Genomic DNA, 57,671 nt, shown 5'->3' with positions numbered 1-57,671 from the left:
ACCTGTTCGAGCTTGCGGCTGATCTGCCCGGCCTGCGCGGGGCTGTGGGCCGCCTGCGCCAACAACGCACGGATGTCAGGGTCCAGCGCCAGCACTGCGGGCAGCACGCGGTAGCGCTCCACCACGGCCTGCAGTGCGTTGCCGTGCAGGCGCAGCTGCGCGCGGGCCTGCTCGGCCTCGCGTTGCAGGTTGCGTTGCTGCAGCTGCTGCAGCGCCAACCAGGTCAGCGCGGCGATCAGCAGCAGCGTGGCCACGGGCAGCAGCAGGCGACGGAGCTGGCGGCGGGTGCGGAGCAGGGGCATGGGGGCGATGGTCACGCAGAAGCCGAATTGCTGCCAGCAGGGGCCGACCGCAGCGGGGCGTTCTGGATGTGGGCGGGAGCTGCGTCAAGGCGGAAGAGACGGCACTGTATCCGACAGAGGGCTGTCCAGTTGCAGGCGCCAGGCGCGCCTAGTACGAAAGAACTAGCTAGTACCAATGCGTTATCGGCAGCGCCGGGAGCGCCGCGTAAAACAGCGGCCGTAGCGAATCCTGCCGAGGTGACCATGCAACTTCCCGCCGCTTCCTCCGCCGTCCAGGCTGATGTGCGCCTGCCGTTCTATCGCCAGCTGTACGTGCAGGTGCTGGTCGCCATCGCCCTGGGCGTTCTGCTGGGGCACTTCGAGCCGGCGTTTGCCGAACAGCTCAAGCCGTTGGGCGATGCCTTCATCAAGCTGGTGAAAATGATCATCGCGCCGGTGATCTTCCTGACCATTGTCACCGGCATTGCCGGCATGACCCACCTGCGCAGCGTCGGCCGTGTGTTCGCCAAGGCCATGATCTACTTCATGTTCTTTTCCACCCTGGCACTGGTGGTGGGCATGGTGGTGGCGCATGTAGTGCAGCCGGGGGCCGGCATGAACATCAATCCTGCCGACCTGGACCAGAGCGCGGTGCAGGGCTATGTGCAGAAGTCACACGAGCTGACCCTGGTCGGGTTTGCGTTGGACATCATCCCCAAGACCCTGCTCAGTCCGTTCGTCGGCGACAACATCCTGCAGGTGCTGTTCGTGGCGGTGCTGTTCGGTATCGCGCTGGCGATGGTGGGCGACAGGGGCAAGCCGGTGCTGGGCTTGCTGGAGTCGCTGACCGCGCCAGTGTTCAAGCTGGTGCACCTGCTGATGAAGGCCGCGCCGATCGGAGCGTTCGGCGCCATCGCTTTCACCATCGGCAAGTATGGGGTGGGCTCGCTGGTCAACCTGGCCTGGCTGGTGGGGGCGTTCTACCTGACGTCGCTGCTGTTCGTGGTGATGATCCTGGGCGCGGTGGCCCGCCTGTGTGGCTTCTCGGTGCTCAAACTGGCCCGCTATCTCAAGGCTGAGCTGCTGCTGGTGCTGGGCACGTCCTCTTCCGAATCGGCGCTGCCGTCGCTGATGGAGAAGATGGAAAAGGCCGGCTGCAGCAAGTCGGTGGTGGGCCTGGTGGTGCCTACCGGTTACTCCTTCAATCTGGACGGCACCAACATCTACATGACGTTGGCGGCCTTGTTCATTGCCCAGGCGACCAATACCGAGCTGACCCTGGGCCACCAGATCGCCCTGCTGCTGGTGGCCATGCTCAGCTCCAAGGGCGCGGCCGGGGTGACCGGGGCCGGCTTCATCACTCTGGCCGCCACCCTGGCGGTGGTGCCGGAAGTGCCGGTGGCCGGCATGGCCCTGATCCTGGGCGTGGACCGTTTCATGAGCGAGTGCCGCTCGCTGACCAATTTCATCGGCAATGCCGTCGCCACGGTAGTGGTGTCGCGCTGGGAAGGGGCGCTGGACCGCGAGCAACTGGCCCGCGCCCTCGATGGGGGGGCTGCGGCAATGCCGGCCGCACCGCTTGCCGAAGCGCTGCCGGTGCCGGCTGAGGCCTGATTCGCATGTGTGTGTTGCGCGGGTCCGTACCGAACAGGCGGCCCCGCGCCTTTTTTTGTCCTGCCGCTGTCATCGCAGGCGCACATACTTTGCCGGTTTGGTCGCAATAGCTGCGGATTGTGCACCTGCAGCATGACAGCGACAGCATCGCGACAGGTCCAGCACCGTCAACGGCGGTATCATCCGCTGTCCTTCTTGCCCGCTACCGTTCCCATCTCGATGTCCAAAGAAGATTTCAAACAGGCCGCCCTCGACTACCACCGCATGTCGCCGCCCGGCAAGATCAAGGTGGTGGCTACCAAGCCCATGTTGACCCAGCGCGATCTGTCGCTGGCGTATTCGCCGGGTGTCGCGCACGCCTGCGAAGCGATCATGGAAGACCCGGCCATGGCCAGCGAGATGACCGCGCGCGGCAATCTCGTTGGCGTCGTGACCAATGGCACCGCCGTGCTGGGCCTGGGCAACATCGGCCCGCTTGCCGGCAAGCCGGTGATGGAAGGCAAGGGCGTGCTGTTCCAGAAGTTCGCCGGCATCGATGTGTTCGACATCGAAGTCAACGAGAACGACCCGGACAAGCTGGTCGATATCATCGCCTCGCTGGAGCCCACCTTCGGCGGCATCAACCTGGAAGACATCAAGGCACCGGAGTGCTTCATCGTCGAGCGCAAGCTGCGCGAGCGGATGAACATCCCCGTATTCCATGACGACCAGCACGGCACCGCGATCATCGTCGGCGCCGCCGTGCTCAACGCCATGGTCATCACCGGCAAGAAGATCGAAGAGGTCAAGCTGGCCACCACCGGCATGGGCGCGGCGGGCATTTCCTGCGTCAACATGCTGGTCTCGCTGGGCCTGAAGCCGGAAAACATCCTGGCCTACGACCGTGACGGCGTGATCCACACCGGCCGTACCGACCTGGACCCGGAGAAGGCCCGCTACGCCCGCGATACCGACAAGCGCACGCTGGCCGAGATCGTCGATGGCGCGGACATCTTCCTGGGCCTGTCGGCCGGTGGCATCCTCAGCAAGGACATGGTCGCCAGCATGGCGCGTGATCCGGTGATCTTCGCCCTGGCCAATCCCTACCCGGAAATCCTGCCGGAAGACGCCAACGCGGTGCGCCCGGACATCATCATGGGCACCGGCCGGTCGGACTATCCCAACCAGGTCAACAACGCGCTGTGCTTCCCCTACCTGTTCCGCGGTGCGCTGGACGTCGGCGCGACCACCATCAACGAAGAGATGAAGGTAGCCTGCGTGCGTGCGATTGCCGCACTGGCCCGCAAGGAGGCGTCCGACCTGGGCGCCGCCTACGGTGGCGAGGTGCCCAGCTTCGGCCGTGACTATGTGATCCCGCGTCCGTTCGACCGCCGCCTGCTGGTAGAGCTGTCCTCGGCCGTGGCCCAGGCGGCGATGGACTCGGGGGTGGCCACGCGGCCGATTGCCGACATGGCCGCGTACCGCGACAAGCTGGCCCAGTTCGTCTACCGCACCAGTCTGTTCATGAAGCCGGTCTATGACCGTGCCCGCTCGGACAAGCAGCGCGTGGTCTACGCCGAGGGTGAAGAGGAAGTGGTGCTGCAGGCGGTGCAGAACGTCATCGATGAAGGCGTGGCCTTCCCGATCCTGATCGGCCGCCCCGATGTCATCGAAGCGCGCATCGAGCGGTTGGCCCTGCGCATGCGGGCCGGCGTCGATTTCGAAATCACCAACATCAACGACGATCCGCGCTTCAACGACTACTGGCAGTATTACCACGACATGACCGGCCGCAAGGGCGTCACCGTGGCTGCTGCCAAGAACCTGATGCGCTCGCGCCCGACCCTGATCGCGGCGGTGATGGTGGCCCGTGGCGAGGCCGATGCCATGCTGTCGGGCCTGGTTGGCCGCTTCCACAAGAAGCTGGGCTATGTGCGCAGCGTTATCCCGCTGGAGCCCAAGGTCAGCTCCACCTCGGCGATGACCGGCGTGATCAACAACCAGGGCGTGTTCTTCTTTGTTGATACGCACGTGCAGGAAGACCCGACCGTCGAGCAGATCGTCGAATCCACGCTGCAGGCGGCCTACCGCATGAAGCTGTTCGGCATCGAGCCGAAGATCGCGCTGCTGTCGCACTCCAACTTCGGCAGCCACGATTCCAAGGACGCGCTGAAGATGCGCCAGGTGCGCGAAGCGCTGCTCAAGCGCAACCCACGCTTGAACGTGGACGGCGAAATGCAGGGTGACACCGCATGGGATGAGGCATTGCGCGAGAAGCTGCTGCCCAACAGCACGCTCAAGGGCCGTGCCAACCTGTTTGTGCTGCCGAATCTGGAAGCAGCCAACATCGCCTACAACCTGGTGCGCGTGTTCACCAATGGCGTGGCGATCGGTCCGATCCTGATGGGCATGACCAAGCCGGTGCACATCCTCACCAGCAGCGCCAGCTCACGTCGCGTGTTGAACATGACGGCCATCGCCGCCGTGGATGCACAGATCCGCAAGCAGATGGAAGCCGAACGCAACGTTTGATCCTGCGCCAGGCGGTAAGCAAGCGGAAGCCGGCCTCGTGCCGGCTTTCGCGTTTGCGGGCATTGCGCCCGGACGGGTGTTGCTAGAACTGCGCCACCTTCTGCGTCTCGACGATCTGCAGCACCAGCTTGCGTGTGGCTGCACGGCATGAACGGTAGGCCTTGAGCAGGCGGCGTTCACTCGGGTCGTCGATCATTTCCATGCCCTCACCAATGGGGGTTTCACGCGGCACGGCATCCAGCTCGCCGCGCCCTGTTGCCAGCCACTCAAACGAAACATCGGTCACCAGGGCAATGGTGATCAGTCGTGTGGTGCTGGGTGATATGCCCGTTGGGCTTTCCCAGTTTCCTACTGCGCTGCGGCTTACCTTGAGTTGGGTCGCCAACTCCGCCTGCGTCATTTTCATCTTTCTCCGCGCCTTGCGGATACGGATCCCTAGATGGTCATGCATGAAAAAAAGTCCTCCTTGAACGCGGACCATGAGAGCCGACTAAAGCCTAAGTGATTACGCAATCGCGCGGTCGGCGAAGACTTATTGTCAATGTTCATTACGGACATGGAATGCCAAGGATGAGGTAGTCATCGATATTGTCGAATTTTGCCAATGGCGCTTGCGCAACGGTGAATTATTGGGTGATTCAAATTGTCGACAAGTCGGTGCAAGTGATCTTTGCGTGTGGGGTGAATTGCGTGCTGCTGACCGATCGCACAAAGTCGTGTTTCTGGTTTTCCTTCGTCGGTACTGAGTAATGTCATCGCACCTGTTTCGTCAGGATGTCGTGCAGCAGATGCGCCCACAGTGGCAGGGTGATGTGCTCGTGGCACCGCCGCGTCTTCTGTTTGCATCAACTGCAGTTACAGTTCTCTTCGCTGCAGCATTTATTGCACTCGTGTTTGCCTGCTCCTACACCCAGCGCCATTCGGTTGAGGGTCGGCTGGTGCCGGTGCAGGGCGCGGCGGCGTTGGCAGCGCCGCTGGCAGGGCGGGTGAAGTGGGTGGGTGCCGCTGACGGGGAGCATGTCACTGCGGGCGACGCACTGCTGCAGATCGAGCCATTGCGGGTGTCAGTGGCGGCGGTTGATGGTGCCGATGCCGTTGCGCAGAAAGCGCTGGCCATTGTTGAAGGCATATCGCCGCTTGTCGCGCCCGATCCAGCAGTGGTGGATGCGCTTGCGAGGCAACTGCTGGATGCACGTACAGAGCTGGCCCAGATCGAGGCGGAGCAGGGGACGCGGGGACGGCAGCTGCGCCTGGCCAGGGACATGCATGCACGGTACAGGCAGTTTGCCCAACTGGGGTATGTGAGCAGGGTACAGCTTGATCTGCAGCAATCGCAGGTGCTGGATCGTGCTGCACAGGTGCAGGCGCTGCACCGCCAGGCTGCGCAGGTGCGGCAGCGGATCGCGCGGATGGAAAGTTCAGGACGCAGCGCCGCCGGCAACCATGGCTCCGAAGCGCACGAGCGTGCGCCCGATGCGGCGATGTGGCCGGCCCAGGTCGCGGGGCGAGACAGCGTGGTGATCAAAGCGCCGGTGGATGGCGTGCTCAGCAGTCAGGTGGTGAAGGCCGGCCAGTCGATCCGGGCCGGGCAACTGCTGATGAGTGTATTGCCTGGGGATGGACGTCTTGAAGCGGAGTTGCTGGTCCCGGGGGCCGCGATCGGTGCCATGGCGCCGGGCGACACCGTGCAGCTGCGGTATGCAGCATTCCCCTATCAGCAATATGGCCATCAGGCCGGGGTGGTGGTCAGTATCGGCAAGGCCGCGTTGGCTGAAGCGGAATTGTTGCAGTTGACCGGCACGGTGAAGGCCGGTGGGCCGTTCTACCGGGTGACGGTCGAGTTGGCACAGCAGTCGTGGCCGATGACCGGCGCTGCGACGACATTGAAGCCTGGCATGCGGCTGGATGCCGACCTGCTTGGCGAGCGCAGGCGCGTGATCGAGTGGGTGTTGGAACCGTTGCAGCGCGGCTGGCGCAGGCTGCATGGTGCTTGATGTGTACGACTCCATTGTGTGGGTCAGGTCGGCCCATGGGTCGGGTCAGGGCGTTTGACGGCGGGGTTTCGCATGTATGAGCAGAAGCCCCTGACGATGCAACTGGTGGCGTCGTCGGATGTCGGTGAAAGTGGTTTGGCTGCGGTGGCAACGGTGGCGTCGGCCTATGGCGTGCGGGTGCGGTTGGTCGAGTTGCGGCTTTCCTTTCCCGCCGCGAACAAAGGCGACCCCGCGCAACTGGTGGACGTGGCCGGGCACCTGGGCCTGGCGGCACGGGTGGTGAACCTGCCGCTCGAGGCGCTGGGGCAACTGGCATTGCCCTGTGTCCTGCATTGGCAACTGCAACACTTCGTCGTACTGGCAAAGCTGGAAGGCGGCGTGGCCACCGTGCTTGATCCGGCAACGGGTGAACGCCGGCTGGGTTTGAACGAGATCGCCCAACACTTTTCCGGTGTCGCCGTGGAGCTGCATGCCCTCCACGAATTCCCGCCGCGTCCGGCATTGCCCAGGCTGGGCCTGCGGCAATTGATCGGCGCGGTGCCAGGCCTGCGGGCATTGCTTGCCCAGATCGGCGTGTTGTCCTTGTTGCTGCAGGTGACCCTGCTGTTGTCGCCGCTGCTGTTGCAGTGGGTGGTCGACAAGGTGCTGCTGTCGTCGGATCGTGAGCTGTTGACCCTGCTGGGCCTGGGTTTTGGCCTGGTCCTGCTGCTGCAGATCGGCATTGGCATCCTGCGGGACGCCATCGTCCAGTATCTGGGCGCGCGCGTCGGGTTGCAGTGGATGAACAACGTGTTCGGACAGTTGCTCGGGCTACCCATGCGCTTCTTCGAAGGGCGGCGGCTGGCGCAGCTGCAGTCGATGCTGGTGGCAGCGCGGGATATCCAGCGCCTGCTGGGTGGGCGCTGCATCGGTGTGCTGGTCGACGCGATGATGGCGCTGGCCGCGTTGGTGTTGATGCTGCTCTACAGCTGGGCATTGGCACTGGTAAGTGTGGTGGCGATGCTGCTGTATGGGCTGGTGCGCGGCCTGACGGGGCGGCGGCAGCAGGAAGGGCGCCGTCGGCAGCTGGCGGCAGAAGCCTGTGCGCATGCACATGAACTGGAGTTGTTGCGCGGGATGCGCAGCCTGAAACTTGCAGGCAAGGAGGCGCAGCGACGCAGCATGCACGGCAACCTGCTTGCCGAGGCCAGCAACGCGCAGACGCTGCTGGCACGGTTGGAACTGGGATGCAGTGGCGCGGGCCAGTTGTTGCGGGGGCTCGAATGCATCGTGGCGATCTGGATCGGTGCCTCGCTGGTAATGGAGCAGATACTTTCATTGGGCATGCTGATTGCCTATCTGGCGTACAAGGATCAATTCACCACACGCATGGCGGCACTGATCGATACCGGATTGCAGCTGCGGCTTGCGCGACTGCAGGTTGCGCATGTTGCCGAGCTCATGCTGGCAACGCCGGAGGCCAGCAACCTGCCGCTGCCGTTGGCCGCTGGCGCGCTGCGGCTGGAAGTGGAAAACCTGTCATTCCGCCATGGCAGTACTGCGGCCTGGGTGCTGAGGGATTGCAGTTTCAGCATCCAGGCCGGTGAGTCACTGGCCATTGTCGGTGTTTCCGCATGTGGCAAGACTACCCTGCTGAAGTTGTTGCTTGGTCTGCTGCAGCCCACCAGCGGCAGCATCCGTATCGATGGCAGGGAACTGACGCCCCGCGAACTGCGCAGGCTGAGTGCGGTGGTGATGCAGGATGACGCATTGTTCGCAGGCAGTATTGCCGACAACATCGGCTTCTTCGAGCCGATCGCCGACCTGCCCAGGATTGAAGCGGCGGCACGCCTGGCGGGCCTGCATGAGGATATCGTCGCCGGGGCCATGGGCTACCACGCGTTGGTCGATGAAATGGGCGATGGTCTGTCCGCCGGGCAGCGTCAGCGGCTGCTGTTGGCACGGGCGCTGTACCGGCAGGCGGGCCTGTTGCTGCTGGACGAGGCGACCTGCCACCTGGATGCCGAGGGTGAACGCCAGGTTGTGGCCATGCTTGGGCAGTTGCGCATGACCCGGCTGATTCTTTCGCAACGGCTTGGGAGCGCGGCCAGCGCCGACAGGGTGCTGGCAATGCAGGCAGGTGGCCGCCTGCAGGAACTGCCCGTTGCCGCTGCGGGGCGCTGAGGGGCAGGGCGGTGCGGGCGCAGCCGCAGCGGCGCCGGTCGCTGCTAGAATTGGCAGGTCCTGCTTTTATTGTGAATGACGCCATGAGCCATACCGCCAACGCGCCCGCCAATGCCGAGAAGCGCTACAACGTGCATCGCGCCGACCTGCCGCTGAGCTGCCCGACGCCGGAAATGGCGTTGTGGAACTCGCATCCGCGCGTCTATCTGCCGATCGAGAATGAGCCCAATGGCGAGGCCGCGTGCCCGTATTGCGGCTCGGTGTTCGTGCTGGTCGACTGAGCACGACGATGCGCCGCCTGACTGTGGTGCAGTTGCTGCCCGCGCTGCACTCCGGCGGTGTGGAGCGCTCAACCCTGGAAATCGCCCGTGCGCTGGTCGCCGCAGGCCACCGCGCCATCGTGGTGTCGGCTGGCGGCCGCTTGGTGCAAGCCCTGCTGGACAGCGGGGCCGAGCACCTGACCCTGGATATCGGTCGCAAGTCGCTGTTGACCCTGCGCCATGTGGCGTCACTGCGGCAGCTGTTCACCGACACCGGCGCCGATATCGTGCATGCCCGTTCGCGCCTGCCTGCCTGGCTGGGCTGGTATGCGTTGCGCGGCATGCCGGCAGGCACGCGTCCGCATTGGCTCACCACCATGCATGGGCTGAACTCGCCGGGGCGTTACAGCGGCATCATGGCCAGTGGTGAGCGGGTGATCTGCGTTTCGCAGACGGTGCACGACTATCTGCTGCGGCACTACCCCACCACCGATCCGGGCAAGCTGCGGGTGATTCCGCGCGGGGTGGATGTGCAGCAGTTTCCCCGGGTTGCCCGCAGTGACCGGCGGGCACGGCTGGCGGTGGCGGCACGCTACCCCGGCTTGGCTGGCGATGCCCCGCTGTTGCTGCTGCCTGGGCGCGGCACCCGCCTGAAAGGGCATGCGCATGCCATCCAGCTGCTGGCGGACCTGCAACTGGTTGGTCAGCAGGCGCTGCTGTGGCTGCCGGGTGCGCGCGAGCCGGGGCGGGAGGCTTATGTCGGCGAGCTTGAAGCCCTGGCGCAAGGCCTGGGGGTGGCGGAGCGGTTGTTGGTCACCGAGCCCACCAGCCGTATTGCCGAAGCCTACGCGGCCAGCGATCTGGTGCTGCAACTGTCCGACAAGCCCGAGGCCTTCGGCCGCACCGTGCTGGAGGCACTGTCGGTAGGTCGCCCGGTACTGGGCTGGGACCACGGCGGGGTAGGGGAGTTGCTTGCTCAGTTGCAACCTTCCGGCGCCTTACCGCTGGGCCAGGCCAGCGTGCTGGCGCAGCGGGCTGCGCTGCTGTTGCACGATCCCCCGCCTTTGCCGCACCGTATCCCCTTCACTTTGCAGGCGATGCAGCGCGCCACCCTGGATGTCTATGCAGAACTCGTTGGTTGACCGCCCGATTGTGAAGGATGCCGGTCTGGCAGGCCGCTGGGCGCCAGTATGGGTAATCGCCTACGTCGCCCTGTGGCCCCTGCCTGGCATCGCCGAGGCGGTACTGGTGCTGGGCGCCTTGTTTACCATCGTGCGCTTGCTGATGCTGCGCCTGCGCGGCGGCATTGGCCCGCTGTTGAGCGTGCCGGCATGGGCGCTGACCACGGTGCTGTTCTTTGCCTACTGGTTGCCGCAGCTGCTTTCGGCGCTGGATGCCGCCGATCCGGGACGGGCCTGGAGCAAGGTGGCCGGCGGCCTGCGCTACCTGCCTTTCATGTGGCTGGTGGCGATCGCCGTGGCCACACCGCAGCGGCGTGGCACCACCTTTGTCGGCCTGGCATTGGTGGCTGCGCTGTGGACACTTGATGCCCTGGCCCAGGGGTTGGGCGGCACCAGTCCGTTGTTCTGGTCGTTGGACCAGCTGAAGTGGCTGATCAGCGGACATGGGCTGTGCAGCCCGCAGGAGATGGCGCAGGTTGATCGTCTGGCCGGCATTTTCGGCCCCTGCAATCTCAAGTTGGGTCAGGTGCTGGCGAGTATTTCGCCTTTCCTGCTGTTCTTTGTCGGTTATCGCTGGGGACGGCTGGGCTGGTTCCTGGCTGCGGCCGTCGTCGGTGTGGTGCTGGTGTTGGCCGGCTCACGCGCTTCGCTGATCACCTATGCGCTGGTGTTGCTGCTGTCCGGTTGGCGGCTGATCGGGGCCAAGGGCCTGGTCCTGACCCTGTTGGTCGGGGTGTTGGGTACGGCTGCGCTGGCCGGGGTGTCACCGCAGGTACGCGAGCGGGTGGCGCGTACCACGCTGGCATTGTCGGGGGACAGCGGCGGGGTAAATGCAGCATTGTCCGGGCGCAGCCAGATCTGGGGTGCGGCCTTGTGCATGGTGCGCGAGCACCCGGTCAATGGCGTGGGTGCGCGCGGCTTCCGTGAGGCCTATCCTGACTGTGACCCCGCGCCGCAACAGGCGCCTTCCTGGGGAGAGGGGCCGGCACTGCACGCACATCAGATCGTGCTGGAAATCCTGGCTGAAACCGGTGTGCTGGGGTTGCTGTTGTGGCTGGCAGGCGCGGCCATGGCGCTGCGCGCATGGGCATTTGCCGCGCCGGCGGCACGCGACCGGGCGCGGCCCGCCGCGGTGGCGCTGTTGGTGACGGTGTTTCCGTTCAACACCCACCTGGCCTTCTATTCGGCCTTCTGGGGTGGGCTGACGATCCTGCTGGCGGCCCTGTACGCCGGTGCACTGCTGGCCGAAGAGCCGGACAACCAAGGGAGCCGTGGCTGGGAATGACGAGCCACGGCATACGCCCGTTTGCAGCCGCGCGCAGCGGGCTGCACGGCGGCAGTGATTACCCGCCCTTCGCGTAGAAGTTGCTGCGTCCTTCCGGCTGGCGCTTGAAACGTCGGTGGATCCACAGGTATTGGCTGGGGGCCTCACGCACCATCTGTTCAATGGCGGCATTGACCTGGGCGGTGTCGGCCACGGCGTCGTCGGTGGGGAAGTCCGGCAGCGGTGGCGCGATCTTCAGCACATAACGGCTGCCTTCGCGACGGTGGAAGTAAGGCACCACGGCACAGCCGGTCATGCGTGCGAACTGGTGGGTCGCGGTGATGGTCGAGGCAGGCATGCCGAAGAACGGGACGAATACCGAGTCCTTGCCGCGCATGTCCTGGTCCGGTGCATACCAGAGGAAGCCGCCTTTCTTGAGGTGGCGCACGGTGGCACGGATGTCCTCGTTGGCGAACATCGCACTTGCGTACTTCAGGCGGCCGCTCTTGACCGCCCATTCCATCACCGGGTTGCGGTACCGGCGGTACATGCCGGCCAACGGCACGTGGTCGCAGAGCAGGCGACCGCACATCTCCAGTGTCATGAAGTGGCCTGACACCAGCAGCACCCCGCGGCCTTCGGCCTGCAGGACCTTCAGGTGCTCCAGCCCCTCCCATTGCACCTGCGGTCGGATCACATCGATGCTGCCCCACCAGGCACGGGCAAACTCGAACACGCCCACTCCCAGCGCATCAAAACTGTCACGCAGCAGGCGCTGGCGCCAGGCTTCGTCCTGTTCGGGGAAACAGAGCCTGAGGTTTACTTCCGCCGCATGGCGACGGCTGCGGGCCAGGTGCAGCGCCAGCCATCCCAGTCCGCGGCCCAGGGCGCGCTGCAATGTCCACGGCAGGCGCGCGGCCAGCATGGCCACGCCCAGCCAGGCAAAGGTGGGCCAATGACGCGGTTGCCACAGTGATGGCCGGGTTGCGGTGGTAGGTGAATCGGACATGCGGCAATTCTAAGCCAGCGCGAATTTCGCCGCGTGACCTGTGGGCTTTGCCTGCCGTAGATGCGGGCAGAAGGTTGCCGGTTCTGGGGGCTGCGGGTCCGCGGCCCGGGTGCCGCGTGGGCGGCCGTTGTCGCCTGTTCCAGGCGTTCTCCCGTATCCTTCGTCGATGCGCAAGGATCCAGTCGAACGTCTGCTGCGTGGCCTGTACTCGGCCGTGCTTTACCTGTTGTTGCCGATCACGGTCTACCACCTGGTGTGGCGTGGTTTTCGCGTGCGTGAATACTTCCGGCGCTGGGACGAGCGCTATGCCTCCTATCCACCTGCCGACGGCCGCACCTATGTGTGGCTGCATGCCGTATCGGTGGGCGAGGTCAACGCCGCCGCAGCGTTGGTGAACACCTTGCGTGCGCAACGGCCGGACCTGCGCTGGGTCATCACCACCATCACTCCGACCGGCTCACAACGGGTGCGTGCCTTGTGGGGCGAGGCGGTGGACCATGTCTATCTGCCTTATGACGTACCTGGCGCGGTCAACCGTTTCCTGGGTCATTTCAAGCCCAATCTGGCGCTGATCCTGGAAACCGAGTTGTGGCCCAACATGCTGTTTGGTTGCCGCGATCGCGGCATCCCGGTGTACATCCTCAATGCGCGGCTGTCGGCACGTTCGCTCAAGGGTTACCGGTTGCTGCGTGCGCTGGTCGGCCGTGCCCTGCGCACGGTGACCTGCGTGGCCGCGCAGTCGCAGGAGGATGCGCAGCGTTTCGTTGAGCTGGGCGCGCGGCCGGATCAGGTGCTGGCGCTGGGCAACCTGAAGTTCGACATGCATCCACCCGATCCGGCACCGATGCTGGCGGGTTTTGCGCAGCACGTGGCCGCCGGCCGGCCGGTGTGGATTGCCGCCAGCACGCACGAGGGCGAAGAACAGGCCGTGGTGGACATGCAGGCCGCGTTGCTGCAACGGCACCCGCAGGCCTTGTTGCTGTGGGCGCCGCGGCACCCGGAGCGCTTTGCCAAGGTAGAGGCACTGGTGCGTGAGCAGGGCTGGCGGGTGGCGACCCGCAAACTGCAGCAATGGCCGCAGGCCGACACGCAGGTATTCGTGATCGACACGCTGGGCGAGTTGATGGGCTTCTATGCCTGCGCCCAGGTGGCCTTTGTCGGCGGCAGCCTGCAGCCGATCGGCGGGCACAACCTGCTGGAACCGGCAGCGATGGGTACCGCGGCGGTCACCGGGCCGCACCTGCATAACTTTTCAGAGATTTCCCGGCGCATGAACGAAGCCGGCGCGCTGCGCATCTGTGCCGATGCCGCGGAGGTCGGGCAGGCAGTGGAACTGTTGCTGGACAACGATGTGCTGCGCGAGCAGATGATTGCCATCGGCCGCGCGCTGGTCGCCAATGGGCGGGGCGCGCTGGAGCGTACGGTGGCCTTGATCCTGCCGCGCTTGCCGCCTGCCGCGCACTGAGGCGCGGCGGAGTTGCCAGAGTTGACCGGTCTGGCTGCTTTCTTTGGTCAGCGCTGGGCTCGACCGCACGTACGGCCCTCGATTTAAATGAAAAAAGCGGGCTTGCGCCCGCTTTTTTCTCTCATCCATCGTGCTTTTCTGGTTACTGGACCGGGTTGGACTGCAGCTTGGCGGCGGCGTCAGCGGTGAGCAGGCGGTTGATGTCCTGTACTTCGTTGATCTCCAGGTCGCCGATGGCCTGACTCAACTCCAGGCGTGCCTGCAGGAACTTGTAACGCGACTGTGCATAGTCCAGCTGTGCTTGGAACAGGGTCTTCTGGTTCTGTACCACGTCCAGCACGGTGCGGGTGCCGACTTCCAGGCCGACCTGCGAGGCGTCGTAGGCGCTCTGAGCCGAAACCACGGTCAGGCGGCGGGCTTCCACTTCGCTGATGCCGGCTACCAGGGCCTGGTAGGCATTGCGGGTGTTGCGGTCAACGGCGCGCTTCTGCTGCTCGAAGGTGTCCTGGGCGATGTCGCGATTGGCCAGCGCCTGACGTACACCGGATTGGGTGGCGCCGCCGGCGAAGATCGGCACGTTCAGGGTCAGGCCGATCGAGTTGGTGGTGGCATCGGGGACCGCAGTGCCGCTGCCGGTGCTGTCACCCCAACGCGCGCTCTTGCCCCAGCTGCCGCCCAATGACAGGGTCGGGTAATGGCCGCCGCGTGCTGCCGAGACGTTCGATTCGGCGGCGCTGACCTGCATTTCCTGCGCCCTCAGCGTCGGGTTGCGCGACACCGCGTCGGCCACAAGCTGGTCGACATTGGCGCGATTGGCCGGCACTTCCGGGCGGAAGTCCACCGGCAGGCCGCGCAGGTCGCGCACCGGCTGGCCGGTGAGTTCGGTCAGCGCCTGGTAGGCGTCTTCCAGTACGTTGCGGGTCTGGATGGTGTTGGCACGGGCCTGGTCGTACTGGGCGCGGGCTTCATGCACGTCGGTGATCGGTGCAAGACCGACCTCCAGGCGCTTGTCGGCATAGTCGAACTGCTTCTTGGCCGCGGCTTCGTTGGTTTCCGCGGCGACCAGCGATTCAATGCCGATCAATACGTTGAAATAGATGGTCGCGGTGCGCACCACCAGTTCGTCGTTGGCCGAATCCAGGTTGAAATCGGCTGCCTTGCTGAGATCACGCTGGGCGCGCAGGTTGGCGAACTGGCTCCAATTGAACAGGGTCTGGCTGCCGTTGATGCCGTAGCTGCGGGTCTTGGAGGTGGAGCTGCCGCTGATGTCGTCGTACTTGGTGCGGGTACGGTTCAAGGACGCCTCGCCGCCGATCTGCGGCAGCAGGGCCGCGCGCGCCTGCACCTGGCCTTCCTTGTTGTACAGCCGCTGTGACTCGGCCACGGCCAGCTGGGTGTCACCGTTGCGGGCCATTTCGTAGACCTGCAGCAGGTCGGCGGCATGGGAGGTCAGCGGAGCAAGTGCGACTGCCAGCGCAAAGGTGAGGGATCGGCGGATCATTGCGGCTTCCTTGGACGTTTTCAGAGTTGGAACTGCGCTGCGGGGGCGGCGCCCTGCAGGTAGTCGAGGTCGGTTTCAAACAGCGATTCGACGCTGCCGTCAGCCTTGACCAGCACCGCTTCCATGACCGGCGAGGTGCCGGTGATGGCGAACAGGCGGCCGCCCGGGCGCAGCATCTTGAGGAACTGGACCGGTACGGTTTCCACCGCGCCGGTGATGCAGATGGCATCGAACTGGCGCTGGCTCTGCCAGTCCAGGGCGTCGGCCACTTCGATGCGGACGTTGCTGCCCAGCTTGGCGCCATCCAGGTTCTGGCGGGCGCGCTCGGCCAGCTCCGGCTGGATTTCCAGGCTCAGCACTTCGCGCGCCAGCTCGCCGATGCAGGCGCTCAGGAAGCCGCTGCCGGTGCCGATTTCCAGCACTTCGTCGGTGGGCTGCAGATCCAGCGCCTGCAGGGTGCGGCCTTCGATGACCGGCTTCATCATCTTCTGGCCATGGCCCAGCGGCAGCTCGATATCGGCATAGGCCAGGGCGCGGTTGGCTTCGGCGACAAACGCCTCGCGCGGCAGGCGGGCCAGCACGTCCAGCACGCGAACTTCCAGCACGTCCCAGGGACGGATCTGCTGTTCAACCATCATTTCGCGGGCGTGGGAAAAATTGATCGTCATGGAAAACTCATCGATTCGGGCGCAGTAGGCCGGTCATTTTACCGGTTGGGGCGCGCAAAGTACGGGCCAAGCATCGCCGTGGCCCCAAGGACAGCCGCAGTGCCGGAAGTCACTCGCACCTCCGGTTCATTCAGCTTTCCGGCGGGGCTCATAGGCGCGCACGAAAAAATCCACGCTGGCGGCGATATGGGCGTCGGCGTCCAGGGCGTCCGGTGCAGCGCACAGGCCACACATCATATGCGTATGCAGCTCACCCTTGATCAGGCAGAAGAACTGACGGGCGGCCAGGGCGGTATCGGACACCACCAGTTCGCCCCTGGCCACGCGGGCCGCGAGGAAGTCAGACAGGGCGGTCTCGGTACGCGCGGGGCCGGCCTGCCAGAACATCTGGCGGATCCGGTCATCGGTGTCCGGGGTCATCATCATGCGCTGGGTGGCGATGGCGGCGTCGCTGCTGATCAGCGTGAAGAACGCATGGCCAATACCCAGCAACTGGCTGCGCAGCGGCCCCTCACTGTCGGTGACAAACAGCTCGTCGGGCATCATTTCCACGCATTTGGCCTGGATCGCCTCGGTGAACAAGGTCTCCTTGTCACCAAAATGGCTGTATACGGTGAGTTTGGACACACCGGCACGGGCGGCAATGCCGTCCATGCTGACGCCATTGAACCCCAGCTCGATGAACATCTCCTTGGCCGCCTCCAGGATGGCCGCGCGCTTGCCCAGGTCCTTGGGACGACCGGGGCCAGCATTGCGCGGCGCAGGTTTGGCGGCAGCAGGGGAAAGTGTTTTCGAAGGCATCGGCTAATACTAGACCAGATGGTTTGATATTTATACTATACCGCGGCGTTTAGTAATGGCGACGAAATACGCCATTCCCCTCACCTTGCAATGCGACCGTACCCATGAACAACCTGCGATGGATTGGCGGCAGTGTCCTGCTTGCCGTGCTTGCTGCCTGTGGAAAAACCGAACCTGCCCCGGTGCCAGCAATGCCGGTATTGGTTGTACACCCTGGCGGTAACGACGATGTGACTGTCAGCGCCTATCCGGGCGAGGTGCGCGCCCGTGAAGAAACCGCGTTGTCCTTCCGGGTCGGGGGCAAGCTGCTGCGGCGTGAGGTGGATGCCGGCCAGCGGGTGGACAAGGGCCAGTTGCTGGCCCAGCTCGATGTGGCCGATTACAGCCTGCAGGCACGCGCGGCACAGGCGCAATACGCCGCCGCCGAGGCCGATCTGGTCCGTGCCCGCGACGAGCACAAGCGCTACCACGCCCTGGCCAGCCAGCAACTGGTCAGCCAGTCGGCGCTGGATGCGCAGACTGCGGCCTTGAAGGCCGCGCAGGGCCAGGCCGATGCGGCGCGGGCCAATCTGGACGTGGCGCGCAACCAGGCGGCCTATTCCCGGCTGCTTGCCCCGGAAGGCGGCCTGATCGCCAGCCGCGAGGCCGAAGCCGGGCAGGTGGTGGCCGCCGGCCAGACCATCTATACGCTGGCCGCCGACGGCGCGCGCGAAGTGGCCATTGCCTTGCCGGAAAGTGCGATCCGCGATTTCAGTGTTGGCCAGGCGGTCGAGGTCGAGTTGTGGAACCAGCAGGGCAAGCGCCTGGGCGGCAGCATCCGCGAGATCGCCGCGGCCGCCGATCCGCAGGCCCGCACCTATGCCGCCCGGGTCAGCCTGGCCGCCGATGCGCTGGACGCGGTGGAACTGGGGCAGAGCGCCCGGGTCTTTATCGCCCACGGCAAGAACGGAGCGATGAGCGTGCCGTTGGCGGCGGTGCAGGTTGGCAAGCAGCCGCAGCAGGCCAGCGTGTGGGTGGTGAACCCGGCCGATGGCAAGCTGCAGGCGCGGGCGGTGACGCTGGGCACCTACGGCCCGGAAAGCGTGCCGGTGCTGCAGGGTCTGAAGGCTGAAGATTGGGTGGTTGCCGCTGGCGGCCATCTGCTGCGCGAAGGTCAGCCGGTGACTGCCGTGGACAGGAGCAACAGGCCCATTGAACTTGGCGCACCGAAGAAGGCTGCGTCGGAGGGCTCGCGATGAGCCTGTCGAAATCTTGTATGTGGGACACCTCAGCCCTTCCCCCTGCAGGGGAAGGGGACGGGATGGGGGCTGATGCTCGCGGTAATGCCGAGCGGCGCTGGCTCCGCGCTGGAAAGGGGAGTGAGGCGTGAAGCGCTTCAATCTCTCCGAATGGGCGCTCGGTAACCGCCCGCTGGTGCTGTTCATGATGATCGCGATGGCGATCATTGGCGCCTGGTCGTACAAGCACCTGGGGCAGTCCGAAGACCCTCCGTTCACCTTCAAGGCGATGGTGGTGCAGACCATGTGGCCCGGTGCCACCGCCGAGCAGGTGTCCAAGCAGGTCACCGAGCCGATTGAGAAGGCACTGATGAACACCGGGCAGTTCGAGTTCATCCAGGCTTATTCGCGCCCGGGCGAGTCGCAGGTGATCTTCATGGCGCGCGATTCAATGCGCTCCAAGGACGTGCCCGAGCTGTTCTACCAGGTGCGCAAGAAGGTCGGCGACATCCATTCGCAGTTGCCGGCCGAAGTGATCGGGCCGTTCTTCAACGATGAATTCGGCGACACCTTCGGCAATATCTATGCGCTGACCGGCAAGGGCTTCGACTATGCGCTGATGCGCGACTATGCCGACCGCATCCAGCTGCAGCTGCAGCGCGTGGATGACGTGGGCAAGGTGGACCTGATTGGCCTGCAGGACGAGAAGGTATGGATCCAGCTGTCCAACACCAAGCTGGCGACGCTGGGCGTGTCGATGCAGCAGGTGCAGCAGGCGCTGGCGCAGCAGAATGCGGTGGCCCCGGCCAGCTGGTTCGAGACCCCGACCGATCGCGTGCAGCTGCGTGTGACCGGCCAGTTCACCTCGGTCGAGGACATCCGCAATTTCCCGATCCAGACCGGTGATCGCAGCGTGCGCCTGGGCGATATCGCCGAGGTGAAGCGCGGCTTCGCCGACCCGGCTTCGGCCAAGATGCGTTTCATGGGCGAGGACGCCATCGGCATTGCCGTGGCGATGAAGAATGGCGGTGACATCCTCAAGCTTGGCAAGACCCTGGACAGCGAGTTCGAGCAACTGCAGAAGACGCTGCCGGCCGGCATGCAGCTGCGCAAGGTTTCCGACCAGCCGCATGCGGTGAAGGAATCGGTGGGTGAGTTCGTCAAGGTGCTGACCGAGGCGGTGGTGATCGTGCTGCTGGTGAGCTTCTTCTCGCTGGGCTGGCGCACCGGCCTGGTGGTGGCGGTGTCGATCCCGCTGGTGTTGGCGATGACCTTCTTCGTCATGCATCAGTTCGACATTGGCCTGCACAAGATTTCGTTGGGTGCCCTGGTGCTGGCGCTGGGTCTATTGGTGGATGACGCGATCATCGCGGTGGAGATGATGGCCACCAAGATGGAGCAGGGCTATGACCGTCTGCGCGCGGCCAGTTTTGCCTGGACATCCACTGCCTTCCCGATGTTGACCGGTACGCTGATTACCGCCGCTGGCTTCCTGCCGATTGCCACGGCTGCATCCAGTACCGGTGAATACACGCGCTCGCTGTTCCAGGTGGTGACCATCGCGCTGGTGGTGTCGTGGATCGCCGCGGTGCTGTTCATTCCCTACCTCGGCGACAAGATGCTGCCTGACCTGCACAACCCGCAGCCGCCCAAGCCGGGCAGCATCGCCGGGCGCTGGCGTGCGCTGCGGCTGCGTTGGGCCGACCGCAATCCGGCCTTGGCCAACCTGGTCAAGCCCAAGGAACTGGCGCACGACCATGACCCGTACAAGAGCGCGTTCTACCAGCGCTTCCGCGTGTTCCTGGATGCCTGCCTGCGCCGCCGCTGGCTGGTGATCCTGGCCACGGCAGGGCTGTTCGTGTTCTCGCTGGTTATCTTCCGCTTCGTGCCGCAGCAGTTCTTCCCGGATTCAACCCGGCCAGAGCTGATGGTGGATATCGAACTGGCCGAAGGCGCATCGCTGACCGCTACCCAGGCCCAGGCCGAGAAGTTCGAGGCGTTGATCAAGGGCCACAAGGGTGTAGCCAACTTTGTCGGCTACGTCGGCAACGGTTCGCCGCGCTTCTACCTGCCGCTGGACCAGCAGCTGCCAGCCACCAACTTTGCCCAGTACGTGGTGCTGGCGCAGGACACCAAGGCGCGCGAGGAGCTGCGTGATTGGTTGTTGAAGGAAGTGGTGCCGAAGTTCGCGGATGTGCAGCTGCGCGTGACCCGGCTGGAGAACGGCCCGCCGGTTGGCTATCCGGTGCAGTTCCGTATATCCGGCGAGCATATCGAGCGGGTGCAGGCCATTGCCGCGCAGGTGGCGGAGAAGGTGCGGCAGAACCCGCACACCACCAACGTCAACCTCAACTGGAGCGAGCCGAGCAAGGTGGTGCGGCTGGTCGTGGACCAGGACCGTGCCCGCGTACTGGGCGTGAGCAGTGCGCAGATCGCACAGTTCCTGACCAGCTCGCTGTCGGGAATGAGCGTGAGCACCTACCGCGAAGGCAATCGCCCGATCGGCATGCTGCTGCGTGGCCCGGATGACGAGCGTGCGCGTCTGGACATGCTCGGCAGCCTGGCCATCCCGACCGCCAACGGCAAATCGGTATCGCTGTCGCAGGTGGCCAAGCTGGAATATGCCTTCGAGGACGGCATCATCTGGCACCGCGACCGTCTGCCAACCGTCACCGTGCGCGCCGATATCGGCGACAGCATGCTGCCGGTGGGCGTGGTCGAACAGATCGTGCCGACCTTGAGCGAGATCCGCGATGCCCTGCCCAGCGGCTACCTGCTGGAAACCGGCGGCACGGTGGAGGACTCCGCGCGCGGCCAGGACTCGATCAAGGCCGGCATGCCGCTGTTCCTGGCGGTGGTGGCGACCTTGCTGATGGTGCAGCTGCGCAGTTTCTCGCGGGCGGCGATGGTGTTCATCACCGCACCGCTGGGCATCATCGGTGCGACCTGGTTCCTGCTGTTGTTCCAGGCGCCGTTCGGCTTCGTGGCGATGCTGGGCACGATTGCCCTGGCCGGCATGATCATGCGCAACTCGGTGATCCTGATCGACCAGATCCAGCAGGACATCGATGCCGGCCATGACCGCTGGCACGCCATCATCGATGCCACCGTACGCCGCTTCCGGCCGATCGTACTGACTGCGCTTGCTGCAGTGCTGGCGATGATCCCGCTGTCGCGCAGTGCCTTCTATGGCTCGATGGCGATCTCGATCATGGGCGGGCTTATCGTCGGTACGGTGCTGACCCTGGTATTCCTGCCGGCCCTGTATGCGGCCTGGTTCCGGGTGCGCGCGGACGAGGCAGGTCCGTGATAGCTGAATAGGCACCTCCAGCGCGGTACCTGAAAAAGATGGCTTTGCTGGGACGGTGGTAAATTGGTCGTGTCGGCGCGGGGGCCGACACGACCTGCGGGAGGCGGGTTTGCCGACACGCCATCATCTCTGCCTGGGGTACAGCGCTGCGCGACGGTCGGTTGCCATCCGGGCGGTTGTGGGTGGGTGCCTGCTGCTGTTGCTGGGCTTGCTGTCGATCAGCCGGCCCGCGCTGGCGGCACGTCACACCGTGGCGGGTTGGGGCATGGAGCAGGGCTTGCCGCACAACCTGGTGCAAGCGGTGGCGCAGGGCAGTGACGGTTTCATCTGGCTGGGTACGTGGGAAGGCGTGGTGCGCTTCAACGGCCGCAGCTTCACCGTGTTCGATCGCCAGAACACACCCGGCGCGGAACTGTCCGGAGTACTGAGCATCTTGCCGGAGGCCAATGGCGGCATGTTGTTCGGAACGGTCAGCAATGGCATTTATCGCTATCGCAATGGCCACTGGCAGGCGCTGGGTGGCAATGATGCCCGCAACCTTTCGATCAACGCGATGGCCCGCGATGCTGCCGGTAACGTGTGGATCGGCTCCAAGGACCGGCTGCTGCGCATGCAGCCCAATGGTCAGCTGCTGGACGAGGGGCGGGCGCTGGGATTGCCCGAGGTAGCGGTGACCACGCTGCGCTGGGCGGGCGATGGCAGCCTGCTGGTGGGCACCGAAGAGGGCCTCTACCAGTTGCGCGATGGCCGGTTGCAGCAATGGCCGGCCGCCCGTGCCCTGGTCGTGCGTGACATGGTCAGCGACCTTGCCGGGGGCTGGATCGTCGCCGCCGACGATGGCATCCATCACTTTCACGCCAATGGTCGGCAGCAGCACCTGCTGATGGGCGAACGCGTCGATGCGGTTCGCCGGGACGCGCAGGGAGGGCTGTGGCTGAGCTTGTCGGCAGGGCGTCTGCAGCGGCTGTATCGGGGGCAGGTGGAGGCGATCAGCATTCCCGGCCAGGTCAGTCCTGCGCTGTTGATCGATCGCGAAGGGCTGGTCTGGGCAGGCAGTACCGATGGCTTGTTCCGCGTTGACGAAGGCGCCGCCCGTGGCATCGGCCGCGCGGACGGCCTGGGCTCGGAGTACGTCCGTGCCGTGATCGAAGGGACGGACGACACGGCATGGGTTGGTCATTCGGAGGGACTGGACCGGATGGTGGGGGAGCAGATCCATCCGGTGCGGCTGCTGCCGGGCAAGGGCCGCGATGCATCGGTGTTGGCCTTGGCCCTGCACGGGGATGGCGTCTGGGCGGGAACCTACAATCAGGGGGTCTTCGATATCGATGTTCACGGGCGGATCAAGCAGCAGATCCGCCTGCCCGGGACCGTACAGCCGCTGGTGCGCGCGCTGTTGTTCGATGCCGATGGCAGCCTGTGGATAGGCAGCAGCGATGGCCTGTACCGCTACGACGGCAGCGCTGATTTCCGCCACTACGGACAGGAAGAAGGCCTGCCCGGGTTGGTGGTGCACACCCTTTATCGGGATCGTACCGGGGTGCTGTGGATCGGGACCGACAGCGGCATGGCCATGCTGGGGCAGGACGGGCGGTTGCAGGCCTGGATGGCGGACAAGGATATCCCAGCACGCTACGTGTTCGATTTCCTGGGTGACGACAATGGTGACCTGTGGATAGCCAGCGACCATGGCCTGCTGCGCAAGCGTGGCCTGGACTTTGCGGTGTTCGATCACCGCAACGGCCTGCCGCGTGACAAGGTGTTCCGGATCATCGACGACAAGGCCGGGCATCTGTGGCTGCCCAGCAATCTGGGTGTGTTCCGGCTGGACCGCAGTGACCTGATGGCGGTGGCGGCGGGTGCGCGCGCGCACTTGTCGGTGCAGGTGCTGGACCATACCGATGGCATGCCCAGCAGCCAGGCCAATGGCGCCTCCTCCCCGGCCGGCTGGATGACCCGGGCTGGCAGTCTGCTGCTGCCCACCAGCGCCGGTCTGGCGGTGGTGAACCCGCAGCGGGTGGACAACAACGCCCGCCTGCGCAAGTTGCCGGTGGTGATCGAGAACGTGGTGGTGGACGGGTATCCGCAGCTGCTGCAGGGCAGCTATGCCTTGCCATCGGAGGTGGAGCGCGTCGCCGTGGCGTTTGCAGGCTTGGGTTTCCGTGCGCCTGACAAGATGCGCTACCGCTACCGGCTGGAAGGGTTCGATACGGATTGGGTGGATGCCGGCACCCGCACCGAAGCGGTATATACCAACCTGCCGGCCGGCAATTACCGCTTGCGGGTGCAGGCCATGTCGCTGCCGCTGGACTGGGACAACCCCGGTCGTGGTGGTGAAGCCTCGGTGTCTTTTCATGTCGCCGCACCGCTTTGGCAGCGGCCGTGGGTGATCCTGCTGGCGGTACTTGCCCTGGCCGGTATGGTGCTGCTGCTGGTCAGCTGGCGCACCGCCAGCTATCGACGCAGGCAGCGGCTGTTGAATACGCAGATCACCGCGCGTACGCAGGAGTTGAGCGAGAAGAACCGCGCGCTGGAACAGGCCGGTGCCGAGCGTGAAGTGCTGCTGCAGCGGCTGGAACACCAGGCCATGCATGATGCCCTGACCAACCTGCCCAACCGACGTGCGGGCGATGAGCATCTGCAGCAGGCACTACGTGAAGCCTTGGCGTGCCAGTCGCCATTGACCGTGGCGTTGCTGGATATCGATCACTTCAAGCAGATCAACGACCGCTATGGGCACGAAGCCGGTGACCGGGTGCTGCGTGACGTGGCCGGCCTGCTGCAACTGGGTAGCGGGCATTTTGTGTCCCGCCACGGTGGCGAAGAGTTCCTGGTGGTGTTGCGTGGCGTCGAGCCGGTGCAGGCAGCCCAACAGCTGCGCGAGCTGGGTCAGCGCGTGGCACGGTTGCGCTGCGAGGAGGTGGACCCGGCACTGGTCATCACCGCCAGCATTGGCCTGGCCGCGTTGGGCCCTGGCCAGGACACAGTGCGCACCTTGTTGGCGGCGGCCGATCGCCAGCTTTACCGTGCCAAACGCGAGGGCCGCAACCGGGTGCTGTCGTGAGCCCGCCGCAAGGGGGAAGGCTGTGCAGCCTTACCTGGTGCCGCGCAGGGGCGTGAGACCTATGCCGGTTGCGACCAGCGCCAGCCCCATCCATGTGACCGCGTCGTATGTATTGCCCACTACAACGTCGTTGACGGCAAGCCAGAAAAAGGAAAGGTTGGTGAGCGTCGATACGATGGCAGAATCACGGGAGCTGATGGCGGCGGCGGTAATAACCTGGATACGTAAGGCGGCCATGAAGCCTACAGCCAGTATCGGCCATATCTGGCCTGGCAATTTGGGCTTGATCACCAGGACGATCAACAGTACCACCAGCCCGGCGGAGGCGTTGTAGAGGCCATTGGTCGTGGTGGCGCGTTCTCCGGAAGCTGACAGTGCACCCAGGACGACAAAGGAGCTCGCATAGGCAACTGCCGCTGTTGCCGCAAGGAGGTGTGACGCGCCGAGTGGCAGTCCATCGAGTCCGGGGCGCAGGGTCAGGGCCACGCCGAGAAAGGCCAGCAGCGAACCTGCGCGCGCCCGGTAGTCCCGCGTCACATGGAACGTCACCAGTATCGGGGCGGCATTGAGGATCATCGACAGCTCGATGGCCGAAGCGCCGGGACGGGCGAGCGCGAAATAGTAGGCACCGAATGCCCAGAGTCCGGAAACAAGACGTATCGCATGGAGCCGAATCGGCGCACTTGGCCAGCTGCGCGGTGGCGACATCAGCAGGCCCACCACATACTGCGCGAGCAGTAGCCAAAGCGGGCTGAGGGAGGATTCGCCGGCGCGGATCACAACCAGTGCGGTGAGCGCGGACAGCAGGCTGGCAACGGTGCCAAGCAACACGGTCCGCACTAGAGGGCCCCCAGCAGGACACCATGGAAATGGAAGCCTATGCCGCTGGACAGCAGGACGGCCGCCCCACCATCTGGCGGAGGAATGCGCGCCAGCCCGATCCATGGATCTGCACCACCCGCATGACCATGCGTGGTCTGCACGATGTCCACCGCCAATGGTTTGAGCGCCTCCACCAGCGGTGCGAAGGCGATCTGGTCGCCCTGGTTGGCATACAGGCGTAGTGCTGTTGTGCCCGGAAGATGGCGCAGAAGCGTCCGGGTGATGGAAGCCCATGAACTTACATGGGTTTGGCGCAACGAATCCTTGAGCGCATCGGGCAGTTGTCGCCGGAGTTTCCCCATGGTTGATGCATAGGCGTCGATATAGGCAGGGTGGGTCTGCCCGGCCGCGGCAAGAATACGGTGGCCGTGGTCGGCGTCGTGCGATATCACCAATGCGGCGGCACCATCGGCAAAGCTGCGCAGGGGACGGTGGGCTGGATCGTCGGGGGATATGGTCCGTGACAGGTTATCGGCGCCCACGACCAGTCCAGTGCCATCCAATCGCGAGGCGAGTTGTACGGCAGTGCCCAAACTCGTACAGCCCGCAGTGATGTCGAAGGTGACGCAGTTCTGCCGTAGCGCTTTTGCGATCCTCGCGGCTGCACTGGGAAATACATGGCGAATGCCTGAACACGCAAATATGATGAAGTTGAGCGATGTACCTGCAGGAAGCTGTGACAGCGCGGTCAAGGCAACGGTAACGGCCATGCCAACTTCATCGAGCTGGGTTTCAATGGCAGCCCCAGTTTCATTTCTTGAGGTGCCAACATGGGTTGCCATGGCAACAATGCGAGCTGTCATGGTCAGGTCGCCGAGGTGTCGGCGACGACAACCCGCATCATGCAACGCCGGTGTGGCCCTGCATAACCTGAGGCTGCATGCATGACGATCCTGTTGTCCCATGCCAGTATCTGACCCGCCTGCCAGCAGTGCTTGACGGCCTCGCGCGTGACGTCCTGGATCAACCGCTTGTAAAGCGAAGCATGGGCAACCGCAACCTGCCGCTCCGCATACAGCGGTGACAGACAGAGCGTCTCCCCTGCGCGGGGGTGTTGCTGGACCACAGGATGGACTGCACGGGGAAGTCGCTCCATAAGTTCGCCCAATGATCGGCCGACGTCCGCCTCGCCAACGCGGTAGCTGCCATGGACACTGTGCTCCAACTGCAGTTGTCGCAGTTTGTGCTTGAGCGCCGGATCCAGCCGGTTCCATGCGCTGCGGGTATCGGCGAACCTGGTTTCACCGCCCTTGCCGGGTACCTGCAGCGCGCAGAGCACGGTGAAAGCCGGCGGTTTGGCCAGGTAGGTACTGTCCTGATGCCAACCCTCGCCGAAGCTGCGCGGCGCGGATGTCACCCCGTCTCCCTGGTTGTCCAGCAGGGTGACCTGTTCGGGATAGTGCGCAGGGCGGTATTTGTCCAAGCGGAAGGCAACGGGCTCACCCAGACGGGTGGCCAGGCGCAACAGGTCGTTCGGGCTGGGCGAATCGTCGGCTTCCAGACAGATCACGCCGTGTCTTGCCAGTGCCTGGGGGCTCAGCTGATCGGCGGTGATGCGGGTGATCATGCGGGTGTCTCCTGCGAAAGGCGTTGCGCCTGCAGGCACGCAGGCCCCGGTGGGTCGTTCGTGGCAAGCAAGGTTGTAAAGGCTTGTGCCAGCTTGCGTATGTCTGCCAATCGGTGGGTGGCGGACAGCGATACCCGGATGGCACCGCGTCCTCGCGCTATGGTCGGGTAGTAAACCGGGGTGGTGATGAGGGAGTGCTGGGCGAGCAACGTAGACGCTATCTGTATCGCGCTGGCAGCATCGCTGCAGGGAACAACACGAAACGCGATGGTCGACCCCGCTTGCTCAGTAGGGATGCCCGCTTCTGCAAGCATCGCGTCGAACAACGACAAGCGGGCCGCCAGTGCCTCCTTCAGGCGGCGGTATTCGCCGGGGTCGGCAAGGATCTTCATCGATGCGAGGATTGCTCCCTGTGCGGAGACGTCGAGATTGCAGGAAAATCGATCCGACACGGACTCCCGCAGCATCGCGTCCACGAAGCCTCGTGGTCCAACCATGAATCCGCCCGCCGCGCCGAAGGCCTTGCCGAAGGAGCCGGTTACAACCGTGCGGTCTTCATGAGAAGCAAGTGATTGCATCGCTTTGCCTCTGCCGTTATCCCCTTGCATACCTACCGAATGCGCATCATCCAGCCACAGCCAGCCATTGGCATTGTTCTTCAGATAGTCGGAGAGGCCTTGGAAATCGGCATGGTTGCCCATTGAGTAGAGCCCATCTTCGACGATGACAACCGGTCGTCGCGTGTTCTTTGCGAAAGAACCCGCAACGCCAATGGTGTTGCTGCTGGTAATGATGCGGCCAGGTGCGAAGGCTCCCTTCAGTGCGAACTGGACCGTTGCATGTGCGTTTGGATGTACTACGGCGGTCGCGTCAAATGCCGAACTGGCAAAGCCAGCGGAGGTGGCGATGTTGGCTGAAAGTGTGGTCGGGTAGATCCGTGCCTGCGAATCTCCGGTTTTCATGAGAACCAGTCTGTGCGTGATCTCGTTGACGATCGCGGTTTCGGTCCGTGCCATCGCAACGCTTGAGTGCAGTGCGCCGAAATCGTCGATTGCTTCAACCGATGCTCGTCTCACGTCGCTGCGAGTGTTCAGGCCAAAAGGGCTGTTCGAGAGAAAGTCTGTGGCCCATCGTTGACCCGATTGCGTTTTTATCCGCACGCACCGGTTCTCTCCACATTCGATCATCTGGATGCCATAGAGATCGTTGGCTCTGGCTTCCTGGTCCGCAGGGTGCGGATCTGTCGTCGAGTACGCAATGATGTCGTTGCCAGAGAAACCCATCTCGTCACTCCTTTGATCGGGGGAGTCGACTATGGGTGATGCGTACGTCGGATTTGTTTCACACGTAAGAACGGAATGGCGCGGGTTGCCAGCGCAGCGTCATCAAAGGAAACACATGAGCGACATGGACATCTGCATCTGCGCATGGCACGGAAGACGGCCGTGCGCATTGGACCCGATGTTGTGGCATGCAGCCGGCGCGTTGCGCAGCCAGCGTCTCATGGGCGTGCCCCGGTGCAGTGGTACTCACCCATCTGCACGCATTGCGTGGGTGCATCGCATCCAAGGGCAGCGGCGCCCGTGGATACGATGCCCGTGGATCGCGGGGGCAGGGCTGGCTTAATACAGGCCCTGCGCCAGCATCGCGTCGGCGACCTTGACGAAGCCGGCGACGTTGGCGCCGTCCACGTAGTTGACGCTGCCATCGGCACGCACGCCATGCTGCACGCAGTTGGCGTGGATCTCCTTCATGATCACGTGCAGGCGCTCGTCGACGTCGGCATGGCGCCAAGACAGGCGCAATGCGTTCTGGCTCATTTCCAGGCCGGACGTTGCCACGCCACCGGCGTTGCTGGCCTTGCCCGGTGCATACAGCGTGCCGGCCTGCAGGAACACATCCACCGCTTCCAGCGTGGACGGCATGTTGGCGCCTTCGGCCACGCACAGCACGCCGTTGTGGACCAGGGTGCGGGCATCGGTTTCGTCCAGCTCGTTCTGGGTGGCGCAGGGCAGGGCGATGTCGGCCGGGATATGCCAGGGGCGGCGGTCGGCGAGGAATTCGAAGCGGGCATCGTCGCCCAGTTCGGACAGGCGGCCGCGGCGCTCGTTCTTCAACGCCATCACCTCTTGCAGGGCCTGCTCGTCGAAGCCATCGCGGGCGTACAGCGTGCCGCCGGAGTCGGAGAAGGTCAGGACCTTGGCGCCGAGTTCGCTGGCCTTGATGGCCGCGTACTGGGCGACATTGCCGGAGCCGGAGACCAGCACCTTAGCGCCATGGGTCTGGCGCTTGGCGTGGTGCAGCATCTGCTCGACGAAATAGACCGTGCCAAAGCCGGTGGCTTCCGGCCGCATCAGGCTGCCACCGTAGGCCAGGCCCTTGCCGGTGAACACGCAGGCGGCGTCATTGCTGAGCTTCTTCATCATGCCGGCCATGAAGCCGACCTCGCGTGCGCCGACGCCGATGTCGCCGGCCGGCACGTCGGTATCCGGGCCCAGGTGGCGATACAGCTCCAGCATCAGCGCCTGGCAGAAACGCATCACCTCGCCGTCGCTCTTGCCCTTGGGGTCGAAGTCCGAGCCGCCCTTGCCACCGCCCATCGGCAGGGTGGTCAGTGCGTTCTTGAAGGTCTGCTCGAAGGCCAGGAACTTGAGGATGGACAGGTTCACCGAGGGGTGGAAACGCATGCCGCCCTTGAACGGGCCGATCGCCGAGCTGTGCTGCACGCGCCAGGCGCGGTTGACGTGGGTCTGGCCCTTGTCATCGGCCCAGGCGACGCGGAACTGGATGACCCGCTCCGGCTCGACCAGACGTTCCAGCAACCCGTATTGCGTGTATTTCGGGTTCTGCTGCAGGAAGGGCCACAGGCTGTGGGCCACCTCTTTGACTGCCTGCAGGAACTCGGATTGGTTGGGGTCGCGCTTGGCCACATAGGCCAGGAAGTCGTCGGGGGTACGGTAGTTCAAGGTCATTCCTTTTCAATGCGGGACCTGAAGAACGGGTCCAATAGGAGACAGGTCCAAGAAAAAAAGCAGCGTGGTATCCACCAGGCGGGAACAGCCCGCAAAAAAAGACGCGGCCAAAGGCCGCGTCCATTTACCTCATTTCAACTGCGCAAGCACGGCCGCACCGGCTTGCCGGGTGCTGAGTGCCTGGCCTTGCGCGGCCAGGTCGGCGGTGAAGTGGCCGCCATCCAGCGCTGCGGTGACCGCCTGTTCGATGGCGGCGGCTTCGGCCTCCAGGCCCAGCGAATGGCGCAGCAGCATGGCCGCGCTGAGGATGGTGGCGTAGGGGTTGGCAATGCCCTTGCCGGCGATGTCCGGGGCCGAGCCATGGATGGGCTCGTAGATGCCGACCTTGCCCTGTTCACCCAGGGATGCCGACGGCAGCAGGCCCAGCGAACCGGCCAGCATCGAGGCCTCGTCGGTGAGGATGTCGCCGAACATGTTCTCGGTGACGATCACGTCGTAGACACGCGGCTTGGCGATCAGGTGCATGGCCATGGAGTCGACCAGCTGGTGTTCCAGCTCCACGTCCGGGAACTCTTCGCGGCCGATGCGGGCGGCGGTGTCGCGCCACAGGCGCGAGGTTTCCAGCACGTTGGCCTTGTCCACCGAGGTCAGCTTGCCGCGGCGCTGCTGGGCCAGGCGGAAGGCGCTGCGCAGCACGCGCTCGATTTCCAGCACGGTGTAGCGGCACAGGTCGCTGGCGCTGTCGGCGTCACGGGTCTTGTCGCCGAAGTAGATGCCGCCGGTGAGCTCGCGCACCACCACGAAATCCACGTCCTTGAGCAGTTCCGGCTTGATCGGCGAGGCGTTGAGCGCGGCCGGATGGGTGCGTACCGGGCGCAGGTTGGCAAACAGGCCCAGCGCCTTGCGGATGGCCAGCAGGCCTTGTTCCGGGCGCACCTTGGCATTGGGGTCGGACCACTTGGGGCCACCGACGGCGCCCAGCAGCACGGCATCGGCCTTGCTGCAGGCTTCCAGCGTGGCGGCCGGCAGCGGCTCGCCGTGCTTGTCGATGGCAATGCCACCGATGTCGTGTTCGCTGAAGCTGAAGCTGTGACCGAAGCGGGTGGCGACGGCCTTGAGCACGTCGACGGCGACGGCGGTGATTTCAGGACCGATGCCGTCACCCGGCAGTACGACGATATTGGCTTGCATGTAGGGGTTCCGGTTGCTGTTGTTGTTTTTCTAAAGCCCCTCTCCCTCCGGGAGAGGGGTTGGGGTGAGGGTAGGGGGCGCCATGCGCTGTTTGGCTGCAGTAGGCTTCGCCCTTACCCTCATCCGCCCCTACGGGGCACCTTCTCCCGGAGGGAGAAGGGGAGGTCGGTCACGCCGCTTTCGCCGCCTCATACCGCTCGATTTCATCCACCCGGCCCAGCAGCCAGCCCAGCTGGTCAACGCCTTCCAGCAGACAGGTCTGCGAGAAACCATCCAGCGGGAAGCTGTATGCCTTGCCGCTGGAGGTACGCAGCTCACGCGCCGCTACATCCACGGTCAGCTCGTCATCCGGGTGCTGCATCAACTCCTGCACGTCGGCTTCGTCCAGCACAATCGGTAGCAGGCCATTCTTCAGCGAGTTGTTGCGGAAGATATCGGCGATCTCGCTGCTGACAATCGCCTGCAGGCCCAGATCCGTCAATGCCCATGGCGCATGTTCGCGCGAGGAGCCGCAACCGAAGTTGCGCCCAGCCAGCAGGATGGCGCGGCCCTGGTTGTGCGGCTGGTTGAAGGCGAAGTCTGCATTCGGCGAGCCATCGGCCTGCCAGCGCCAGTCGTTGAACGCGTTCTTGCCCAACCCGGCACGCTCGGTGGTGGACAGGAAGCGTGCCGGGATGATCTGGTCGGTGTCGATATTGGTCTGGCGCAGCACCACGCTGCGCGAAACGATGCGGGTCAGTGCGGCCATCAGTACAGCTCCAGTGCGTAGCCCTTCTCCCACCGGGAGAAGGTGGCGCGCAGCGCCGGATGAGGGTGTGCTTGCGCAGGGTGTTTGCCGGAAGAGGCAGCGGTCGCCCTCATCCGCCCCTTCGGGGCACCCCCGCCTTCGCGGGGGCATACCGTTGTATCTCCCGGAGGGAGAAGGGCAAAAGCGGCGGCCATCACGCCACCTCCTTGGCAAACAGATCGCGGGTATCGGCAACGCGGCCGTTCACCGCTGCCCATGCCGCGCTCATCGGCGAGGCCAGCAAGGTGCGCGAGCCCGGCCCTTGGCGGCCTTCGAAATTGCGGTTGCTGGTGCTCACCGCCAGCTGGCCCGGTGCAACCAGGTCGCCGTTCATGGCGATGCACATCGAGCAGCCCGGCTCACGCCATTCGGCACCGGCAGCGCGCACGATCTCGTGGATGCCTTCGGCCTCGGCATCGCGCTTGACGATCTCCGAGCCCGGCACCACCAGCATGCGCACGCCGTCGGCGACGTGGCGGCCGCGCAGCACCTGCGCCACTTCGCGCATGTCACTCAGGCGGCCATTGGTGCAGGAACCGACGAACACCACGTCCACCGGCGTACCGATCAAGCTGTGGCCGGCCTCGAACTTCATGTAATCCAGGCCCTTCTGCGCGGCGGCATCGTTGGCGGCTGGGATCGGCGCGTCCACCGCGATCGCGGTGCCCGGGTGCGTGCCCCAGGTCAGGGTCGGGCGGATGTCGGCGGCATCGATCTGCACTTCCACATCGAAGCGCGCGCCGTCGTCGGTGTTCAGGGTCTTCCAGTACGCCACGGCGGTGTCGAAGTCGGCGCCCTTGGGGCCGCGCGGGGTGTTGGCGACCCAGTCGAAGGTGACCTGGTCCGGTGCCACCATGCCGGCGCGGGCGCCGGCCTCGATGGACATATTGCACAGGGTCATGCGCTGTTCCATGTCCATCGCGCGGATCGCCGAGCCACGGAACTCCAGCACATGGCCTGTGCCGCCGTTGACGCCGATCACGCCGATGATGTGCAGCACCACGTCCTTGGCGCCAACGCCCGGGGCCAGTTCGCCATCAACGGTGATGGCCATGGTCCTGGCTTTGCGCTGCAGCAGGCACTGCGTGGCCAGCACGTGGCCGACTTCGCTGGTGCCGATGCCGAAGGCCAGCGAGCCGAACGCACCATGCGTGGAAGTGTGGCTGTCACCGCAGACGATGGTCATGCCCGGCTGGGTGAAACCCTGCTCCGGGGCGATGACGTGGACGATGCCGCGATTGGCCGAGGACAGGTCGAACAGCTCGATGCCGTACTCGGCGCAGTTCCTGGCCAGCGTTTCAACCTGCGCCTCGGAGGCTTTGCTGGCGTAGGGCAGCTTGCCGTCGGGGCCGGCCGGCAGGGTCGGCGTGGAGTGGTCCATCGTCGCCTTGGTTCGGTCCGGGCGGCGCGGCCTCAGGCCGCGCTGGCGCAGTTCGGTGAAGGCCTGCGGCGAGGTCACTTCGTGGATCAGGTGCAGGTCGATATACAGCACGGCCGGCGCGTTGTCGGATTCGGGGACGACAACGTGGGCGTCCCACAGTTTGTCGTACAGGGTTTTGGGTGCGGAGCTCATCGGTACGTTCCGTTGCCTATGTTCTGCCGTCGCGCTCAGGCGCTGACGGCTTCCTCGGTCTTGCTGCCCTCACGCTGGCGCAGCAGGCGGTTGGTGACATCCAGCCAGGCCAGTGCACTGGCTTCGATGATGTCACGGCTGGTGCCGGTGCCTTCGAGGATCTCGCCTTCGTGGCGTACGCTCAGGTTGGCTTCGCCGCGGGCATCGGCGCCGATGCCGACGCTGTGCACGTGGTAGCTGTCCAGGGTCAGTTGGATGCCGGTGGCGGCCGACAATGCCGAGAACAGGGCATCCACCGGGCCGTCGCCCTGCGCGGTTTCGGCCACGCGGTTGCCTTCCGGATCGGACAGTTCAACCAGTGCGTTGGCGCGGCTGCCGACGTCGCTGATGGTCATCGAGGCCAGGCGGTAACCGTCGCTGCTGGAGGTGCCCTGCATCAGGGTCTGCAGGTCGGCGTCGGTGACCACGCGCTGCTGCTCGCACAGCGCCTTGAACTGGTCGAACACCAGCTTCAGCTCTTCTTCTTCCAGCCAGTAGCCCAGTGCACGCAGGCGCGCCTCGACCGCGGCGCGGCCGCTGTGGCGGCCCAGCACCATCTGCGAGGATTCCCAGCCCACGTCTTCCGGACGCATGATTTCGTAGGTGTTGCGATTGCGCAGCATGCCGTGCTGGTGGATGCCGGATTCATGGGCGAAGGCATTAGCGCCGACGATGGCCTTGTTGCGCTGGACCGGCATGCCGACCAGGCGCTGCAGCAGCTGCGAGGTGGGCACGATGCGCTGGGTGTCGAAGCCGGTATCGAAGTTGTAGAAGGCGTTGCGTACCTTCAGCACCATCGCGATTTCTTCCAGCGCGCAGTTGCCGGCGCGCTCGCCGATGCCATTGATCGAGCCTTCCACCTGGCGTGCACCGCCTTCGATGGCGGCCAGCGAGTTGGCCACGGCCAGGCCCAGGTCGTTGTGGCAGTGGGTGCTGAACACCACCTTGTCGGCGCCGGCGGCATTGGCGATGACGTGCTGGAACATCGCGCGGATTTCTTCCGGCGTGGTGAAGCCAACGGTGTCGGGCAGGTTGATGGTGCGCGCACCGGCGGCGATGGCGACCTGGGTGACTTCGGTCAGGAAGTCCAGTTCGGTGCGGGTGGCGTCCTCGGCGGAAAACTCGACATCGTCCAGGTAGCCGCGCGCCATGCTCACATGCTTGTGCACCGACTCCAGCACCTGTTCCTTGCTGATGCGCAGCTTGTGCTCGCGGTGCAGCGGACTGGTGGACAGGAACAGGTGCAGGCGCGGGCGCGCTGCGGCTTCCAACGCCTTGATGGAGGTTTCGATATCGCCGGCCAGGCAGCGCGACAGCACCGCCAGGACCGGCTGGCGTACCTCGCGGCCAATCAGGGCCATGGCTTCGCGGTCGGATTGCGAACTTGCGGGGAAGCCGGTTTCGATCACGTCCACGCCCAGTTCCGCCAGCGCCCTCGCCATCACCAGCTTCTGTGGTGGCGTCATGCTGCAGCCGGGTGATTGCTCACCGTCGCGCAGGGTCGTGTCGAAGATGGTAATTCGCGGGGTGTTGTTGGTTGGAGTATTCACCAGAGGGTCTCCTCGACTGCGGCGGTAACGGGAATTTTGGGGGATTCGGATTTGGGGCTGCGCTGTGTCGCTGCGACGACACGGCTTCTAAGTCGTTCGGCGTTACGCCGTCGAGGTTTGCGTGGTGGGCTGGGGCGTACTTCAGACAACAGGGTCGACAATACCGTGGCATCGATGTTGCCGCCCGATACCACCGCACACTTGCGCTTGCCGGACACACGGCGGCCGGCGGCCAGCGCCAATGCGCCAGCACCTTCGGCGATGACGTGCTCTTCCAGCGCCAGCCGCACCAGGGTTTCGCGCAGTTCGGCTTCGCGCACGATGACCACGTCGTCGAGCAGGCTGGCGCACAGGCGGCGGGTGATGAAACCGGGGATCTTGACCTTGACGCCATCGGCGAGGGTTGGCACCGGGTCAACTTCGCGCACATCGCCCTTGATCGCGCGTGCCATCGAGTCCACGCCTTCGACCTGCGCGCCGATGATGCGCACGCCTTGCGACTTCAAGGCCAGCGCAACGCCCGAGGCCAGGCCACCACCGCCGATCGGCACGATCACCACGTCCGGTGCATGCGGTGCCAGTTCGATGCCCAGCGTGCCCTGGCCGGCGATCACGTCGGGATCGTCGAAGGCGGACAGGAAGCGGTAGCCGTTCTGTTCGGCCAGCTCGCGGGCGAAGGCATAGGCTTCGTCATAGCTGTTGCCGTGCTGGCGGACGGTGGCGCCCCAGTGCTGGACGCCGGCGATCTTGGTGGCCGGTGCGCCATGCGGCATCACCGTGATGGCCTGCACGCCCAGCCGGTGCGAGGCCCAGGCCACGCCCTGGGCGTGGTTGCCGGCCGAAGCGCAGATCACCGGGCGTTCGTCGCCGCGCTCCAGCGCTGCAAGCATCGCGTTCAAGGCGCCACGCACCTTGTAGGAACCGGTGCGCTGCAGGTTTTCGAGCTTGAGCCAGGTGCCGAAACGTTCGGCGTAATGCAGCGGGGTAGGCGGCAGGAAACGGCGCAGGCGGGCCTGCGCGGCCAATACGTCGGCGACGCTGACGTTCAGCGTGTCAGCGGGTGTTGCAACTGCGACGGCGCGGCCACGATCAGGCATGGTGACGCCGGGATTCGGGATTCGGAATAGGGGATTGACGGTGCACCGCGGATGGTTGGAGAAGACACCTCCGTTCAGCACCGCTCGCAGCCGCAGCCGGGCGGGTGAGGGCGCGACTCCCGACTCCCGAATCCCCAATCCCGGCGCCACCAAGAAGACGCCTCCGTGGTTTACGGCGGCGTACTACCGGTACGCCACTTACGTCGCTGCTCATACGCTGGCACCAGCGACCGGCACCACCCGTACCGATTCGCAGTCGTAGACCTTTTCCAGCTGGTGGCGCAGGGTTTCCGGCGGACGGGTACCGTCGATGTCCATCTGCACGTGCCAGCGGCCAGCGTCGTCGGCCTTGCGTTGGCCGGCGATGTTGCTGGGGGAAAAACCGCGGCGTTCAACCATGCCGATCACGCGCACCAGCGCGCCTTCGGCAGGCTTCAGCACCAGGTCAAGCCGGTATTGCATTGGAACTCTCCTGCGTTGCCTTGGCGTGGGCGGGGTTGCTGTCCAGCATGGTGCTGTTGGCGTTGTTGGGTGGCACCAGCGGCCACACGTTGGCACGCGCGTCGATGGCCACGTGCAGCAGCATCGGGCCGGGCGCGTCGAACAGTTCGGCCAGGCCGTCCTCGACGTCGTTGCGGTCAACGATGCGCCTGGCCTTGATGCCGAACACCTGCGCCAGGGCGACGAAATCCGGGTTGTCGGACAGGTCGATCTCGCTGTAGCGCTCGGCGTGGAACAGCTCCTGCCACTGCCGCACCATGCCCAGCGAGGAGTTGTCCAGCAGCACGATCTTGATCGGCAGCCTGCAGCGGGCAATCGTCACCAGCTCCTGCACGTTCATCATGAAGCTGCCGTCGCCGGAGACCAGCACCACGGTGCGGTCGGGGCAGGCGAACTGCGCGCCCATCGCTGCCGGCAGGCCGAAGCCCATGGTGCCCAGCGCGCCGGAGGTCAGGTGGTTGCGCGGGTGGTTGAACCGGCAATGTTGGGCCACCCACATCTGGTGCTGGCCCACGTCGCAGGCGATGACAGTGTCCGCCGGGGCCACTTCGCTCAGTCGCTTCAACAGCCGCGGCGCATAGATCTGCTCGCCGGGGGCGTCGTAACGGGCGGTGAACTTTTCACGGTTGGCAGCGCAGCGTGCGCGCCAGGTATTGCAGTTGGCGCGCTCGCCGGTCAGCGCGACCAGGCCGTCACGGACATTGCCCGGCAGGGCGATGTTGGCACCGCGCAGCTTGGAGATTTCGTAGACGTCGGCATCCAGGTGGATGACCCGGGCAAACGGTGCGAACTCGGCCAGCTTGCCGGTGGCGCGGTCGTCGAAGCGGGCGCCGACCACGATCAGCAGGTCGGCCTCCTGCACCGCCATGTTGGCGGCGCGGGTGCCGTGCATGCCCAGCATGCCCAGGTACTGCGGGTGGTTGGCGGGCAGGGCGCCCAGGCCGCGCAAGGTCAGCACGGTGGGGATGCCGGTGGCCTCGACGAACTGGCGGAACTCGCCCACCGCATCGGCCAGGGCGATGCCGCCGCCGCCGTAGATCACCGGCTTCTCGGCCTGGGCGATGGCAACCAGTGCCTCGGCCAGTGCCTCGGCAGCCGGTGCCGGGATCGGATCAACCGACGCCGGCACATGGTCGGGCAGGTGCGCCGCACTGGCCAGCTGCACGTCCTTGGGCAGGTCGATCAGCACCGGACCGGGCCGCCCTTCGCGGGCGACACGGAAGGCTTCGGCAACCACCTGCGGCAGCTCATCGACACTGCGCACCAGCCAGCTGTGCTTGACGATCGGCAAGGTCATGCCGAACACATCCAGTTCCTGGAACGCATCGGTACCCAACAATGCGGTGCCAACCTGGCCGGTCAGGCACACCATCGGTACCGAGTCCAGCATGGCGTCGGCGATGCCGGTGACCAGGTTGGACGCGCCCGGGCCGGAGGTGGCCACGCATACGCCTACCTTGCCGCTGGCGCGGGCATAGCCATTGGCGGCCAGTGCCGCGCCCTGCTCGTGACGTACCAGGATGTGCTTGAGGCTGGAGTCCACCAATGCGTCATAGAACGGCATGATGGTGCCGCCCGGGTAGCCGAACAGCGTTTGCACGCCTTCGGCTTCCAGGGCCTGCGTCAGCCAGCGTGCGCCATTGCGTGGCGCACCGGGGGTGGAAGTGTTCATGGAGCGACCTTTGCCTGTTGCGGGTGGGGGACCGCGCGGTTACGCGTTCTGTGCTTGCAGCCAAACCATCTTGGCGCGGAGCTCCTTGCCCACCTTTTCAATCGGATGTTCCATGTCGGCCTGCTGGAACTTCCTGTAGTTCGGCAGGCCGGCGTCGTACTCGGCTTCCCAGTTCCTGGTGAAGGTGCCGTTCTGGATATCGGTCAGCACGTCCTTCATGCGGGCCTTCACCGAGGCATCGATGACGCGCGGACCGCTGACGAAATCGCCGTACTGCGCGGTCTCGGAGATGAACTCCAGCATGCGGGTGATGCCGCCTTCGTAGAACAGGTCGACGATCAGCTTCAGTTCGTGCAGCACTTCGTAGTAGGCGATTTCCGGCTGGTAGCCGGCTTCGACCAGGGTTTCAAAGCCGGCCTGGACCAGCGAGGAAGCGCCACCGCACAGCACGGCCTGCTCACCGAACAGATCGGTTTCGGTCTCTTCCTTGAAGGTGGTCTTGATGATGTTGGCGCGGGCGCCGCCCAGACCAGCCGCATAGGCCAGCGCGAACTGCTCGGCCTTGCCGCTCTTGTCCTGGTAGACCGCGTAGATGCAGGGCACGCCGCGGCCGATTTCATACTCGCGACGGACCAGTGCGCCCGGGCCCTTCGGCGCGACCAGCACCACGTCCAGGTCGGCGCGCGGCTCGATCATGCCGAAATGCACGTTCAGGCCGTGTGCGAACAGCAGGCAGGCGCCCTGCTTCATGTTCGGTGCCAGCACCTCGTTGTAGAGCTTCTTCTGCACCATGTCCGGGGTCAGCACGGCGACCAGGTCGGCGTCCTTGACCGCTTCGGCCGGGGTCTTGACGGTGAAGCCATCGGCCTGTGCCTTGACCTCGGTAGGGCCGCCAGCGCGCAGGCCGACAATCACGTCGAAGCCGGATTCACGCAGGTTCATGGCATGGGCGCGGCCCTGGCTGCCGTAACCGACGACGGCGATTTTGATCTGGGGCAGTTCGTTGGTGCTCATGGTGCTTGGGTTCCTTGCGATCAAGAGAGACATGCAGAAATAAAAACGGCCGTTGCGTCAGGACGCAGCGGCCGGGGCGGGCGGGGCAGACACCATGCAGGCGGCAGCGCTGCCGCAGGCAGCGTTGGCGGTGTGTTTGTTCGTGGTGTCAGTGGTTGGGTACATGGTTTCAGATGAAATAGAAGCTGGAAACGAAAAACCCCGCACCGGGGTCGGCGCGGGGTCTTTAGTCGAATCTGGCTGTCTTTACGTTACGCGCCAGTCTGCCCCGCACCTGTTGGCTCGGTAATAAGTACGAGTACAAGAATCGAGGCCACGGCGTGGGCCGGGGTCGAAGTCAGGTCAGCGGTGGCGTTGTGGCGTTGCAGCATGGGTCGAGATAAACACCCTGTTGACGTGGTGTCAACGCTTGCAGGTGTGATTGCCGGCAAAAACCCGACAACCCGCGCTGCATAAGCATGGTTACGGTTGAAACCGCAATGACGGAGGGGCGGCGACGGCCACAAGTGCGCGGAAATCGTGGTTTTGGACCGGGTTGCAATTTTTTTGGGAGAGCGTGATTGGATTGCGACGCTTTTCCCGGTTTTATCAGTAACAGGCCCTGCAACCGGGGCCGGACCGAGGGTTCCCATGGAGAAGATGTACAAGCAGATGCCGGCCCAGGTACATGCTGATCGCTGCGGTGCCAGCAAGGGTGCGGCCTTGGCGGGCATCGTCCCGCTGATGGGGCATGGCGAAGGACTGCCGGCACCGCTGATCTATCGCAAGGGGTGGGCATTGCTGGGCTACCTGGCGCTGGAACCCAACCGCATGCATTCGCGCGCCAGCCTGGCGGCCCTGTTCTGGCCGAACCTGGGCGAGACCAGCGCGCTGACCAATCTGCGCCAGGTGCTCAGCAACCTCAATCGCTACTGTACCCAGCAGTTTGGCCCGGAGGTATTGCAGATCCAGCGTGGCAGCGTGGGCCTGCTGCGGGGCGAGCGCATCCTGTTCGACGTGGATGTGTTGGTACAGGCCCCCTGCGATGCCATCCATCTGCTGAGCGATCAGCGGATCTTCCTGGATGGCATGGAGGACATCGCCGACCTTGAGTTCCAGGCCTGGCTGCAGACCACGCGGCAGATGCTGGAGGTGCAGCTGATCAGTTCGGTGGAGCGTTGCTGCGACCAGATGATCGAACGTGCGCGCTGGGATTCGGCCATCGATCTGGCCAATGCGCTCAGCCGCCGCGATCCCTGGAATGAAGCGCACGTGCAGCGGGCGATGCGCGCCCATGCCGGGAATGGCAGCAGTTGTGAGGCGCTGACTGCCTACCAGCGGTTGGAGGCTTTCCTGCGTAGTGACCTGGGCTTGGACCCCTGTCAGGAAACCCAGCGCCTGCTGCAACAGATAAGCGCGCTGGGCAGCGTCGTGCGGGCGGCGCCGGTGCACCTGTCGGCGACGATCTGAGGCCCACAGGGGGCTGACAGCAACTCGCCGCGCAGCCCCTGCCCGCAGGCATGCGGAAGGGCACATGGTGGCGCGGGCAGGGGCGGGTTATCGTCAATACTCCTGCCTGCCGGTACCGACCATGTTGCGTACGACGCTGTTGTTGAGCCTGCTGTCCGTTCCTTTTACAGCGGTGGCGGCGGATCGCGTCACCGGCTACGACTTCGCCACGCGCTCGGAGGTGATCGCACCGACCGCCATGGCTGCCACCTCGCAGCCCTTGGCCACGCAGGTGGCGTTGGACGTGATGAAGGGTGGTGGCTCGGCGGTGGATGCGGCCATTGCCGCCAATGCCGCGTTGGGTCTGATGGAGCCGACCGGCAATGGCATTGGGGGTGACCTGTTCGCCATCGTGTGGGATCCGCGCAGCCAGAAACTTTATGGCTACAACGGTTCGGGCAGGTCACCGCGTTCGCTGACCCTGGCCGAGTTCCAGCGCCGGGGTTTGAAGGAAATCCCGGCCACCGGGCCGCTGCCGGTGTCGGTGCCCGGTGCGGTGGATGGCTGGTTTGCGCTGCATGAGCGATTCGGCCGCAAGCCCATGGCTGACAACCTGGCCCCGGCCATCGCCTATGCCCGCAACGGCCACCCGGTGGCCGAGGTGATCGCCTACTACTGGGACCGCTCGGTGCCCAAGCTGTCGCAGTACCCTGGCTTCAAGGAGCAGTTCACCATCGACGGCCACGCGCCGCGCAAGGGCGAGCTGTGGCGCAACCCCAACCTGGCCAATACCCTGCAGCAGATCGCCGACGGCGGCCGCGACGCGTTCTACAAGGGGGCCATTGCCCGCAGCATCGGTGACTACTTCAAGGCCAATGGTGGCTACCTGAGCTATGAGGACATGGCGGCACATCAGGGCGAGTGGGTGGAGCCGGTGAGCAGCAACTACCGTGGCTACGACGTATGGGAGCTGCCGCCGAACAGCCAGGGAATCGCCGCCCTGCAGATTCTCAACGTGCTGGAAGGCTACGACTTCTCGAACATCCCGTTTGGTTCCGCCGAACACATCCACCTGTTCGTGGAAGCAAAAAAGCTGGCGTTCGCCGACCGTGCCCGCTTCTATGCGGATCCGGCATTTTCCCCGGCCCCGGTACAGCGCCTGATCTCCAAGGACTACGCCGCACAGCGCCGTGCGTTGATCTCGATGGACAAGGCCTTGAAGGAAGCGCAGCCGGGTACGCCGAAACAGTTGCAGGAGGGGGACACCATCTACATGACCGTGGCCGATGGCGACGGCATGATGGTCTCGTTGATCCAGTCCAACTACCGCGGCATGGGCAGTGGCATGGCGCCGCCGGGGCTGGGTTTCATCCTGCAGGATCGCGGCGAGATGTTCGTGCTGCAGAAGGATCACCCCAATGGTTACGCGCCGGGCAAGCGCCCCTTCCAGACCATCATCCCGGCCTTCATCACCAGGGACGGCAAGCCGTTTGCCAGCTTTGGCGTGATGGGCGGCGCGATGCAGCCGCAGGGGCATGCGCAGATCGTGATGAACCTGGTGGATTTCGGCATGAACCTGCAGGAGGCCGGCGATGCGCCGCGTATCCAGCACGAGGGTTCCACCGAGCCGACCGGACAGGCGGTGGCGATGCGTGATGGCGGCGAAGTGAACCTGGAAACCGGCTTCAGCTGGGAAACCGTGCGTGGCCTGATGCGCAAGGGGCACCGGGTAACGTTTGCCGATGGCCCCTACGGTGGTTACCAGGCGATCATGCGTGATCCGGAAACCGGTGTGTACTACGGTGCCTCGGAGAGCCGCAAGGACGGGCAGGCGGCGGGCTACTGAGTCCGGCGCCCGAGGAAGCTCAGGTGATGCTGGTGCCGCTGCCTCCTGCTGCCGGCGGACAGAGGGGCAGGCATGGTAGCGCCTGCGCTGTCTCAATCCCCGCCGACATTGCGCGAGGCTTCGGCGCGTGCATCCTCCTGCGCGGCCTGCTCGCGTTCGATCCATGCCTCGATCAGATGCCGTGCGCGCTGCGCCAACCGGCGCTGGCGGTTGTACTCGGCGTCCAGCACGCGGTACAGCGACACCATTACCAGCACCATCAGCGCGGCGAAGGGCAGGGCCGCGATCGTAATCATGCCCTGCAGCGCATCCAGGCCGCCGGCAAGCAGCAGCACTGCGGCGATCAGTGCGATTGCCACGCCCCACACCAGCTTGCGTGACAGCGGTGGATCACCGGCGTCGTCGGTGGACATGCTGGCCAGGACCAGCACGGCCGAGTCGGCCGACGTGACAAAGAAGATCATCAGCAGCACCAGTGCCAGCCCGGACAGCAGCAGTGGCGCGGGCAGGCTGTCGAACAGGGTGAACAGGACCGTCTCATAGCCATTGCCCAGCGCCTGGACCAGGTCGGCATGGCCAAACAGCTGTGACCACAATGCCGTGCCACCAAACACCGAGAACCAGAGGAACCCGAGCAGCGTGGGGGCCAGTACCACGCCGACCACGAACTCGCGTACGCTGCGCCCGCGTGATACGCGGGCGATGAACGCGCCGACGAACGGTGCCCACGCAATCCACCACGCCCAGTAGAAGATGGTCCAGTCGGCCACCCAGGTGCTGCCGGAGAACGGCGACATGCGCAGGCTCATGGTGACCAGCTGGTTGAGGTAGGAGCCCAGCGTGGTGGTGAAGGTGTCGAAGATGAAGCCGGTCGGGCCGAGCACCAGCACGGCCGCCAGCAGCAGGGCGGCCAGTGCCAGGTTGAAGTTGGAAAGCCACTTGATGCCGCGCTCCACGCCGCTGGTGGTGGATATCATGTACAGCACGAAGGCCACCACGATGACGGTCAGCTGCAGGGGCACATCGGCGCGCAGGCCGAATACCCGTTGCAGGCCGGCGGCGATCTGGATGGTGCCAAAGCCCAGCGTGGTGGCCACGCCGATCGCAGTGGCCACCACTGCGGCGATGTTGACCAGCTTGCCGGCTGCGCCGCGATGATGGCGGCCGATGACCGGCTGCAGCATGTCACTGACCAAGCCGCGACCGTTGCGGTTGTACTGGAACCAGGCCATCGCCAGGCCGATCAGCGCATAGATCGCCCATGGATGCAGGCCCCAGTGGAAGAATGCATAGCGCATCGCGGCCCTTGCCGCGTCCATGCTCTGCGGCGGCAGCCCTTCCGGCGGTGTGACGAAATGCGAGATCGGCTCGGCCGCACCCCAGAACACCAGCCCGATGCCCATCCCGGCCGAGAACAGCATCGACAGCCAGCTGCCACGCGAGAAATCCGGCTCGGCATCCTCACCACCGATGCGCAGGTTGCCGAAGCGCCCGAATGCCAGGTACAGCAGAAAGCTCAAGGTCAGGAACACGATCAACAGGTACATCCAGCCAGCGCCGCGCACGACCTGTGCCAGCGTGGCCTGCACCACGTCATTGAACGGACCGGGCGCGAGGCCGGCGATCAGCACCAGTACCGCGACCAGCGCGATGGAAACACGAAACACCATGAAGGAGCGTCTCCGGCAGGAAGGATCCAGGGCAGCGCGCAAGCGCTTGCAGAACGCCGGCGAGAGACCGGGCAGCGGGTGCTGGAAGTGTGCCAGGACGTCGCCAGCGGGTGCCCCACGCCGCCTCTGGATGGTACGCAAGCGCATGTCACGGTTCTGTTAGCCGACGCCGCCGCGCCGCATCGCCCTGTGATCGCGGCTTTATGGTCTAATGCCGCCCGAAGCGGGGGTACCGCAGCCTTTGGGCCGCGGTTGAGACATACCCTTCGAACCTGATCCGGTTCATACCGGCGTAGGGAAGCTTTGTGTGCTGCCAGTCGATGTGCCCGTGATGGGCCAGGGCCCGGTGGCGTGCGCCTTCGCTTCGTTCCGTCATGCGAATCCCTCGCGTGGCCTTCGCACCCCGCGTGCGGACAGACAGGACGAACGCCCATGAATGCACAGCCCAGCCTGCAGCAACAGGCCCAGCAACTTTCCGAGTCGGTGACCCGGCCGATTCCCGGCTCGCGCAAGATTTTCGTTGCCGGGTCGCGCGCGGACCTGCAGGTGCCGATGCGCGAGATCGCGCAGACCCGCACGCCGACCTTGTTCGGTGGCCAGGAGAATCCACCGGTTACGGTCTACGACACCTCCGGCCCGTACACCGACCCGCAGGCCAACATCGATCTGGCCGCCGGGCTGGCGGCAGTACGGTCGCGCTGGATCGAAGAACGTGGCGATACCGAGCAGCTTGCCGGGCTCAGTTCCGCGTTCGGGCGCAGTCGCCAGCACGATGCCCGGCTCGATGCGGTACGCTTCCCGGGCCGCGCATTGCCGCGCCGTGCCATTGGCGCCGCCAATGTCACCCAGATGCATTACGCGCGCCGCGGTATCGTCACCCCGGAGATGGAGTACGTTGCCATCCGCGAGAACCAGCGGCTGGACGCGGTACGCGATGCCGGTCTGCTGGCGCAGCATCCGGGCCAGAGCTTTGGTGCGAACATCCAACAGTTCATCACGCCGGAGTTCGTACGCGACGAGATCGCGCGCGGGCGTGCGGTACTGCCGAACAACATCAACCATCCCGAATGTGAGCCGATGATCATCGGCCGCAACTTCCTCACCAAGATCAACGCCAACATCGGCAACAGCGCGGTGTCCTCGGGTATCGCCGAGGAAGTGGAGAAGCTGGTGTGGGCGATCCGCTGGGGCGGCGACACGGTGATGGACCTGTCCACCGGCAAGCACATCCACGAAACCCGCGAGTGGATCGTGCGCAACTCACCGGTGCCGATTGGCACGGTGCCGATCTACCAGGCGCTGGAGAAAGTGGATGGCCGTGCCGAGGAGCTCAACTGGGAGATATTCCGCGACACCCTGATCGAACAGGCCGAACAGGGCGTTGACTACTTCACCATCCACGCCGGGGTGCTGCTGCGCCACGTGCCACTCACCGCGAAGCGGGTGACCGGCATCGTCTCGCGCGGTGGTTCGATCATGGCCAAATGGTGCCTGGCGCACCACAAGGAAAACTTCCTTTACACGCATTTCGAAGACATCTGCCAGATCATGAAGGCCTACGATGTGTCCTTCAGCCTCGGCGACGGTCTGCGCCCGGGTTGCATTGCCGATGCGAACGACGCCGCCCAGTTCGGTGAACTGGAAGCGCTGGGTGAACTGACCCGTATCGCCTGGAGGCACGATGTGCAGACCATCATCGAAGGTCCCGGGCATGTGCCGATGCACCTGATCAAGCAGAACATGGACAAGCAGCTGCACGAATGCGGCGAAGCGCCGTTCTATACCCTCGGGCCGCTGACCACCGACATCGCGCCGGGCTATGACCACATCACCAGTGCGATCGGTGCAGCGATGATCGGCTGGTATGGCACCGCGATGCTCTGCTACGTGACGCCCAAGGAACATCTTGGGCTGCCCAACCGGCAGGACGTGCGTGACGGCATCATGGCCTACAAGATCGCCGCCCATGCCGCTGACCTTGCCAAGGGCCACCCCGGCGCACAGGTTCGCGACAACGCACTGAGCAAGGCGCGCTTCGAGTTCCGCTGGGAGGACCAGTTCCACCTGGGCCTGGATCCGGAGAAAGCCAAGGAGTTCCACGATGAAACCCTGCCCAAGGACGCACACAAGCTGGCGCACTTCTGCTCGATGTGCGGCCCGCATTTCTGTTCGATGAAGATCACCCAGGACGTGCGCGAGTACGCGGCCGAGCAGGGGGTTGACGAGGCGCAGGCGCTGGTGGCGGGCATGGCCGAAAAGTCCGCGCAGTTCCTGGCCGAGGGCGGCGAGGTCTACCGGGCCGGATGAGCCGGGCGGCGGCGGAATCGGCGGCTCGGTTCCCCCGCCGCGCTTGACACCGCAATAGCCCGGCTCGTGCTAGCGTTCTGCCATCCAACGCAGGGGTAGCCGCCATGAAAGTTCGTGTCGTTTCCCGTTTCGTCATGCTGATGCTGGTTCTGCTGCTGGGCGCCTGTGCCAGCACGCCGCGCGTGGCCAGCCAGGCCGATCCCAGTGCGGATTTCTCGCGCTACCGCAGTTTTGCGTTCTTCACCCCGCTGGCGCTTGAGCAGCACGGCTATACCACCATCACCAGCAACCGCATCCGCGCCGCGGTGCGCATGCAGATGGAGTCGCGCGGTTATCGGTTTGACGAAGCCAACCCGGACCTGTGGGTGAACCTCAACGCCTACCTGCAGGACAAGACCCGGGTAACCACCATGCCCGAGGTCGATTACGACTACTACTACAGCTATCGCGCCCGCAGTTATGTCGCGGTGCCCTACTGGCGTGACCGTACCGATGTGCGCCAGTACACCGAGGGTACGCTCAACGTGGATGTGGTCGATGTACGTCGCAAGCAGTTGGTATGGGAAGGTGTTGCGGTAGGCACCGTGGGTCGCTTTGACCCGGCAAAGCAAGGTGAAAAGATCGATGCGGCGGTGGCCGCCATTTTCGCCAGCTATCCCTACCGTGCCGGTGCTGCTTCCAACTGACGCCATACGCCGTCGCCACGGACCGCTGAGTACGCACAAGGACCGCCTGCATGCAGACACGTTTGAGATGGCTGGTGCTGGCCCGCAAGCACCCGTCAGCGTGGTTGCTTGCCGTGCAGCTGCTGGGGGTGCTGCTTTACCCGGCCATGGAGCACATGCCGGCAGGGCGGGCATTGTTCGGCGCTTTCGGCATGGCCGTACTGGGCTTGGCGGTATGGGTGGTGCGTCGCAGTCCGCTGGGTATCTGGTTGGCGCTTACCCTGGCCATACCGGCGGTGGTGTTTTCGGTGGCGGGGGCCCTGCTGCAGCGCTACTCACTGACCGCCGTCGCACAGATTTTCGAATGCCTGTTGTATTTCTACACAACCTGCAGCCTGATCGCCTACATGCTGCAGGACCACAAGGTGACGCGGGACGAACTGTTTGCCGCGGGAGCAACGTTCACCCTGCTGGCCTGGGCGTTTGCGTTCGCGTATTCAGTTTGTCAGCACTTCTACCCGGGCAGTTTTGTTGCCACCAGCGAGGGCGATTTCAGAAGCTGGGTGGAGTTGCTTTATCTCAGCTTCAGCTTGCTCTCTGGCGTTGGTCTGAGTGATGTCGTGCCGGTGCATCCGCAGGCACGTGCATTGGTGATGCTGGAGCAGTTTGCAGGCGTGATGTACGTTGCTTTGGTGGTCTCGCGGCTGGTGGGCCTGACCATTTACAAAGCAGAGAAAACTGAACGCTAGATAAAAAAATCGCGCCATACGGCGCGAATTTTGTAGCGAATTATGTGAATTCGTCGGCGAGAGAGAGCCTGTTGTCTTCCATGCGCAAGCGCGTGGGTACAGCGATAGAGTAATATCGGTTCCAGTAGAAACATTTGCTTCTTCCGTTGATGCCTTTTGCGGATTCTGGCGGTTCGGCGCGTGGCGCGGGACCGGGCACGGGATGTGTCCAGCGCGGTTTTTTGTTTGATCGTCCATGTCCAGCTTCGATACCCAGACCCCAGCCACCGATCGGCTGCGTATTGGTGACTGTGTGGTGGTGCTCTCCTCGCGGGAGGTCCACGCGCCCAATACGCACAAAGTGCATCGCATAACTCCCAAGAGCGTCGGCGTTCTGCTGGTGCTGGCGCGGCGTGCCGGGCAGGTGGTGACGCGCGACGAACTGTTCGCGGAAGTGTGGCCGGATACCTTGCCGACCAATGACGTGCTGACCCAGGCGGTCACGCAGTTGCGCAAGGTCTTTGCCGGCGGTGATGAGGCGACACCTTATATAGAAACGATTGCCAAGACAGGCTATCGCCTGCTGGTGCCCGTGGCCTGGGAGCAGGAGCCGCAGGCCACGGAACTGCAGGGCCTGGAAGAACCTGCGTCAGCGATGGCCCCCGTCCCGACGGCATCTGTATCGATGCGCAGCACGCAGCGGCGGTTGCGCAGGTATGTGCTGTGGGCCATCGGTGTAGGCCTGCTGCTCAGTACCGTGTTGATGGCATGGTTGCTGTGGCACAACGCTGCTGCCACCGATGCGATCGACGGTGTGGTGGCAAATACCGCCAGCGGTTCACGGGTGCTGGGCAGCCCGCAGCGGCCCTATCGGCTGATCACCTCCACCGCCGCTTACGAAACCCAGCCCAATCTGTCACCCGACGGTTCACTGGTGGTATTTGCACGCGAGGACGCCACGCGCTCCTCGTTGTGGATCCAGAGTACCGGCAATGCCACCGCCAGCCGCCTGTTGCCGGCACCGGAAGGGGTTTCCGACCGCTTCCCCGTATGGTCGCCGAACGGCCGCCAGATTGCCTTTGCGCGCTTCCATCCCGATGGTGCCTGCGAGGTATTGCTGGTGTCTGCGACGGGGGGTAATCCACGCCGAGCGACCCGTTGCGATGGTACCGACATGCTGAGCTTTGACTGGTCCAATGATGGGCGCCGGTTGCTATTCGGTTCGATGACGGGGCGCTATGCCAGCGCCGGCATCCGCCTGCTGGAACTGGATTCGGGACGCTGGTCGTCCATCGCCTATGCGAAGGGCGTCGACGATTTTGACTACGCGCCGCGTTACTCGCCGGATGGCAGGCAGATCGGCTTTGTGCGCAACCCGCAGGTCGGCGACATGTGGGTGATGGACGCCGATGGCCGCAATGCGCGGCGGCTGACCAATGATGCTGCCGAGATCCGCGGTTGGACCTGGCTTGTAGCGGGCGAAATGGTATTTGGCAGGCGGGTGGACAGTGAGTCACGCCTGTACCACCTGGACGTGGGCAGCGGGGTGCTGCGTGACATGGGGCTGGACGATGCCCAGAGCCCGGCCGCTTCCCGTCATGGTGGCAATCTGGCCTTTACCCGTGACCAGCCGCAGGTGGCGCTGTTCAAGGTGCCGTTGGGGAGTGCCGACGTGGCGCCGCAGCGGCTGTTTGCCTCCTCTGCCCGCGACGGGCAGCCGATGATCGCGCCTGACGGCAAACAGCTGGCTTTCACCTCCGACCGCTCGGGTGCATTTGCCGTGTGGTGGGGGCGGGTAGGGCACCCCGATACGCTGCAGATGATCGAAGGCCTGCGCCCCGAAGCGCGCCAGCCGATGACCTGGTCGGCGGACTCACGCAGCCTGCTGGTCAGTGGCCGTGACAGCGAAGGTGTGCCGGGTATCTACGAGGTAGTGCCTGAGGAAGGTCACTGGAAACGGTTGCCGGTGCCGGTGAACGAGCCATTGCAGGCGATATATGGGCCGCAAGCGGACAGGTTGTGGGTGATCGAGCGCGATGACGCGCAGCGCATGCAGCTGTCCCTGTTCGACCGTACGCAGACACCGTGGAAGCGCGTGGCTACGTTGGAAGGGGCGTCCCAGGTGCGCTTCGACGTGACAGGCAACAGGTTGCTGTTCACCCGTCTGGCCAGCGGTGGCCTATGGCAGGTTGCGCCGGATCTGGCGGCGGCCAGCATCAAGCCGGTGCAGGCCGAGGTGCCCAGCCGCTGGCGTTACCGTAGTTGGGCGGTGGCGGCCAATGGCGCGGTGGAGTACCTGCACATCGGCAACACCTGCACCAGCCAGCTCAGCTCCATTGATGGCGACGGTGCCAGCCAGTGCCTGGATGACCAGCGCTTCAGTTCAGGCAATGGCTTCAGCCTGTCGCCGTCCGGGGACGCGGCCTACGTCGCTTTTGTGGTGGCGGACGGGGGCGATATCGGCGTGATGCGAATCCCGGCGCGTCCGCCGCGCCGCCTCATCGGCGTGGCCAAGTGGTTGCCCTGGTTGGGAAAAATGCTTTCGTAATTCTTTCGGATGCCGCTCGGGAAGATTTCGTAGGGATCTCGCCAGACTTTCCTGATAGCGATCGCCACATTTGGCAAAACCTTCGGCCATTGAAGGCAAATGATGGTGAGTGGCATGCGGCAGGTTTCCTGGGTGGATCGCGGGCAGTCGGTTTCGTTCGAGAAGGCGGACGATGGCCCGCGCCCGGCATGTGTGGGCGTGGCGCGGCTGGGCAGCCTGCAGACCTCCGGCACGGTGTTCACGATCTGGTTGCAACTGCGTGGCAGTGCCTGGGTCGAATCCAAGGAAGGCAAGTTCCGCCTGCGGCAGCGCGAATGGATTGCGTTCGAGAAGGAATCGCGGCCGTTGATCCAGGCCGGCCGTGATGGCATCTGCGTGGGCGTGAGCCTGGATGCCGATGCCCTGCGCATGCTTGGCACGCTGGATTGCAATGTGTTCACCGGCCGTGGCCGCATGAGCCTGGGTGAGGCGCGGCTGGCACTGCGCCTGTGGCGCGAGGCCCAGGAACCTGGCGGCACCATCCACCAGCTGCGCCCGTTGCTGCTGCATCTTGCTTCGCTGCAGCGCGAGTTGCTGGGCAATGTGCAGCGTTGCCCCGGCCGCTCGCGCATCCGCAAGCGCCAGGTGTTTGGCCGCATGCAACGTGCGCGCATGTATCTGGAAGGCAATAGCCACCGGGTAGTACGCATTGGTGAGCTGGCCGAGTTGACCAACTTCTCCAGCTGGTACCTGTCCAAGACCTTCCAGAGTCTGTATGAAGAGAGCCCGCAGTCCTTGTCGGCACGGTTGCGCCTGGAGCGCGCGGCCATGTTGTTGCGTGATACCGACATGATGATTGGTGAAGTGGCCTCGGCCAGCGGCTTTGACAACTGCTGCAGCTTTGCGCGTGCTTTCCGCGCGCGTTTTGGCACCTCGGCAACCCGTTATCGCGACATGCCCGAAGCGTTGAAGCCAGACTCGGCAAAGTCTAAGGACGGCTCAGGCAAAACCAAGGCGGCGGTACGAACGTAACGTTCAGGGGTGTTTAACACACCGCTAACTTTGTCGTTTGTTTAGCTCTTTGGAGAGATTGATGAAGCTTCGTAATTCTGCAGTGCGGTTGGGCTTGCTCCCGGCCGGCATTGCCATTGCCCTGACCCCGGCTTTCGCCTCGGCGCAGGAAACTGCTGCCGGCGCCACCACCCTGGACCGCCTGGAAGTCACTGGCTCGCGTATCCGCGGCGCCAACATGGAAACCCAGCAGCCGATCCTGACCCTGAGCCGTGAGAACCTGGAAAAGCAGGGCTTCACCTCGGTCGCCGACGTGCTGCAGAACATGACCTCTGCCGGTTCCCCGGCGATCTCGCGTTCGGAAGCCCTGGCTTCGGGCGAGAACGTGGGTGGTTACTACATCGACATCCGCAACCTGGGCGCAACCCGCACCTTGGTGCTGATGAACGGCAAGCGCCTTGGCGCTACCTCGGGCGGCTACCAGGATCTGAGCCAGATCCCGATGTCGGCCATCGAGCGTATCGAAGTCCTGAAGGACGGCGCTTCGGCCATCTACGGTTCGGACGCGATCGCCGGCGTGGTCAACGTGATCACCCGCAAGCGTTTCGACGGTGCTGAAGCCCAGGTCTACCTCGGCCAGTACGGCGAAGGCGACGGCGAAACCAACCAGTACTCCTTCACCATGGGCTCGGAAGGCGAGCGTGGTGGTATCACCTTGTCTGCTGAATACTCGAAGCAGGATCCGGTGATGGCGACGGACCGTTGGTTCTCGCGCGACGGCGGCAAGGGCCCGAACACCACCGCAGGTGATCTGAGCCCGATCGGTCCCAACGGCGTGTGGTGCGACCCGCGCGTATTCGGCGACTGCAAGCCGGCCAAGGGCAAGCCGACCCCGATCTGGCAGACCCTGAACCCGGGCGGCGATCCGACCAACCCGAACGACTACCACCCGCTGACCGCGGATGAGTATGCCAATGCCAACCAGCAGATGATGCTGCAGACCGGCATCGAGCGTAAGTCGGTTTATGTGAACGGTAACTACGACTTCACCGACAACATCTCGTTCAACGCCGACATCCTGTACAACGAGCGCACCACCGATCAGCAGATCGCTGGTTACCCGTACCAGTCGCAGTCGTTCGGCACCCCGCTGTCGGCTGACAGCGCGTTCAACCCGATCGGCCAGGACGTCGAGTTCCGTCGTCGCCTGTGGGAAATGCCGCGTACCACCGAGAGCAAGCTGAAGACCCTGCGCTTTGCGCCGACCGTCAGCGGCTTCTTCGAGTTCGCCGGCAAGTCCTTCGACTGGAACGTTGGCGCGCTGTTCAACCGCAACGAGTCGACCAAGACCAACCACGGCGACATGAGCCTGATCGCGGCACGTCAGGCGCTGGGCCAGTCCTTTGTCGATGCTGATGGCGTTGCCCGTTGTGGCACCGCTGCCAATCCGATCGAAGGCTGCTACGCCTGGAACCCGCTGTTGCCGGCCGGCGTTGCTGGCCCGGGCTCGCTGGACAACAAGGACCTGCAGAACTTCCTGTTCCCGTCCTTCACCACCACCGGCGTGACCAAGACCACCTCGTTCACCGCTGACCTGGCCGGTTCCATCGTGACCCTGCCGGCTGGTGATCTGGGCTTCGCGATTGGTGTGGAACACCGTGAAGAAGAAGGCCGTTTCGTGCCGGATGCCTTCATGCAGTCGGGCGAGTACACCGGCCTGGGCCAGACCACCACCAACGGCAAGTACGAGCTGGATGAGGTCTACCTCGAGCTGAACATCCCGGTGCTGGCTGACATGGCCTTTGCCAAGGAGCTGACCGTCAACGTTGCTGGCCGTTACTCGGACTACAGCAACTTCGGTGACACCGTGAACGGCAAGTTCGGCATCACCTGGCGTCCGCTGGACGAACTGCTGGTCCGTGGTACCTATGCCGAAGGCTTCCGTGCTCCCTCCGTCGACAACCTGTACGGCGGCCTGGGTTCCAGCTTCGAGAAGTACACCGATCCCTGCTCCGTTGACGTTGCAGGTAGCGTGGCCGGCAATGCCGCTTGTACGGCTGCAGGCGTTGCTCCGACCTACGTCCAGCTGGGCCAGGGTCTGACCCCGTGCACCACCTGGCCGTGCGCTACCCCGGACCAGTTCATCTCCGGTTCCAACCCGAACCTGCTGCCGGAAACCTCCAAGAGCAAGACCGTTGGTCTGGTTTGGAGCCCGCGTTGGGTGCAGGGTCTGGATATCTCGCTTGACTGGTTCAACTACCAGATCAAGGACATGATCATCTCCGACAGCGTCGACCGCATCCTGCGCGACTGCTACGTGCTGGGTAATTCCGCACGTTGCGAAGGTATCGTGCGTGAGGCGGATGGCCACATCAGCCAGCTGTTCTACGGCCTGGCCAACTTGGGCCAGATGGAAACCGAAGGTTACGACCTGGGCGTGAAGTACCGTCTGCCGGAACTGGCAATCGGCCAGATCAGCCTGGATTGGCAGACCACCTATACCGCCAAGTACGATGAGCAGAACCAGAATTCCGCCGGTGAGAACATCACCAGTGGCTTCGTGGGCTCGCCGGGCATCTTCCGTGTGCGTTCCAACCTGGGCGTGAACTGGGAGAAGGGTGACTGGGGTGTCAATTACACCGCCCGTTACTACTCCGGCATGAAGGAAGACTGCATCTCGACGGCCGATGGCTGGTGTGATCTGCCCGACCGTTACCAGAACGGCGAGTGGGCACCGCTGCGTACCACCGGTTCGAACACCTTCCACGACCTGCAGGTCAGCTACAAGGCTCCGTGGGACGCCACCATTGCGGTTGGTGCGAACAATGTGTTCAACCACCGCGGTGCGCTGCAGTACTCGGCACCGAACAGCGACTTCGCTTACTACGGCGGCTTCGATATCGGTCGTTACGTGTACCTGAAGTACACCCAGCGCTTCTGATCCATCGAAGTACGCTGAAGCAACAAGAAGGGGTGGGCCTTGCGGCCCACCCCTTTTCTGTTGCGTGCGTTCGCGTGCCTGAAGCCTGCATGCCGGTGCTTTGGCCGCTGCAGATACGACAACGGCCGCGGAAGCGGCCGTTGTCGTATCTGTTGGTTGGCAGGGGCCTCAGGCTTCGACGCTGATCTCCAGCAGGTTCTCGGCCTGCTCGCGCCATTGCTCAAGCTTGGGCAACATGCCGACGTTGGCCAGGTACTGCTCATCGACCGCATGGCCGGCCGCCAGCGCGGTGGCGACGTGCACGGCCCCTGCCACCCAGAAGCTGCGGACGTTGGAGCGACCCGGTTGCAGCTGGAAGGCGACCGCCTCGATGATCGGCATCGGCAGGCCCCACAGGCCCAGCAGGTAGGCGCCTGCCTCGGCGTGGCCCGGGCGCGGGTCATCTTCGGCGGCGGGCTGTCGTTCGTCGCGCACGCCGGGCAGCAGCAGGCCGATATCGGCCAGCAAGGCCGCCGTGGCCCCCAGCTCGGCGCTGGAAGCCGGCAGCAGCCTGGCTGCCAGCCGCGAGGCCATCAGGGCCCGCGTCTGCAGCGCGTTGCGCTCCGGGCCGGACACGCCGGGCAGGGCGAAGACCTCGCTGGCCAGCACCAGGTCGCGCAGCGTGGACAGCCCCAGGCGGGTGACCGCGCCGCGCAGGTCGGAGATCGCACGGCCGTTGTTGAAGAACGCCGAATTGGACAGCTGCAGCACCTTGGCTGCGATCGCCGGGTCGGCAGCGACCAGCTTGGCGATTTCGGCTGCGTTGCTCTCCTCGTCTTCTTCCAGGGCGTGCATCAGGCTCAGGTAGAGGTGCGGCGGCGAGGGCAGCTTCTCGATGCGACCAATGGCCTGGCGCAGGTGCGGGCTGTCCAGCAGCTCGCGCAGTTCTTCCAGGCTGGTGAGTGCTTCCAGCAGGACTTCCGGGGACAGTGGCAGCGGCAGGAAGCGATGGGCGACGCCGATGATGCGTGCCGAGGGCGCGCGCTGCGGGTTGTTGCCATCGATCAGGGCAATACGGATGGTTTCCGGGCGCAGGGTGCGGATCTGGCCGAGCAGGGTGGCCGGGGCCAGGTCGGGCAGCAGCGGCGCAACGATGATGGCGTCGATGGTCGCCGAGGCGACAGCGACGATCGCGGCGCTGCCGTCGGGCACGGACTGCACCTCCCATTCATCGCCCAGATCACCGATGTATTCGAGCAGTTCGGCAGACAGTTCGGCTTCGCCGCCGATTAACAGGATTCGCAAGACACTTCCCCTAGAAAAAACCCACGAGCGCACACAAAAACAGGCCGGGTTACCGGCCTGTCAATGTATCCAATCGCTGTAAAACGGTCATGCACGGCACCGGCGAAACGTGATGCCTGTCGCTGCGCGCTGACGTCTATTACGGTGCCCGTAGGCCTGGATCAGACTTCCTCTTCCTGCTTGGCCAGGAAGGTCTTGTGGGCGTCGGTCAGGATCTGCTTGGCTTCGGCAGCGTTGCCCCAGCCTTCGATCTTGACCCACTTGCCCTTTTCCAGGTCCTTGTAGTGCTCGAAGAAGTGGCCAATGCGTTCCAGCCAGTGGCTGGACACCTGGTTGATGTCTTCGACGTGGGCATAGCCATTGAAGATCTTGGCGACCGGCACGGCCAGGATCTTCTCATCGCTGCCAGCCTCGTCGCTCATCTTCAGCACGCCGACCGGACGGCAGCGCACCACCGAGCCCGGGACCAGCGGCAGCGGCAGCACCACCAGCACGTCGGCCGGGTCGCCGTCGCCGCACAGGGTCTGCGGCACGAAGCCGTAGTTGCAGGGGTAGCGCATCGGGGTGGAGAGGATGCGGTCGACGAAGATCGCGCCGCTTTCCTTGTCCATTTCGTACTTCACCGGCTCCGAATCCTTCGGGATCTCGACGATGACGTTGATTTCTTCCGGCGGGTTCTTGCCCGGCGAGACCAGTTTCAGGCCCATTGCGCTGACTCCGAATCGTAGTGTTTGGGGAAAACGCCCATTCTACGCGTCAGCTTATTGCGCCGCATCAAGCCTGACCAATGGCTAAGGCGGGTTGCGGGCTCTCTTTTTTAATTTTCAATAAAAACATTCACTTAGGTGTTTTCGGAGTGGTGCCATTCCCACCTCTCCCCAACCCCTCTCCCGCAAGGGGAGAGGGGCTCAGCTTCTGACAAATGGCGGCACCCCCTGCAATTGCAGTGTGAAAGCCCCTCTCCCCTTGCGGGAGAGGGGTTGGGGAGAGGGGGGCAGGGCGCGCCTGGTTTCGATTACAACAACGGCACCAGCAGCAAGGCCACGATATTGATGATCTTGATCAGGGGGTTGATGGCGGGCCCGGCGGTGTCCTTGTAGGGATCGCCGACCGTATCGCCGGTTACCGCCGCCTTGTGCGCCTCGCTGCCCTTGCCGCCGAAGTGACCATCCTCGATGTACTTCTTCGCGTTGTCCCAGGCGCCGCCGCCGGTGGTCATCGAGATCGCCACGAACAGGCCGGTGACGATGGTGCCGATCAACAGGCCGCCCAGCGCCTTCGGGCCCAGCAACAGGCCCACCACCACCGGTACCACCACCGGCAGCAGGGAGGGCAGGATCATTTCCTTGATCGCCGAGCGGGTCAGCATATCCACCGCATTGTGGTACTGCGGCTTGGCGGTGCCCTGCATGATGCCCGGGATGTCGCGGAACTGGCGGCGCACTTCTTCCACCACCGCGCCCGCCGCGCGGCCGACCGCTTCCATCGCCATCGCACCGAACAGATAGGGGATCAGTCCGCCGATCAGCAGGCCGATGATCACCGTGTGGTCGGACAGGTCGAAGGCGAAGGTTTCACCCGGATGCGCGATCTGCAGGTTGTGGGTGTAGTCGGCGAACAGCACCAGCGCCGCCAATGCCGCCGAACCGATCGCATAGCCCTTGGTGACGGCCTTGGTGGTGTTGCCTACCGCATCCAGCGGATCGGTGATGTCGCGGATGTCCGATGGCAGTTCGGCCATCTCGGCAATGCCGCCGGCGTTGTCGGTGATCGGCCCGTAGGCGTCGAGGGCGACGATCATGCCGGCCATCGACAGCATTGCCGTGGCGGCAATCGCAATGCCGTACAGGCCGCCGAAGTGGAACGCCGCCCAGATCGCCACGCATACCGCGATGACCGGCAGCGCGGTGGATTTCATCGATACGCCGAGGCCGGCGATGATGTTGGTGCCATGGCCGGTCGTCGAGGCCTGCGCCACGTGCTGTACCGGCTTGTACTGGGTTCCGGTGTAGTACTCGGTGATCCAGACGATCAGGCCGGTCAGTACCAGGCCGATCAAGGCGCAGATATACAGGTTGGTGGCGCCGTGGCTGGAGTCGGCCATCAGCTGCGTGGT

The 57,671-nt window shown here is 64.5% G+C and carries 42 protein-coding genes and 1 riboswitch (1 of these 43 running past the window's edge); of the genes, 19 read left to right on the top strand and 23 right to left on the bottom strand.

The window, feature by feature from the left end:
- On the bottom strand, positions 1 to 302 hold the 5' end (the start) of the coding sequence (locus B2527_RS13855; protein ID WP_293714449.1) for a PAS-domain containing protein. The gene continues 2,350 nt to the left of window position 1, outside the view; only the first 302 of its 2,652 coding nucleotides appear in the window; its start codon is at positions 300 to 302; the stop codon falls past the left edge of the window.
- A gap of 243 nt (positions 303 to 545) precedes the next feature.
- Here B2527_RS13855 and B2527_RS13850 point away from each other — a divergent pair, with 243 nt between their 5' ends.
- Both B2527_RS13850 and B2527_RS13845 read left to right on the top strand, forming a co-directional pair.
- Positions 546 to 1,895, top strand: coding sequence for a dicarboxylate/amino acid:cation symporter (locus B2527_RS13850; RefSeq protein WP_293714447.1), 1,350 nt, complete (start codon positions 546 to 548; stop codon positions 1,893 to 1,895).
- Positions 1,896 to 2,114: 219 nt separating this feature from the next.
- Positions 2,115 to 4,406, top strand: coding sequence for an NADP-dependent malic enzyme (locus B2527_RS13845; protein WP_293714445.1), 2,292 nt, complete (start codon positions 2,115 to 2,117; stop codon positions 4,404 to 4,406).
- Positions 4,407 to 4,488: 82 nt separating this feature from the next.
- Here B2527_RS13845 and B2527_RS13840 read toward each other — a convergent pair whose 3' ends face one another.
- Positions 4,489 to 4,857, bottom strand: coding sequence for a helix-turn-helix transcriptional regulator (locus B2527_RS13840; protein ID WP_293714443.1), 369 nt, complete (start codon positions 4,855 to 4,857; stop codon positions 4,489 to 4,491).
- A gap of 439 nt (positions 4,858 to 5,296) precedes the next feature.
- Here B2527_RS13840 and B2527_RS13835 point away from each other — a divergent pair, with 439 nt between their 5' ends.
- The 5 genes from B2527_RS13835 (at position 5,297) to B2527_RS13815 (ending at position 11,289) form a co-directional block, all read left to right on the top strand.
- On the top strand, positions 5,297 to 6,400 hold the full coding sequence (locus tag B2527_RS13835) for an HlyD family secretion protein (RefSeq protein WP_293714441.1): 1,104 nt from the start codon (positions 5,297 to 5,299) through the stop codon (positions 6,398 to 6,400).
- A gap of 96 nt (positions 6,401 to 6,496) precedes the next feature.
- A complete protein-coding gene (locus B2527_RS13830; RefSeq protein WP_414717098.1) occupies positions 6,497 to 8,563 on the top strand; it encodes a peptidase domain-containing ABC transporter in 2,067 nt (688 codons plus the stop codon).
- Positions 8,564 to 8,646: 83 nt separating this feature from the next.
- On the top strand, positions 8,647 to 8,844 hold the full coding sequence (locus B2527_RS13825) for a zinc-finger domain-containing protein (protein WP_293714437.1): 198 nt from the start codon (positions 8,647 to 8,649) through the stop codon (positions 8,842 to 8,844).
- A gap of 8 nt (positions 8,845 to 8,852) precedes the next feature.
- The gene (locus B2527_RS13820) at positions 8,853 to 9,965 is read left to right on the top strand and encodes a glycosyltransferase (RefSeq protein ID WP_293714435.1); all 1,113 of its coding nucleotides are present in this window, start codon (positions 8,853 to 8,855) and stop codon (positions 9,963 to 9,965) included.
- Positions 9,946 to 11,289 carry an O-antigen ligase family protein gene (locus B2527_RS13815; RefSeq protein ID WP_293714433.1) on the top strand — a complete coding sequence of 448 codons (1,344 nt, stop codon included), beginning with the start codon at positions 9,946 to 9,948 and terminating at the stop codon, positions 11,287 to 11,289. The genes B2527_RS13820 and B2527_RS13815 overlap by 20 nt, the downstream gene beginning before the upstream one ends.
- 58 nt (positions 11,290 to 11,347) lie before the next feature.
- On the opposite strand, the gene B2527_RS13810 is transcribed toward B2527_RS13815, so the two are convergent.
- Positions 11,348 to 12,277 (bottom strand): LpxL/LpxP family Kdo(2)-lipid IV(A) lauroyl/palmitoleoyl acyltransferase, encoded by a 930-nt coding sequence (locus B2527_RS13810; protein ID WP_293714431.1) that lies wholly within the window; start codon positions 12,275 to 12,277, stop codon positions 11,348 to 11,350.
- 166 nt (positions 12,278 to 12,443) lie between these two features.
- Here B2527_RS13810 and waaA point away from each other — a divergent pair, with 166 nt between their 5' ends.
- Complete coding sequence (waaA, locus tag B2527_RS13805) at positions 12,444 to 13,742, top strand: lipid IV(A) 3-deoxy-D-manno-octulosonic acid transferase (RefSeq protein WP_293714429.1); 1,299 nt, start codon at positions 12,444 to 12,446, stop codon at positions 13,740 to 13,742.
- A 142-nt stretch (positions 13,743 to 13,884) separates the two neighbouring features.
- Here waaA and B2527_RS13800 read toward each other — a convergent pair whose 3' ends face one another.
- The 3 genes from B2527_RS13800 to B2527_RS13790 form a co-directional block, all read right to left on the bottom strand.
- The gene (locus tag B2527_RS13800) at positions 13,885 to 15,243 is read right to left on the bottom strand and encodes a TolC family outer membrane protein (protein WP_293714427.1); all 1,359 of its coding nucleotides are present in this window, start codon (positions 15,241 to 15,243) and stop codon (positions 13,885 to 13,887) included.
- 20 nt (positions 15,244 to 15,263) lie between these two features.
- On the bottom strand, positions 15,264 to 15,911 hold the full coding sequence (locus tag B2527_RS13795) for a protein-L-isoaspartate O-methyltransferase family protein (RefSeq protein ID WP_293714425.1): 648 nt from the start codon (positions 15,909 to 15,911) through the stop codon (positions 15,264 to 15,266).
- A 126-nt stretch (positions 15,912 to 16,037) separates the two neighbouring features.
- Positions 16,038 to 16,712, bottom strand: a complete 675-nt coding sequence (locus B2527_RS13790; RefSeq protein WP_293714423.1) for a TetR/AcrR family transcriptional regulator — start codon at positions 16,710 to 16,712, stop codon at positions 16,038 to 16,040.
- 104 nt (positions 16,713 to 16,816) lie between these two features.
- Here B2527_RS13790 and B2527_RS13785 point away from each other — a divergent pair, with 104 nt between their 5' ends.
- The 3 genes from B2527_RS13785 to B2527_RS13775 all read left to right on the top strand — a co-directional run bounded on the left by B2527_RS13785 (position 16,817) and on the right by B2527_RS13775 (position 24,303).
- The gene (locus B2527_RS13785; protein WP_343124764.1) at positions 16,817 to 17,950 is read left to right on the top strand and encodes an efflux RND transporter periplasmic adaptor subunit; all 1,134 of its coding nucleotides are present in this window, start codon (positions 16,817 to 16,819) and stop codon (positions 17,948 to 17,950) included.
- Between the two features lie 127 nt (positions 17,951 to 18,077).
- Positions 18,078 to 21,239: an efflux RND transporter permease subunit gene (locus tag B2527_RS13780; RefSeq protein WP_293714419.1), complete on the top strand. Its 3,162-nt coding sequence runs from the start codon at positions 18,078 to 18,080 to the stop codon at positions 21,237 to 21,239.
- A gap of 208 nt (positions 21,240 to 21,447) precedes the next feature.
- Entirely contained in the window at positions 21,448 to 24,303 is a 2,856-nt protein-coding gene (locus B2527_RS13775; RefSeq protein ID WP_293714417.1) for a ligand-binding sensor domain-containing diguanylate cyclase, read from the top strand.
- Positions 24,304 to 24,333: 30 nt separating this feature from the next.
- On the opposite strand, the gene B2527_RS13770 is transcribed toward B2527_RS13775, so the two are convergent.
- From B2527_RS13770 to ilvC, 13 genes are all read right to left on the bottom strand, one after another.
- On the bottom strand, positions 24,334 to 25,134 hold the full coding sequence (locus tag B2527_RS13770; RefSeq protein WP_293714415.1) for a hypothetical protein: 801 nt from the start codon (positions 25,132 to 25,134) through the stop codon (positions 24,334 to 24,336).
- An 8-nt stretch (positions 25,135 to 25,142) separates the two neighbouring features.
- Entirely contained in the window at positions 25,143 to 25,967 is an 825-nt protein-coding gene (locus tag B2527_RS13765) for a hypothetical protein (protein ID WP_293714413.1), read from the bottom strand.
- 23 nt (positions 25,968 to 25,990) lie between these two features.
- On the bottom strand, positions 25,991 to 26,752 hold the full coding sequence (locus B2527_RS13760) for a TauD/TfdA dioxygenase family protein (protein ID WP_293714411.1): 762 nt from the start codon (positions 26,750 to 26,752) through the stop codon (positions 25,991 to 25,993).
- Entirely contained in the window at positions 26,749 to 28,035 is a 1,287-nt protein-coding gene (locus tag B2527_RS13755) for an aminotransferase class I/II-fold pyridoxal phosphate-dependent enzyme (protein WP_293714409.1), read from the bottom strand. Before B2527_RS13755 ends, B2527_RS13760 begins: the two co-directional genes overlap by 4 nt.
- A 339-nt stretch (positions 28,036 to 28,374) precedes the next feature.
- Positions 28,375 to 29,724 carry an NADP-specific glutamate dehydrogenase gene (gdhA, locus tag B2527_RS13750; protein WP_293714407.1) on the bottom strand — a complete coding sequence of 450 codons (1,350 nt, stop codon included), beginning with the start codon at positions 29,722 to 29,724 and terminating at the stop codon, positions 28,375 to 28,377.
- 129 nt (positions 29,725 to 29,853) lie between these two features.
- Positions 29,854 to 30,915 (bottom strand): 3-isopropylmalate dehydrogenase, encoded by a 1,062-nt coding sequence (gene leuB, locus B2527_RS13745; RefSeq protein WP_293714405.1) that lies wholly within the window; start codon positions 30,913 to 30,915, stop codon positions 29,854 to 29,856.
- A 169-nt stretch (positions 30,916 to 31,084) separates the two neighbouring features.
- Entirely contained in the window at positions 31,085 to 31,663 is a 579-nt protein-coding gene (leuD, locus tag B2527_RS13740) for a 3-isopropylmalate dehydratase small subunit (RefSeq protein WP_293714403.1), read from the bottom strand.
- Between the two features lie 193 nt (positions 31,664 to 31,856).
- The gene (gene leuC / locus B2527_RS13735; protein WP_293714401.1) at positions 31,857 to 33,275 is read right to left on the bottom strand and encodes a 3-isopropylmalate dehydratase large subunit; all 1,419 of its coding nucleotides are present in this window, start codon (positions 33,273 to 33,275) and stop codon (positions 31,857 to 31,859) included.
- Positions 33,276 to 33,310: 35 nt separating this feature from the next.
- Positions 33,311 to 34,864 (bottom strand): 2-isopropylmalate synthase, encoded by a 1,554-nt coding sequence (locus B2527_RS13730; protein WP_414717093.1) that lies wholly within the window; start codon positions 34,862 to 34,864, stop codon positions 33,311 to 33,313.
- Entirely contained in the window at positions 34,861 to 35,913 is a 1,053-nt protein-coding gene (locus B2527_RS13725; protein ID WP_414717096.1) for a threonine dehydratase, read from the bottom strand. The genes B2527_RS13730 and B2527_RS13725 overlap by 4 nt, the downstream gene beginning before the upstream one ends.
- A gap of 258 nt (positions 35,914 to 36,171) precedes the next feature.
- Positions 36,172 to 36,423: an ACT domain-containing protein gene (locus tag B2527_RS13720; protein ID WP_293714397.1), complete on the bottom strand. Its 252-nt coding sequence runs from the start codon at positions 36,421 to 36,423 to the stop codon at positions 36,172 to 36,174.
- A complete protein-coding gene (ilvG, locus tag B2527_RS13715) occupies positions 36,407 to 38,134 on the bottom strand; it encodes an acetolactate synthase 2 catalytic subunit (RefSeq protein ID WP_293714395.1) in 1,728 nt (575 codons plus the stop codon). The genes B2527_RS13720 and ilvG overlap by 17 nt, the downstream gene beginning before the upstream one ends.
- A 39-nt stretch (positions 38,135 to 38,173) precedes the next feature.
- Positions 38,174 to 39,148: a ketol-acid reductoisomerase gene (gene ilvC, locus B2527_RS13710; protein ID WP_293714393.1), complete on the bottom strand. Its 975-nt coding sequence runs from the start codon at positions 39,146 to 39,148 to the stop codon at positions 38,174 to 38,176.
- Positions 39,149 to 39,778: 630 nt separating this feature from the next.
- Between ilvC and B2527_RS13705 the strand changes: the two genes are divergently transcribed.
- Together B2527_RS13705 and ggt are read left to right on the top strand one after the other, a co-directional pair.
- Positions 39,779 to 40,597: an AfsR/SARP family transcriptional regulator gene (locus B2527_RS13705; RefSeq protein ID WP_293714391.1), complete on the top strand. Its 819-nt coding sequence runs from the start codon at positions 39,779 to 39,781 to the stop codon at positions 40,595 to 40,597.
- Between the two features lie 121 nt (positions 40,598 to 40,718).
- On the top strand, positions 40,719 to 42,422 hold the full coding sequence (gene ggt, locus B2527_RS13700) for a gamma-glutamyltransferase (protein WP_293714389.1): 1,704 nt from the start codon (positions 40,719 to 40,721) through the stop codon (positions 42,420 to 42,422).
- A gap of 92 nt (positions 42,423 to 42,514) precedes the next feature.
- Here the strand turns inward: ggt and B2527_RS13695 are convergent, their stop codons facing one another.
- Positions 42,515 to 44,092, bottom strand: a complete 1,578-nt coding sequence (locus B2527_RS13695) for a BCCT family transporter (protein WP_293714387.1) — start codon at positions 44,090 to 44,092, stop codon at positions 42,515 to 42,517.
- Between the two features lie 215 nt (positions 44,093 to 44,307).
- Positions 44,308 to 44,409: riboswitch (TPP riboswitch) on the top strand.
- A 115-nt stretch (positions 44,410 to 44,524) separates the two neighbouring features.
- Here B2527_RS13695 and thiC point away from each other — a divergent pair.
- The 6 genes from thiC (at position 44,525) to B2527_RS13665 (ending at position 54,271) form a co-directional block, all read left to right on the top strand.
- The gene (thiC, locus tag B2527_RS13690) at positions 44,525 to 46,399 is read left to right on the top strand and encodes a phosphomethylpyrimidine synthase ThiC (RefSeq protein WP_293714385.1); all 1,875 of its coding nucleotides are present in this window, start codon (positions 44,525 to 44,527) and stop codon (positions 46,397 to 46,399) included.
- 104 nt (positions 46,400 to 46,503) lie between these two features.
- On the top strand, positions 46,504 to 47,085 hold the full coding sequence (locus B2527_RS13685; protein WP_293714383.1) for a DUF4136 domain-containing protein: 582 nt from the start codon (positions 46,504 to 46,506) through the stop codon (positions 47,083 to 47,085).
- 50 nt (positions 47,086 to 47,135) lie between these two features.
- Positions 47,136 to 47,813 (top strand): ion channel, encoded by a 678-nt coding sequence (locus B2527_RS13680; protein WP_293714381.1) that lies wholly within the window; start codon positions 47,136 to 47,138, stop codon positions 47,811 to 47,813.
- A 235-nt stretch (positions 47,814 to 48,048) separates the two neighbouring features.
- Positions 48,049 to 50,340 carry a winged helix-turn-helix domain-containing protein gene (locus tag B2527_RS13675; protein WP_293714379.1) on the top strand — a complete coding sequence of 764 codons (2,292 nt, stop codon included), beginning with the start codon at positions 48,049 to 48,051 and terminating at the stop codon, positions 50,338 to 50,340.
- Between the two features lie 114 nt (positions 50,341 to 50,454).
- The gene (locus tag B2527_RS13670) at positions 50,455 to 51,351 is read left to right on the top strand and encodes a helix-turn-helix transcriptional regulator (protein ID WP_293714377.1); all 897 of its coding nucleotides are present in this window, start codon (positions 50,455 to 50,457) and stop codon (positions 51,349 to 51,351) included.
- Positions 51,352 to 51,412: 61 nt separating this feature from the next.
- Entirely contained in the window at positions 51,413 to 54,271 is a 2,859-nt protein-coding gene (locus B2527_RS13665) for a TonB-dependent receptor plug domain-containing protein (protein WP_293714375.1), read from the top strand.
- A gap of 168 nt (positions 54,272 to 54,439) precedes the next feature.
- On the opposite strand, the gene B2527_RS13660 is transcribed toward B2527_RS13665, so the two are convergent.
- From B2527_RS13660 to B2527_RS13650, 3 genes are all read right to left on the bottom strand, one after another.
- Positions 54,440 to 55,555: an HDOD domain-containing protein gene (locus B2527_RS13660; protein ID WP_293714373.1), complete on the bottom strand. Its 1,116-nt coding sequence runs from the start codon at positions 55,553 to 55,555 to the stop codon at positions 54,440 to 54,442.
- Positions 55,556 to 55,716: 161 nt separating this feature from the next.
- Positions 55,717 to 56,262 carry an inorganic diphosphatase gene (ppa, locus tag B2527_RS13655; protein ID WP_293714372.1) on the bottom strand — a complete coding sequence of 182 codons (546 nt, stop codon included), beginning with the start codon at positions 56,260 to 56,262 and terminating at the stop codon, positions 55,717 to 55,719.
- A gap of 308 nt (positions 56,263 to 56,570) precedes the next feature.
- On the bottom strand, positions 56,571 to 57,671 hold a 1,101-nt coding region (locus B2527_RS13650), incomplete at its 5' end, for a sodium/proton-translocating pyrophosphatase (protein WP_293714371.1).

The sequence above is a fragment of the Stenotrophomonas sp. UBA7606 genome (genome assembly GCF_002477705.1).
GTDB lineage: Bacteria > Pseudomonadota > Gammaproteobacteria > Xanthomonadales > Xanthomonadaceae > Stenotrophomonas.
The sequence above is the reverse complement of the archived record's forward strand: the minus strand, read 5'-3'. Positions and strand labels throughout refer to the sequence as shown.

What these genes read in the sequence shown, in the direction of transcription:
- B2527_RS13685 (WP_293714383.1), top strand. Translation starts at nt 46,504, where the DNA reads ATGAAAGTTCGTGTCGTTTCCCGTTTCGTCATGCTGATGCTGGTTCTG.
- B2527_RS13850 (WP_293714447.1), top strand. Translation starts at nt 546, where the DNA reads ATGCAACTTCCCGCCGCTTCCTCCGCCGTCCAGGCTGATGTGCGCCTG.
- B2527_RS13705 (WP_293714391.1), top strand. Translation starts at nt 39,779, where the DNA reads ATGGAGAAGATGTACAAGCAGATGCCGGCCCAGGTACATGCTGATCGC.
- ilvC (WP_293714393.1), bottom strand. Translation starts at nt 39,148, where the DNA reads ATGAGCACCAACGAACTGCCCCAGATCAAAATCGCCGTCGTCGGTTAC.
- B2527_RS13795 (WP_293714425.1), bottom strand. Translation starts at nt 15,911, where the DNA reads ATGACGATCAATTTTTCCCACGCCCGCGAAATGATGGTTGAACAGCAG.
- waaA (WP_293714429.1), top strand. Translation starts at nt 12,444, where the DNA reads ATGCGCAAGGATCCAGTCGAACGTCTGCTGCGTGGCCTGTACTCGGCC.
- ppa (WP_293714372.1), bottom strand. Translation starts at nt 56,262, where the DNA reads ATGGGCCTGAAACTGGTCTCGCCGGGCAAGAACCCGCCGGAAGAAATC.
- B2527_RS13840 (WP_293714443.1), bottom strand. Translation starts at nt 4,857, where the DNA reads ATGCATGACCATCTAGGGATCCGTATCCGCAAGGCGCGGAGAAAGATG.
- B2527_RS13680 (WP_293714381.1), top strand. Translation starts at nt 47,136, where the DNA reads ATGCAGACACGTTTGAGATGGCTGGTGCTGGCCCGCAAGCACCCGTCA.
- B2527_RS13670 (WP_293714377.1), top strand. Translation starts at nt 50,455, where the DNA reads ATGCGGCAGGTTTCCTGGGTGGATCGCGGGCAGTCGGTTTCGTTCGAG.
- B2527_RS13800 (WP_293714427.1), bottom strand. Translation starts at nt 15,243, where the DNA reads ATGATCCGCCGATCCCTCACCTTTGCGCTGGCAGTCGCACTTGCTCCG.
- gdhA (WP_293714407.1), bottom strand. Translation starts at nt 29,724, where the DNA reads ATGACCTTGAACTACCGTACCCCCGACGACTTCCTGGCCTATGTGGCC.
- ilvG (WP_293714395.1), bottom strand. Translation starts at nt 38,134, where the DNA reads ATGAACACTTCCACCCCCGGTGCGCCACGCAATGGCGCACGCTGGCTG.
- leuD (WP_293714403.1), bottom strand. Translation starts at nt 31,663, where the DNA reads ATGGCCGCACTGACCCGCATCGTTTCGCGCAGCGTGGTGCTGCGCCAG.
- B2527_RS13810 (WP_293714431.1), bottom strand. Translation starts at nt 12,277, where the DNA reads ATGTCCGATTCACCTACCACCGCAACCCGGCCATCACTGTGGCAACCG.
- B2527_RS13675 (WP_293714379.1), top strand. Translation starts at nt 48,049, where the DNA reads ATGTCCAGCTTCGATACCCAGACCCCAGCCACCGATCGGCTGCGTATT.
- B2527_RS13825 (WP_293714437.1), top strand. Translation starts at nt 8,647, where the DNA reads ATGAGCCATACCGCCAACGCGCCCGCCAATGCCGAGAAGCGCTACAAC.
- thiC (WP_293714385.1), top strand. Translation starts at nt 44,525, where the DNA reads ATGAATGCACAGCCCAGCCTGCAGCAACAGGCCCAGCAACTTTCCGAG.
- B2527_RS13720 (WP_293714397.1), bottom strand. Translation starts at nt 36,423, where the DNA reads ATGCAATACCGGCTTGACCTGGTGCTGAAGCCTGCCGAAGGCGCGCTG.
- B2527_RS13845 (WP_293714445.1), top strand. Translation starts at nt 2,115, where the DNA reads ATGTCCAAAGAAGATTTCAAACAGGCCGCCCTCGACTACCACCGCATG.
- B2527_RS13815 (WP_293714433.1), top strand. Translation starts at nt 9,946, where the DNA reads ATGCAGAACTCGTTGGTTGACCGCCCGATTGTGAAGGATGCCGGTCTG.
- leuC (WP_293714401.1), bottom strand. Translation starts at nt 33,275, where the DNA reads ATGAGCTCCGCACCCAAAACCCTGTACGACAAACTGTGGGACGCCCAC.
- B2527_RS13820 (WP_293714435.1), top strand. Translation starts at nt 8,853, where the DNA reads ATGCGCCGCCTGACTGTGGTGCAGTTGCTGCCCGCGCTGCACTCCGGC.
- ggt (WP_293714389.1), top strand. Translation starts at nt 40,719, where the DNA reads ATGTTGCGTACGACGCTGTTGTTGAGCCTGCTGTCCGTTCCTTTTACA.
- B2527_RS13785 (WP_343124764.1), top strand. Translation starts at nt 16,817, where the DNA reads ATGAACAACCTGCGATGGATTGGCGGCAGTGTCCTGCTTGCCGTGCTT.
- B2527_RS13760 (WP_293714411.1), bottom strand. Translation starts at nt 26,752, where the DNA reads ATGATCACCCGCATCACCGCCGATCAGCTGAGCCCCCAGGCACTGGCA.
- B2527_RS13765 (WP_293714413.1), bottom strand. Translation starts at nt 25,967, where the DNA reads ATGGCAACCCATGTTGGCACCTCAAGAAATGAAACTGGGGCTGCCATT.
- B2527_RS13695 (WP_293714387.1), bottom strand. Translation starts at nt 44,092, where the DNA reads ATGGTGTTTCGTGTTTCCATCGCGCTGGTCGCGGTACTGGTGCTGATC.
- B2527_RS13830 (WP_414717098.1), top strand. Translation starts at nt 6,497, where the DNA reads ATGCAACTGGTGGCGTCGTCGGATGTCGGTGAAAGTGGTTTGGCTGCG.
- B2527_RS13790 (WP_293714423.1), bottom strand. Translation starts at nt 16,712, where the DNA reads ATGCCTTCGAAAACACTTTCCCCTGCTGCCGCCAAACCTGCGCCGCGC.
- B2527_RS13665 (WP_293714375.1), top strand. Translation starts at nt 51,413, where the DNA reads ATGAAGCTTCGTAATTCTGCAGTGCGGTTGGGCTTGCTCCCGGCCGGC.
- B2527_RS13755 (WP_293714409.1), bottom strand. Translation starts at nt 28,035, where the DNA reads ATGGGTTTCTCTGGCAACGACATCATTGCGTACTCGACGACAGATCCG.
- leuB (WP_293714405.1), bottom strand. Translation starts at nt 30,915, where the DNA reads ATGCAAGCCAATATCGTCGTACTGCCGGGTGACGGCATCGGTCCTGAA.